The following is a 56917-nucleotide window of genomic DNA, read 5'->3' on the forward strand; positions in this document are numbered from 1 at the left end:
AAGAACGGTCGTAGCTAAAAGCCCCCCACCCGGTTCCCACGCCATGACCACGCCCACCGACGGCAAGACCCCCAATCTCTCGAGCGACGAACAACACGAAGTCGAGAAAAACCAGCCGCCCCGCGCGGCGGTTCTGCATGAAATCATCCGCACCCAAGGCGATCAGGAGCTGGAGCGCAGCATCGCCGCACTGTGGTGGTCGGCGCTCGCCGCCGGGCTGACCATGGGCCTGTCACTGATGGGCATGGGCCTGCTTAATTCACGCCTGCCCGAGGGCGATGAATTCAAGGTCATCGCCAGTTTCGGCTACTGCGCCGGGTTCCTCGCGGTGATTCTCGCCCGCCAGCAACTGTTCACCGAAAACACCCTGACCGCCGTTCTGCCGGTGATGACCAAGCCGACCCTGGCCAATTTCGGCCGGTTGATCCGCTTGTGGGGCGTGGTCCTGTTCGGCAATTTGTGCGGCACGATTCTGGTGGCGTACGTGATGCTCGAGCTGCCGATCTTCGACACCAAGACTGATCACGCCTTCCTTGAAATCGGCCGCAAGGTCATGGAGAACCACGCCAGCCAGATGTTCGCCAAAGGCATCGTTTCCGGCTGGATGATCGCCACCATGGTCTGGATGATCCCGTCCATGGAGAGCGCGAAGATGTGGATCATCATCCTCATCACCTACCTGATGGCGCTCGGCGATTTCACCCACATCGTGGTCGGTTCGGCGGAAGTGTCGTATCTGGTGTTTGCCGGCGAGCTGCCGTGGAGTGATTTCTGGATGGTGTTTGCCGGGCCCACGCTGGCGGGGAACATCATCGGCGGCAGTTTCATCTTCGCCCTGATCAGCCACGCGCAGATCCGCAGCGAGAGCGGCGCGCCGAAAGAAAAAGGCATAGGGAAACACTCTGCGGATCAGGCCGAAAAGCCCGATCCGCAGCAGATCAAGAAATGATCAGTGTTGCGCAGACTCGGCCGCTGGGGCCGGCTCGTCACGGGTGGCGTGCTTGACCAGTTTGCCGATGGTCAAGCCCTGCAACAGGATCGACGACAGCACCACGATGTAGGTGATGCTCAGCAGCAGATCGCGCTCCGGGCCCAATGGCAAGGCCAGCGCCAGCGCCACCGAGACACCGCCGCGCAAACCGCCCCAGGTCAGGATGCGAATGGTGCCACGCGGCACCGTGCGCCAACGCCGCAGCAGAACGATCGCCGGGGCCACGGTGAGCAGGCGCGACAGCACAATCGCCAACGCCAGCAAACTGGCCGCCGCCACGTGCGCCCAGTTGAACGGCAGCAGCAACAGCTCCATGCCGATCAGCGCGAACAGCAGGGCGTTGAGCATGTCATCGAGCAGCTCCCAGAAGCCGTCGAGGTACTTGCGGGTCATGTCGTTCATCGCCAGGTTGCGCCCCAGGTTGCCGATGATCAGACCCGCCACCACCATCGCAATCGGCGCCGAGACGTGCAGCTCGGTGGCCATCGCCGAACCGCCGATCACCAGCGCCAGGGTCAGCATCACGGTGATCTGATGCTGCTGGACGCTTTTGATCATCCGGTACACCCCATAACCGATCAGCCCGCCGAACAGCACCCCGCCAATGGCTTCGTGAACGAACAGCATGGCCGTGGCGCCGATGGTCGGCGTTTCACCCAGTTGAGCGATGCCCAGCAACACGGTGAACACCACCACCGCAGTGCCGTCGTTGAACAGCGACTCGCCGACGATGGTGGTTTTCAGTGGCTTCGAGGCATTGGCCGTACGCAGTACGCCGAGCACCGCAATCGGGTCGGTCGGCGAAATCAGCGCGCCGAACAGCAGGCAGTAGAGGAAGCTCACGTGCCAGCCGAACAGGGCAAAAATGTAGTAGGCGAGGCTGCCGATCACGGCGGTGGCAATCAGCACACCGAAGGTCGCCAGCAGGCCGATGGGCCAGCGGTAGCTGCGCAGGTCGTTCAGGTTGACGTGCAGGGCGCCGGCGAACAGCAGGAACGACAGCATCCAGTTCATCAGCAGATCGCCGAAATCGATCTGGCCGATCAGTTGCTGCACGCGTTCTTCGAGGCCGGGATAACCGAGCACGCTCAGGCCTTGCAGCAACAGGGAGAACATCAGCGCGGTGACCATCACGCCGATGGTCGGCGGCAGGCCGATGAAGCGGTAATTGACGAAGGTGAGAAGGGTGGTGAGGCAGATAAAAGCGGCGACAAGTTCTAGCATCCGGGCTCCATTGGATGGGGGGTGGAAAGACAGCGCCCCGATTCTTCGGCGCAAAGGTTGGATGGGCTGATCCGGGGTTGGGACACAATCGAGTCCCCTCGGTTGGTCAGCTGCACACATTGGTGTAGGGTCATCAACAAAAATTCAAGGAGTGGGACGTGGCGGCGACAGTTCTGGTGTTGATGGCGGCGCTGTTGCATGCGACGTGGAATACCCTGATCAAGTTCAGTGCCGAACGGTTGCTGGTGGTGGCGTGCATGGACACGGTGGCGCTCTTGTTCGTGGCGCTGGCATTTCCATTCATCAGTCTGCCGCCGCTGGAGATCTGGCCGTGGATTCTGGCGTCGGCAGCATTCGAGCTGCTGTATCGCTATTTACTGATACAGGCCTATCGGGTCGGCGACCTCGGGTTGGTTTATCCGTTGATGCGCGGCTTGTCGCCGCTGGTGGTGCTGGCGCTGACCTTGATCTTTGCCGGCGAAGTGCTCACCGCGCAGCAGATCTTCGGGATCATGCTGATTCCCTTGGGCATGGCATGTCTGCTCTGGCAGGGCGGTGGCGGCAAGCATCTGCCGTGGTCGATGCTGCCGGTGGTGGCGCTGATCGGGCTGTGTATCGGCTGCTACACCTACATTGACGGTCAGGCCTTGCGGCGCTGGTCGCATCCACTGGATTACCTGGTCTGGGTCACGCTGCTCAGTGCCTGGCCGTTTCCGTTGCTGGCGTGGGTCGCCAAACGCCCGGCGTTCCTGGTGTTCTGGCGCGAGCAGTGGAAGCTGGGCCTGGCGGTCGGGTTCTGTGTGTTGTTCAGCTACGCTCTGGTGCTGTGGGCGATGCAGTTGGGCTCGATTGCCGAAGCGGCAGCGCTGCGTGAAATCAGCGTGATTCTGGTGGTGCTGTTCGGCATGCGATACCTCAAAGAACCTTTCGGCAGACCGCGGCTCTTAGCCTGTGGGCTGGTGCTGATCGGCATGCTGGTGATGAAGTTCTGACTGCCCGCCATTTCTATCACTTGAAGAAGGACGGCTCTATGACGGTAGCTCTGTGGTGCGTGTTGATCGCGATTTTCCTGCCCTATATCTGCACGGGCGTGGCCAAGGCAGTGGGCGGCTACCGACTGAGCGACAACCATGATCCCCGGGACTTTCTGGAAAGTCTCAACGGCGTGGCCCGGCGTGCGCATGCGGCCCAGCTGAACAGCTTCGAAGTGACCCCGGCGTTTGCCGCGGCGGTGATCGTTGCGCATCTGGTGGGCACGGCGCAGCTGGTGACAGTGAATGTGCTGGCGGTGATGTTTATCACCAGTCGCCTGCTGTACATCATCTGCTACCTGGCGGACTGGGCGATTCTGCGGTCGCTGGTGTGGTTTGTGGGGATGGGGTTGATTGCTGCTTTCTTCTTTGTGTCGGTATAGATAAAGCAGGATCAAAAGATCGCAGCCTGCGGCAGCTCCTACAGGGAATATGTATCAACCCTGTAGGAGCTGCCGAAGGCTGCGATCTTTTGCTTTTCAGGGTTTGTCAGCCACCTGTGGCACTTGCGGCAATGCCGCGCCTTTGGGCCAGAGCATCCAGATCTGCCCCTGCTGTTTCATGTCGCCGGCCAGTTGCCCGGCCGCATCACCGGTGCCCCAGAACAGGTCCGCACGCACCTCGCCGGCAATCGCGCCGCCGGTGTCCTGCGCCGCGACCGGGCGAACCAGAGCAGTGCCGTCCGGGCGGGTGGTCGACAGCCACAGCAGACTGCCCAACGGAATCACCTTGCGATCCACCGCCGCGCTATAGCCGGCCGTCAGCGGTACGTTCAACGAGCCGCGCGGGCCTTCGTTGCTGTCAGGGTTGCGGGTGAAGAACACATAGCTCGGGTTGCTGCCCAGCAGTTCCGGAATACGCGACGGGTTGGCCTTGGCCCAGTTGCTGATCGCGCCCATGGTCACGTCTTCTTTCTTCAGCTCGCCTTGCTCGACCAGCCAACGGCCGATCGGTCGATACGGGTGGCCGTTCTGGTCGGCGTAGGCGATGCGCAGTTGTTTGCCGTCCGGTGTCTGGATCCGCCCGGAACCCTGGATCTGCAAAAACTGCAGGTTCATCGGATCGGTCAGGTACGCCACCACCGGGGCTTTCACGCCTTTGGATTCAATGGTTGCCGCGTCGTCGTACGGTTTGAGCACCCGACCTTCGAGGCGACCGCGCAGGCGCTTGCCCTTGAGCTCCGGGTAAATGCTGTCGAGCGAGACGATGATCATGTCTTCAGGCACGCCATACACCGGCACGTTGGCCACGTCCGTGGGGGTGATGCTGCCGGGGTAGACCGGTTCGTAGTAGCCGGTGATCAGGCCGTTGGGGTTGTCATGCTCGGCGCGCAGGCCATACACCTCCAGGTTCTGCTTGAGGAAGGCGCGGATTTCGCTGGCGCTTTGCGGCACATTGGCGGCTGCGGCGCAGGTGCCGCCCCAGATCGGGTCGGCCTTGAGCCGGGTGCAGGCGCTGCGCCATGAACCGAAACCGGCGACCAGATCGCTGTCGGACACGGCCGGCAAGGCTTCCCAGGTAGCGCTGGAGTAAGTGGCCAAGGCGTGGGTTTTCGGTTTGTCTGTGTCACTGCCGGTGCAACCGGCAAGGATTGCCAGCAGCGGCAGGGTTGCGATCAGCGGGTGACGCCAGGCCTTGAAACGGCTGTTCATGGAGTGATTCCTGTGCCGGTTGCCCAAGTGCTCCATGCGCTCGGGCAACCCGTATTTTTAATAGGGCTATTGGTGTTTGTCCGCGACGCGAGGATACTGGCCGCCGAATTCCGTGACCTGAAGCCACCATGACTCTTAAAAGCATTTCTGTTGTATTGCTGGCCTGTCTGACGCTGTCCGCCTGTGGCGGTGTCGATCCGAATTCCCCGCTGGGGCAACGCAAGGCAATCTTCAAGCAGATGCTCAAGACCGGCGAAGACCTGGGTGGCATGTTGCGCGGACGCATTCCGTTCGACGGGCCGAAATTCGCCGAAGGCGCGGTGAAGCTCGATGCGTTGTCCCATGAGCCGTGGAAGCATTTCCCGCAGGTGCGTGAAGAAGATCACACCAGTGCCAAGGACGATGTCTGGCTGCGTCAGGCACGTTTTCAGGAATTGGCCCGCAACCTTGAGGCGGCCACCAGTGAACTGGTGATTGCCAGCAAGGTTCAGCCGTACAAGGCCAGCAACCTGGGACCTGCGGTGCAGAAGGTTGAAGATGCCTGCAGCGCTTGCCATAAAGAGTTTCGCGATCATTGACTTCTGTTGTTTGAGCTGACGCCTTCGCGAGCAAGCCCGCTCCCACACTGGATCTGTGTCGTTCACAAATCAAATGTGGGAGCGGGCTTGCTCGCGAAGAGGGCATCAAATTCCCCGCATTACCGGTTACTTGTCGATCTGGTCCAGCGCGTCCTGCAGTTCCTTGCGCGACTCGGCGAGCTTGTTCTTGCGCTTGTCGATCTTCTCCGGATCGCCCTTCTTCATCGCCTTGTCCAGATCAGCCTGGCGCTTGCTGACTTCGTGCTTGGCTTCCAGCACCTTGTTTTCGCGCTCTTTCTTCAGGCCGGCATCGGTGCAGTTCTTCGTCACTTCATCCAGAGCGGTTTGCAGGCCGGCCTGTTGATCGGTATTGCCACGGGATTTGGCTTGTTCGAGCTGATTGATGATGCCCTGCTTCTTCGCGGCGCAACCGGTCAGGCCTGGCGCATCTTCGTCAGCCATCACAGGCGCGGTCAGAACGCCACAGAGGGTCAGCAAGGCAAGCGGTGCAAGAAATTTCATAAAAGCTCCATGTGCAAAGGCAATCGGGTCGGGGGCACTGCGCAGTTTGAGCGTCTGGTGGCCCTTCGGTTCCCGGCAGCCGGGGATTGCGTGTTCAGAAACCGTCGATTCCGGCGGCGCGTAAGGTGTCACTCAGGGCCAGCACCTGCGGATCGCGAAAGAAAGCGCTCAATTGCGCCGCGCGGCCCGGGCCGATTCCGGCTTCCGTCTGCCATTGTTCGGTGTCGCGTTGTGCCAGTGCCTGCCACGAGTCGGCCAGTTGCGCCTGGCCGGTCGGCGGTAGACCCATTGCTTTCAGCCACTGCGTGAAAGGCCTTTGTCGGGCACTGTGAAAACTGTGCATCAGGCGTGCACTGCTGCGCTCGCCGAAGCCGGCAATGTTAGCAAGCTCTGGCTCGTCGAGGGTCAACCAATCCAGCAGGTTGTTCAGGCGGCCTGTTTCCAGAAGTTTCTCCCAGGTACCACGACCGACATTCTGCATCGCCAGACCTTGCTTGCCACTGAGCCACGTCAGGCGCGCGAGAAACTGGCTTTCGCAACCGGGTGTCGGCTGCCAGCAACTCAAGGCGTGGAAGTCGCGCGTGTCGGGAATGTCGAGGGCGGCTCGTTCAGTGGTGCGCAACACCACGCTGTCGAGACGCGGAATCGTCAGCCCGGCCAGGCTGATTGCCACCTGATCACCGGGCCGGATGTCCAGGGCCTGCCAACGCTTGAGTGAGCCGGCGCTGACCCGTTTGATCTCGCGGTCATCGAGCCTCACGGGCATCAGCTCCAGCACTGGCGTAATGCGCCCGGTGCGCCCGACCTTGAAATTCACCTTGCGCACTTCGGCCAGTGCCCGGGCGAACGGGTATTTCCAGGCGACGGCCCAATAGGGTGAATTCGCCTGCCAGCGCTCGGCGGGTGGGCGCTGGCTCTGGCGCAGAACAATGCCGTCGCTGGCAAATGGCAGGGGGGATCGATACCAGTGGTCCCGCCATTGTTGCGCGTCGGCAAGGTCGCTGATGGCATGACTGAACGGGGCTGTCGGAGTGAAGCCCAAGGTCGCCAGCGTCGAAATCCGTTCAGGCAGACTTGCGGGGCCTTGCGGCCAGTCCCAGACGAACAGGCCGATCCCCGCTGCTTGTTCCTTGCTCAGGTTTTTACGATTCATCAGCCCGGCAACAGTGGCCCGGGCGTTGACGCTGCCGGCGCTGGCCTGCACATGCTGGTTCAGGCGCCAGTAGAGTTCGCCCTGCACCAGCAGATCGATGGGCTGGGTCAGTTGTTGGGGAATGGTCGGGATCTCTCGTGCCGCCGCTGTCCAGTCCTGGCCGCTGATACCGTCACCACGACTGATCGCCTGCTGCAGCGATCCTCGGCGATAAACCAGCGTGACCGCTACGCCATCGACCTTGGGTTGTACCCAGACGTCCTGACGATCCTTTAACCATGCTTGAACGGCGGCCGCTTCGTGAAGCTTGTCCAGGCCGGTGTGGGCGACTGGATGCGCGATTGAGCCAGACGCTGTGCGCAAAGGTTCGGGCGCCGGGGGCTGCTGGAAGCATTGGCGCCATTGGTTGAGGCGCAGGCGTGATTGGTCATAGAGGTCGTCGGCAATGAGGGAGCGGCCTTCACGGTGGTAGGCGTCGTCCCATTGGTCGATCTGTTTTTGCAGGGCGGAGATTTCCATGTTTGCCCTGCTGGCAGACCAGTCGGGGCAGGCTGAGTAAGCGATCAGAGGGGCGAAGCTCAGCAGAACAACGGAAAACAGGCGCAGCGTGGCAAGCATTTTGAGCGTCCTTGCTCAGGGGGAATGCTTGAAGGCTAGGCGAGGATTGCGGGTCGGGTAGCCTGAGTGTTTTGCGGGGTGTTGCGCAGCGTTAAAGTCAAAAGATCGCAGCCTTCGGCAGCTCCTACAGGGGGATGCGTTGTGTAGGAGCTGCCGAAGGCTGCGATCTTTTGCTCTTGGAAAACATGAAAAAGCCCCGCACGGCGCGAACCGTGCGGGGCTTTTTTGCAGCCGGGGAATTACAGGCCAGCGGCAGAACGCAGAGCGTCGGCGCGGTCGGTTTTTTCCCAGGTGAAGGTGGTGAAGGTGTCTTCGCCAACAGTCTTGGTCTGCGGAGCACGACCGAAGTGGCCGTAGGCTGCAGTTTCCTGGTACATCGGGTGCAGCAGATCGAGCATGGTGGTGATCGCGTATGGACGCAGGTCGAACACTTCACGCACCAGTTTGATGATCTTGTCATCGCTGATCTTGCCGGTGCCGAAGGTGTTCAGCGAGATCGAGGTAGGCTGGGCCACACCGATGGCGTAGGACACCTGAATCTCGCAACGCTCGGCCAGGCCGGCCGCCACGATGTTCTTGGCAACATAACGGCCAGCGTAGGCAGCCGAACGGTCAACCTTCGATGGATCTTTACCGGAGAACGCGCCACCGCCGTGACGAGCCATGCCGCCGTAGCTGTCGACGATGATCTTGCGACCGGTCAGACCGCAGTCACCTACCGGGCCGCCAATGATGAACTGGCCGGTCGGGTTGATGTGGAACTGGGTGTCTTTGCTCAGCAGTTCGGCAGGCAGCACGTGCTTGACGATCAGCTCCATCACGCCTTCGCGCAGGTCTTTGTACGACACTTCAGGGTTGTGCTGGGTCGACAGTACAACGGCATCGATACCGACCACCTTGCCGCCTTCGTAACGGCAAGTCACTTGCGACTTGGCGTCCGGACGCAGCCAAGGCAGCAGACCCGATTTACGGGCTTCGGCCTGACGCTGCACCAACTGGTGCGAGAAGGTGATCGGTGCTGGCATCAGCACGTCGGTTTCGTTGCTGGCGTAGCCGAACATCAGGCCCTGGTCGCCGGCGCCCTGATCTTCAGGCTTGGCACGGTCAACACCCTGGTTGATGTCAGGGGACTGCTTGCCGATGATGTTCATCACGCCGCAGGTCGCGCCGTCGAAGCCGACTTCGGAACTGGTGTAGCCGATGTCGCAGATCACGTCACGAACGATCTGCTCCAGGTCAACCCAGGCGCTGGTGGTCACTTCACCGGCAACGATGGCCACACCGGTCTTGACCAGGGTTTCCACGGCAACGCGTGCGTGTTTGTCCTGGGCAATAATGGCGTCCAGCACCGCATCGGAAATCTGGTCGGCGATTTTGTCCGGATGTCCTTCAGACACGGACTCGGAGGTGAAGAGGGAGTATTCGCTCATCTCGATGTTTTCCTGAATTTACCGATGGTGAGTGTCGCCAGCCGGTCGCTGAAAGTGGCGAACCTGGATCTGGAAACCATTACGTAAGCCTACATAGAGGCTTTCCCCGGGAACGAGTCCCGCAGCGGTGGCCCAACGGGCCAAATCGTCCTGTTCAAACCCCAACCACAGATCACCGCAGGCCTCCCTGGCCCAACTCTGGTTGTGGCTACATAACTCTGTCACGAGCAGGCTACCGCCCGGTTGCAGCAGGCCGGCCATGTGCTTGAGCGCTTCGGCCGGCGCGGCGAAATGGTGCAACACCATGTTCAGTACCACGCAATCGGCCGTCAGGCTTGTGCCATTCAATGCATCGGCCAATTGCAGGCTGACGTTAGCCAGCCGTTCACGTTCACATACCTGACGCGCCAGTTCGAGCATCGCCGGGCTGTTGTCCAGCGCGGTTACGGTGCCGAAGCGGCGGGCCAGTTCCGGCAGAAAAGCACCATCGCCGGGGCCGACCTCAATGGCCGTGGCAGCACCATTGAAGTTCAGTTTGTCGAGCAGGGCCAGCACGCTGTCGCGGTACTGCGGCAGGCCTGCGATCAAGTCTTGCTGGGCGCGGAATTTTTCCGCGACCCGAGTGAAAAAATCCTGGCTGGCGGCTTCACGTTGGCCGTGGACCTGAGCGATGCGCGTCTGCACGTCGTCCGGCAGCGCCAGATTGTCGACTTCTTCTAACAACGCGGCGTGCAACTTGCCGCCCAGCAATTCGGTGTGGGGCAGGGCGCGGCGATAGAAAATCGCGTTGCCTTCGCGGCGTGTTGCTACCAGATCCGCCTGGGCCAGCACCTTGAGGTGGTGGCTCATGCCCGACTGACCGATACCGAAAATCTGCGCCAGCTCCAGTACGCCGAACGAATCGTTGGCCAGCGCGCGCAATACATTCAGGCGCAGCGGATCGCCACCGGCCTTGCACAGGGCCGCCAGCTCGTCGCAGTCGTCATGGCGAATGGAAGGCACGCGTAAGTTCATGGGGCAGCAGTCTAGTGACGGTGGGAAATCGCCGCAAGGGCAATATCAAAAAGTTTTGATATTGCTCGATAGATGGCACTTCTCACTGGCTGGTTAACTCTACAAACGAACAGCGGAAAGGTTTCACCAGACGAAACCGCCGCCCAGCACGGGAAAAACGCCTCTGGATGACTATCTGTCATTGCCCCGAAGCGCTCCGGTGAGGGAAAATGCCCTCCTTTTTTCCGTTTCAATCTATTCACACCCAGGAGATCAGCGATGCCTAGCCGTCGTGAGCGTGCCAACGCCATTCGTGCCCTCAGCATGGATGCCGTGCAAAAAGCCAACAGCGGCCATCCCGGTGCCCCCATGGGTATGGCAGATATCGCCGAAGTGCTTTGGCGCGACTACCTCAAGCACAACCCGAGCAATCCATCGTTCGCCGACCGTGACCGCTTCGTGCTGTCCAACGGCCACGGTTCGATGTTGATCTACTCGCTGCTGCACCTGACCGGTTACGACCTGTCGATCGACGACCTCAAGCAGTTCCGTCAACTGCACAGCCGCACCCCGGGCCACCCGGAATTCGGCTACACCCCGGGCGTCGAGACCACCACCGGCCCGTTGGGTCAGGGCCTGGCCAACGCCGTCGGCTTCGCGCTGGCAGAAAAGGTTCTGGGCGCGCAGTTCAACCGTCCTGGCCACAACATCGTTGACCACCACACCTACGTGTTCCTCGGTGATGGCTGCATGATGGAAGGCATTTCCCACGAAGTCGCTTCCCTGGCCGGTACGCTGGGCCTGGGCAAGCTGATCGCCTTCTACGATGACAACGGCATCTCCATCGACGGCGAAGTCGAAGGCTGGTTCACCGATGACACCCCGAAGCGTTTCGAATCCTACAACTGGCAGGTGATCCGCAACGTCGACGGGCACGATCCGGAAGAGATCAAGACCGCCATCGAGACCGCACGCAAGAGCCCGCTGCCGACCCTGATCTGCTGCAAGACCACCATCGGTTTCGGTTCGCCGAACAAGCAGGGCAAGGAAGATTGCCACGGCGCCCCACTGGGTGACGCGGAAATCGCCCTGACCCGTCAGGCGCTGAACTGGAACTACGGCCCGTTCGAAATCCCGGCCGACATCTATGCCGAGTGGGATGCCAAGGAAAAAGGTCGCGCTGCCGAAGCCGAGTGGGATCAGCGTTTCGCTGCCTACTCCGCCGCGTTCCCGACCGAAGCCAACGAGCTGATCCGTCGTCTGAGCGGCGAACTGCCGGCTGACTTCGCCGAAAAAGCCTCGGCCTACATCGCTGAAGTGGCGGCCAAGGGCGAAACCATCGCCAGCCGTAAAGCCAGCCAGAACACCCTGAACGCGTTCGGCCCGCTGCTGCCGGAACTGCTCGGCGGTTCGGCTGACCTGGCCGGTTCCAACCTGACCCTGTGGAAAGGTTGCAAGGGCGTCAATGCTGAAGACGCCAGCGGCAACTACATGTACTACGGTGTGCGCGAATTCGGCATGACCGCGATCATGAACGGCGTATCCCTGCACGGCGGCCTGGTGCCTTACGGCGCGACCTTCCTGATGTTCATGGAATATGCGCGCAACGCCGTGCGCATGTCGGCGCTGATGAAGAAGCGTGTGATCCACGTCTACACCCACGACTCCATCGGTCTGGGCGAAGACGGCCCGACGCACCAGCCGATCGAACAACTGACCAGCCTGCGCACCACGCCGAACCTCGACACCTGGCGTCCAGCCGATGCCGTTGAATCGGCAGTGGCCTGGAAAAACGCGCTGGAGCGTAAGGACGGCCCATCGGCACTGATCTTCTCGCGTCAGAACCTGCAGCACCAGGAACGCGATGCCGGCCAGATCGCCGACATCAGCCGTGGTGGCTACGTGTTGAAGGATTGCGCAGGCGAGCCTGAGCTGATCCTGATCGCCACCGGTTCGGAAGTCGGTCTGGCCGTTCAGGCCTACGACAAGCTGACCGAACAAGGCCGCAAGGTGCGCGTGGTTTCCATGCCTTGCACCAGCGTGTTCGACGCTCAGGACGCCGGCTACAAGCAATCGGTGCTGCCGTTGCAGGTCAGCGCCCGTATCGCGATCGAAGCGGCTCACGCCGACTTCTGGTTCAAGTACGTGGGCCTGGAAGGCCGCGTGATCGGCATGACCACCTACGGTGAGTCGGCTCCGGCTTCGGCACTGTTCGAAGAGTTCGGCTTCACCCTGGACAACATCCTGGGTCAGGCTGAAGAGCTGCTGGAAGACTAAGCAGTACGAATGCGGTAGCCCCGGCTGCCGCGTTCCCCTGTAGGAGCTGCCGGAGGCTGCGATCTTTTGATCTTGATCTAAAAACAGGATCAAAAGATCGCAGCCTTCGGCAGCTCCTACATGGGGTTGTGTTGTTAGCGAATACTATCGAGAACCCCATGCCTCAACCGCGTCCCTACAAAGTTGCACTCAACGGCTACGGCCGGATTGGTCGTTGCGTCTTGCGTGCGTTGTTCGAGCGAGGCTCGACGGCAGGGTTTGAAATTGTCGCGATCAACGATCTGGCCGACATGGCCAGCATCGAATACCTGACACGCTTCGACTCCACCCACGGCCGCTTTCCCGGCGAAGTGCGAGTAGACGGCGATTGTCTGCATATTAATGGCGACTGCGTGAAGGTCCTGCGCAGTGCCACCCCCGAAGGCATCGACTGGGCGGCGCTAGGCGTCGACCTGGTGCTCGAATGCTCCGGCGCTTACCACACTCGCGAAGACGGCCAGCGGTTCCTCGACGCCGGCGCGCCACGGGTGCTGTTCTCGCAGCCGATGGCCAGCGAGGCGGATGTCGACGCCACCATCGTCTACGGCGTCAATCAGGATTGCCTGACCGGCGCCGAACTGCTGGTATCCAACGCCTCCTGCACCACCAATTGCGGTGTGCCGCTGTTGCGTCTGCTGGACAAGGCGATCGGCCTGGATTACGTGTCGATCACCACGATTCACTCGGCAATGAACGATCAGCCGGTGATCGACGCCTATCACCACGAAGACCTGCGCCGCACCCGTTCGGCGTTCCAGTCGGTGATCCCGGTGTCCACTGGTCTGGCGCGTGGTATCGAGCGCCTGCTGCCGGAACTTGCCGGGCGAATTCAGGCCAAAGCCGTACGCGTGCCGACGGTCAACGTGTCCTGCCTCGACATCACGATGCAGACCGCCACCGCGACCGATGCCAACGAGGTCAACCGGATCCTGCGCGAGGCCGCCACCAGCGGCCCGCTCAAGGGCCTGCTGGCCTACACCGAGTTGCCGCACGCCAGCTGTGATTTCAACCATGACCCACATTCGGCCATCGTCGATGCCAGTCAGACCCGTGTTTCCGGCCCCAAACTGGTGAACATCCTGGCCTGGTTCGACAACGAATGGGGTTTTGCCAACCGAATGCTGGACGTTGCAGAACACTATCTGCAAACAGCGATTTCAAAAAAACCTGCTCTCTAAGAACAGTTACTCAGGAAGTGCGACCCATGACCGTGTTGAAGATGTCCGACCTCGATCTGCAAGGTAAGCGCGTATTGATCCGCGAAGACCTCAACGTCCCAGTCAAGGACGGTGTTGTCACCAGCGATGCGCGTATCCTGGCTTCGCTGCCGACCATCAAGCTGGCCCTGGAAAAAGGCGCGGCGGTGATGGTGTGTTCGCACCTGGGCCGTCCGACCGAAGGCGAGTTCTCCGCCGAGAACAGCCTCAAGCCAGTCGCCGACTACCTGAGCAAGGCCCTGGGCCGCGACGTGCCGCTGGTGGCCGATTACCTGGGCGGTGTTGACGTCAAGGCCGGCGACATCGTGCTGTTCGAAAACGTGCGCTTCAACAAGGGCGAGAAAAAGAACGCCGATGACCTGGCTCAGCAATACGCCGCCCTGTGCGACGTGTTCGTGATGGACGCTTTCGGCACCGCACACCGCGCTGAAGGTTCGACGCATGGTGTGGCCAAGTTCGCCAAAGTCGCCGCTGCTGGCCCGCTGCTGGCGGCTGAGCTGGAGGCACTGGGCAAGGCGCTGGGCGCACCGGCCAAGCCGATGGCGGCCATCGTTGCCGGCTCCAAGGTCTCGACCAAACTCGACGTGCTCAACAGCCTGAGCCAGATCTGCGATCAACTGATCGTCGGCGGCGGCATCGCCAACACCTTCCTGGCGGCTGCTGGTCACCCGGTCGGCAAGTCGCTGTACGAGCCGGACCTGCTCGACACCGCGCGCGCCATCGCTGCCAAGGTCAGCGTGCCGCTGCCGGTGGACGTGGTCGTTGCCAAGGAATTCGCCGAAAGCGCCGAAGCCACCGTCAAGCTGATCGCTGACGTTGCCGCTGACGACATGATCCTGGATATCGGCCCGCAAACCGCAGCCAACTTCGCCGAACTGCTGAAATCGTCGAAAACCATTCTGTGGAACGGCCCGGTCGGCGTGTTCGAATTCGACCAGTTCGGCAACGGCACCAAAGTGCTGGCCCAGGCCATCGCAGACAGCGCCGCATTCTCCATTGCCGGCGGTGGCGACACCCTGGCGGCCATCGATAAATATGGCGTGGCCGAGCAAATCTCCTACATTTCCACCGGTGGCGGCGCGTTCCTCGAATTCGTCGAAGGCAAGGTGCTGCCAGCCGTTGAAGTCCTGGAAAGCCGGGCCAAGGCCTGAGGCCGCCCGTTTGGCCAGGCAAAGGAGTGTTCACATGGTCAAGTCGTTAGCGCTGTTGTTGCTGACCGGTACGCTGGCGGCCTGCGGGAGTAACCCGAAGGCCGAGGCCACGCCTGCGCCGGATGCGGCACAGAAAGGCTGCTATCAGGCCGACTGGCAGGCCGAAACCAACCCGGTGCTGAACAAGCGCTCGGGGCCGGACGGCCTGGACAAATACGAGACGCAAACCCCGGCCAAGGAACATGGTTGTCCTTGACCGGTCTGACTCTTTAACGCAGGGCTGGCGGCGTTGGCTGTCAGTCGAGGAACACGGATGAAAGGCTTGATCGCCATTGCGGCGTTGGCATTGTTGGGCGGTTGCGCGCAGATGAACCTGTTTCAGTCGTCCGCGCCTGCGGACAACTGGACCACCTGGACCTGCGACAGCCAGGCCAAAGTGCTGTGGCGCTACGCCGATGCCGGCCAGAAGGAAGTCGATGTACGGCTGGGCGGCGGTGATCAGGTCTATCGCCTGAAAGAAGAGCCGGGCGCCTCGGGCGTGCTGTACAGCGACGGCATGCTGGCGTTTCACGTCAAGGGTGACGAAGGCCTGGTGTACTGGGTCGCCACCAATGACCTGATTGGCCGCGGCTGCAAGGCCGAGTAATTGCAACACCGCAGGCCCATTGTAGGAGTGAGCCTGCTCGCGATAGCGGTATGACAGTCGCTGCAATATTGATTGCAAGATGGCTATCGCGAGCAGGCTCACTCCTACAAGGGTTCTGCGTAGTTCTTGAGAATTTGCTTTATCGAATCACCAGACCGGGCCTCAACCCCCGATCTGCAATCACTTGAATAGCCGCCGCCGCTCCGGCAGGCTGGCACGATTAACGACCCTCAACCGGGAGAGACACACACAATGGCACTTATCAGCATGCGCCAGATGCTGGACCACGCAGCCGAGTTCGGCTACGGCGTTCCAGCCTTCAACGTCAACAACCTTGAGCAGATGCGCGCCATCATGGAAGCCGCTGACAAGACTGACTCCCCGGTGATCGTCCAGGCTTCGGCCGGCGCCCGTAAATACGCCGGCGCGCCGTTCCTGCGTCACCTGATCCTGGCCGCGATCGAAGAATTCCCGCACATCCCGGTGTGCATGCACCAGGATCACGGCACCAGCCCTGACGTCTGCCAGCGCTCCATCCAGCTGGGCTTCAGCTCGGTCATGATGGACGGCTCCCTGGGCGAAGACGGCAAGACCCCGACCGACTACGAATACAACGTGCGCGTTACCCAACAAACCGTCGCCATGGCTCACGCCTGCGGTGTTTCGGTTGAAGGCGAGCTGGGTTGCCTGGGTTCGCTGGAAACCGGCATGGCCGGTGAAGAAGACGGCATCGGCGCCGAAGGCGTTCTGGATCACAGCCAGATGCTGACCGACCCGGAAGAAGCCGCTGATTTCGTCAAAAAGACCCAGGTCGATGCCCTGGCCATCGCCATCGGCACCAGCCACGGCGCCTACAAGTTCACCAAGCCACCGACCGGCGACGTGCTGGCGATCGACCGCATCAAGGAAATCCACAAGCGCATCCCGAATACCCACCTGGTGATGCACGGCTCCTCCTCCGTGCCACAAGAGTGGCTGGCGATCATCAACCAGTACGGCGGCGACATCAAAGAAACCTACGGCGTACCGGTTGAGGAAATCGTCGAAGGCATCAAGTACGGCGTACGCAAGGTCAACATCGACACCGACCTGCGCCTGGCATCCACCGGCGCCATGCGTCGCCTGATGGCCACCAACCCGAGCGAATTCGACCCACGTAAATTCTTCGGCGCCACCGTGACGGCGATGCGTGATGTGTGCATCGCCCGTTATGAAGCGTTCGGCACTGCCGGTAACGCTTCGAAGATCAAGCCGATCTCGCTGGAAGCGATGTTCCAGCGGTATTTGAAGGGTGAGTTGAACGCTAAGGTTAACTAAGCCTTGGCTTTGAACCGCTGATACAAGAAACCCGCCGAGAGGCGGGTTTTTTGTGGGCTGCAATATCTGCGTGCAGTTGTAACTATCCAAAAGTCAGAGCAAATGGCGCTGCTGATTGCTTGATGGCAGTGAACACGTGAGGCGCCTGTTCCCGATACTGAGAATGGCGCTTGAGCACCTTCTCAACAGAGATGAGCAACTTCTGAATGCGCTCTCTGGGCTTCTCGATTTCACAGGTATGAGCAAACTCCAGCAATCCTTGTCGTGAAGCGAACATTGACTTGTTACCCGCCAGATCCAGCGCCAAAACATCTTCCGGGATATAGGCCGTGGTATTGACGATGTCATAAGCCGGAGCCAAGCGTGCATCCCGTTGCGTCGGTTCGGAATAGAGCAAGCCGAAATTCTTCAAATGAGCGTCGCCATTGCCGACGATGCAACTCAGGGCAACGCTATCGAAGAGTTGATCGAGGGACGTGCGCAAGTGTATCGCCGGGCAAAATACTCGAACTGCCTTCGCGATGGCTGCATAACTTTTGCTGTACTTCTGAGTGGCCGACAGCCCCATCAACACGGCCATGTCTTCAAAACCGATCGGGTTGAGCTGATCGTCGCGATCAAAGCGGCGCATGACAAATAGCTTGGCGTTGTCGGAAAGGTAAAACGGCGGAACGGGAATGCCCGCGTCTTTTGCCATGGACATACACAGGAATTCGTTGATCGCCAGGCCCGGGAATTCGTCTCTGCCACTTTTGATGATCAGGTCCGAGGTTTTGGATGTCACTCGTGGCAACTCTACCTCTTGTCGTTCTGGCACCAGCAATTTGGGTTGAACACCTGAAATGCCTGCCCGCAGGATGTAGCGATCAAGCATGTCGGCGAAGATATCTTCCGTGCCGTCCCACGTGAGAATCTCTTCGAGTTTCTCTCCCGGAAATTCTTGCTCCTGCAACAAGGCATCCACGGTTTCAGAGCGTACGTGAACCCTGCCAATGGGCGATGTGCTGCCGGAGAGCGCCAGTAGCAACATTGGGTCGACGTTGACTGTCTTGGCCAAGCGATTGCGTAACTGCTCCAGCACATAGCCTTCTGGTAGGTTCATTTGAAAAACAGGATGCATTTCGCGCCGACGAAATTCGTCATGCCGTACAGGCATCGAGAGGCTGATGGCCATTTTTGGCGATGCATCTTCGCGATAACGAAAAGTGAAATCCTCGGCGTTGCTGAAAAGTCTGCCGCTGTTACCTTGTGGGGTGCTGACTTGAAGAGAGGCCATTTTCATTCGAATAAATCCCCAAGCTCTTCAAGGGTTGGCATCGTTGCTGGAACCACCGAGAGTTCGCAGTCCAGAGCAGCCAAAACGCGCGCATAAGCGATCATGCCGACAGAAAGGGTACCTTTCTCCACCGCGATGACTTTGTATCTTGTCAGTCCCGCCAGATCGGCAAGCTGCGCCTGCGTCAGGCCACGATTTATACGTTTCTCTCGTAATTGAATGCCGAGACGGCCGATCAATAGAGTGTGATCCATGTTGTGCTACCGTAACAATTTGAAGTCAATGTAGCGTATGCGCAACATTTAATCCATTTGGCTCAAGGAACCCGCCGTAAGGCGGGTTTTTTGTGGGCGGCTACTTTTTCAACTCCACATGATCCAGCGCCTGATTCACCGCCAGTTCACCGAGCATGACGATTTGCGCGATGCCCAGTGCGGTCTTGCGGTGGGATGAGTCGAGGATGGCGGCGAAGTTGTTGAGCATGTCGGTTGCCGAGCCCAGAGTTTCGCTGGCGTTGGCGAGCAGCGATTCGGTGTCGTACTTCGGGTTGGCGAGGTACATGGGCTCGGGTTTGTTGGTGCTCGCCATGATGAGGGCGGCGGGATTGAGGTAGTGGTCGAGGGCGCGTTCGGCGGCGTCGTGGAGTTTTTTGGAGTTGAGGGATTCGTAGGGGGAAGCTGGGTCTGTGTCTGGCGGGTGTGGTGTTGATTTGGTCATTTGCTCGAAACCTGATTGGAGTGCCCCCTCTCTGGCTACTAATCAAAGTGGAGGCAACTGTACGCAGGTTAGTAGACCGGGGTTTCGAGCAAGCCGGCGCACCCGAAGGTGCCCTGCGCACAGTTACCATCAAGCGCAGGTTGCGAAATACCTGACTGACAGATGCTTGTGCACAAAGCTTGAAACCACAGGCTACTAAACCCGATCACTGGATATCAGTGACGCGAATCAAGTTACCGATGGCCCTCCAGGCGCACAAGCCGGCGGATTCTGGCGTAGCCGTAGGTATCCGCGCAAGTTGTTGTAGGCATCGGGAAGTAACCAGGACTCAGCTTAAACACGCACGTTTAATGTAGGAGCTGCCGAAGGCTGCGATCTTTTGATTTTGTCTTTTTAGAATCAAAAACAAGATCAAAAGATCGCAGCCTTCGGCAGCTCCTACAGTGGGGGTGGTTATTTGTCGTGGTCGATGTCGAGTTTGCTGAAGGTGACCTGGCCGCCTTCGCTGGTGTAGCCGGTGTTGTCCTGCACATACACCCCGGCCTTGAAGTACAGCGGTTTGTCGCGCCAGGTGGCGCTGATCTGTGAATCCCACTGGTAACCTGCCGCGCTCACACCCAGCGCCCCGCCGGGGCTCAAGTGGATGAGGTAGTTGAATTCGTTGTCCAGTTTGATGCCGGTGGCGAGGGTGATGACGCGGCTTTCCTTGTCGTCGGGGTGCATGCGGACCTTGATCACCAGATTGCCGTTCTGGGTCTTTTCCTTGTACTGGTATTCAAGCTTGACCATCGGGCGCTGGCTTTCATAGGCGTGGATCTGGCCGATGACGATCTTGCCGGAGCTGGGCACCTTGTTCACCGCGAGGGTCGCGCGCAGGGTGTTGTCGGCATCGGGGTAGTACCAGTTGCGCAAGGTGCCGTTGCTGAAGGTTTCGCGCAGTTCGGTGCGCGGGTAGATGGCGTTTTCGGTTTTCGAGCCGGTCACCGGTGACCAGAAAAACAGCGTGCCGGTGTCGGAATGGAAGTATTGGTCCTTGAAGCCATTCACCAGTTTGGAGGTTTCGACGGTGTACGGCGGACTGCCGACGGGAACGCTGAGGTTCCAGGTTGCGAGATCGATCATGTCGGTTCTTCCACTCAATTCATCCTGAACGCGAGTGCCAGAAGCTCTAGCCCGCGCCTTTTCGGGCGGCATTTATAAGCGTAGAGGAGTTTTTTGTTAACGCCCGTTTGGCAGATGATTGGCGTCAACATCCTGTCGAAATGCCATCTGTGCCGGTTTCAGGGGGCTGCAGGGGTGACCGTTAGTCGGTAAATCGCAGCTTTGGCTAAATGATGGCAGCGTGGCAGCTTCTGCTTTCCCGGATCCGGGACTAGAGTGAACGCTCAGTCACCGTGCGGTTTTCCCAAAAAACCGGCCGATATACCGATAAAGAGATGTCCCGACAAGAGAAGCAGCATGGAATGCGCGCAACCCCAGCCAGGTGAAGGCAGCTCTGTCCTTTTGATCGTTGATGATTACCCCGAAAACCTGATCAGCATGCGCGCATTGCTGCAGCGTCAGGATTGGCACGTGATGACCGCCGCCTCCGGTTTCGAGGCGCTCAACCTTCTACTCGAACATGACGTCGATCTGGTGCTGCTGGATGTGCAGATGCCGGGCATGGACGGCTTTGAAGTCGCACGCCTGATGCGCGGCAGCCAGCGTACGCGGCTTACGCCGATCATTTTCCTCACCGCTAACGAGCAGTCCCAGGACGCCGTGATCAAGGGTTACGCCAGTGGTGCGGTGGATTATCTGTTCAAGCCGTTCGACCCGCAGATCCTCAAGCCCAAAGTCCAGGCGTTGCTCGAACACCAGCGCAACCGCCGCGCCTTGCAGCGCCTGAGTCATGATCTGGAGGTCGCGCGGGCCTTCAATGCCTCGGTGCTGGATAATGCGGCGGAAGGGATTCTGGTACTCGGCGAGGACGGTTTGATCCGCTTTGCCAACCCGGCGATTTCGCGATTGCTCAACGCACCGGTGAAGGAGCTTGAGGGCAAGGAGTTTCTCGATTACCTGCAGAAACCGCACATTCCGCTGTGGGCCGATTCCGAGTTGCTGGCCGGCTACAAACGTGGCGAGACGTTGCGTCTGCACGACGCGCTGTTGCGCACTGCGCCGGGGCAGCAGGTGCCGGTGGCGTTGTCCTGTGCGCCGCTGCCGTCCGAGCAGCACGCGATGGTGGTGACGGTGCTGGACATGTCGGTGGTGCGCCATCTGCACCAGCAACTGGAATTTCAAGCGGTCACCGACCCGTTGACCGGTCTGCTCAATCGGCGGGGCTTTTATCAGACGGTGGAAAATCTGCTGCTGCGCGGTGAACGCAGCGACAGCAGTTGGGTGCTGCTGTACCTCGACCTCGATGGCTTCAAACGGGTCAACGATTCCCTCGGCCACGATGCCGGCGACCGGGTGCTGCGCTGGGTGTCCGAGCAGTTGAAGGCGTGTCTGCGGCCGTTCGACATTCTGGCGCGCATGGGTGGCGATGAGTTCACGGCGCTGCTGGATCTGGAGTTTCCCGAGCAGGCGGCGAAGATTGCCGAGAAGCTCATCGAACGGGTGTCGATCTGTCAGCAGATCGAGGGGCTGGACATCGCGCTCGGCGCGAGTATCGGCATCGCCACTTACCCGGACTGCGGCTCGAACCTGGACGGTTTGCTGCGCGCCTCGGACATTGCCATGTACGAAGCCAAACGTGCCGGGCGTCAGCAATATCGCTTTTATGATCACGAAATGAACGGTCGCGCCCGTTCGCGGCTGATGCTCGAAGAGAGCGTGCGCAATGCCATCGAGAACCGGGATTTCAATCTGGTGTATCAGCCGCAGGTGGCGATCGACAGTGGGCAGATTCGCGGTTTCGAAGCGCTGCTGCGCTGGCAGCACCCGAGCGTCGGCGATGTGCCGCCGGGGTTGTTTCTGCCATTGCTGGAGGAGGCGCGGCTGATCAGCCGGCTCGGTAGCTGGATCTATCATCGCGGCGCCGGTCAGCGCAAAGCCTGGGAAACCCTGTTCGCCGAAGATCTGGTGCTGGGTGTGAGTTTGAGCAACACCCAGTTCGGCCTGCCCAATCTGGTTACCGAGTTGCGCCAGGTGCTGGAGCGGCACGCATTGCAGCCCCGGCAGCTGGAGGTGGAAATCACCGAAGACGCGCTGATGCACAACCCCGAGGAAACCCGCAAACAGCTGCGCTTGCTGCGCAATCTGGGGGTGCGGGTGGCGCTGGATGACTTTGGCTCGGGGCCGTGTTCGCTGGCGCATCTGCGTGATCTGGAACTGGACACGCTCAAGCTGGATCGCCACCTGATTGCGCGATTGCCGGATTCCACTCGCGATGCGGCGCTGGTCAGCAATGTGATCGGTCTGTGCAAACAGTACGGCTTGCTGGTGATCGCCGAAGGTGTGGAAACCATCGAGCAATACCAATGGCTGCAGGCGCATGGTTGTGAATATGTGCAGGGCTTCCTGGTGGCGCGTCCGCTGATGGCCGACGATGCCGCCAGCTTCGCCGCACCCTTCGACTGGAGCGCGCTGCCCGGTTGAATTCGCTACACTGGCGCTCTTTTCGAACCATGCTGCCGTGCCCCATGACTGCGTTGAAATACCTCCAGGCCTATCCCGCGCAACTGCAGGATCAGGTGCGCCAACTGATTGCCGAACAGCGTCTGGGTGATTACCTGAGCCAGCGCTACCCGGGGCGCCACGATGTGCAGAGCGACAAGGCGCTGTACAGCTACGCGCTGGACCTGAAGCAGGAATACCTGCGCAACGCGCCGGCCATCGACAAGGTGCTGTTCGACAACCGCCTCGACCTGACCCACCGCGCGCTGGGCCTGCACACCACGGTCTCGCGGGTGCAGGGCGGCAAGCTCAAGGCCAAGAAAGAGATTCGCATCGCTTCGTTGTTCAAGGAGGCTGCGCCCGAGTTCCTGAAGATGATCGTTGTGCATGAACTGGCGCACTTCAAGGAATCGGACCACAACAAGGCTTTCTACAAATTGTGCGAACACATGTTGCCGGGGTATCACCAGGTCGAGTTTGATCTGCGGGTTTACCTGACGTGGCGGGATTTGCAATGAAGATCAAAAGATCGCAGCCTGCGGCAGCTCCTACACAAGATCGCATTCCAACTGTAGGAGCTGCCGAAGGCTGCGATCTTTTGATCTTTTAATTAACGGAGCCCATGCATGGACGTCAGCAAGACCAAAAGCAGCTTTTACCGGCGCCTGTACGTGGCCTATCTGATCGACAGCGGCCTGGCCCCAAGTGTGCCGGCGCTGACCGAAGTGACCGGCATGCCCCGGCGCACGGCGCAGGACACCATCGCGGCGTTGGCCGATCTGGATATCGTCTGCGAATTCGAACAGGAAGAGGGCGCGCGCAACCATGCCGGGCGCTATCGGATTCGTGAGTGGGGGGCGATTGATCGCGGGTGGATCGAGCGCAATCTGCGGCAGATCAAGGCTGTGCTGGAATATCCCTGAGTTTTGCAGTGCCTGAGCTGACACAATCGCTGGCAAGCCAGCTCCCACAAGGATCTCCAGCGAATACAGTTATTGTGAACAACCGCTGAACCTGTGGGAGCTGGCTTGCCAGCGATGAGGGCCTCAAGGACGACGCATGCCTATGTGCGGAATGTCATCCTCCAGGTATTCCTCACCCACCGCCTTAAACCCGTACCTGCCGTAATACCCCTGCAAATGCGCCTGCGCCGACAGGTAGATCGGCACCTGCGGCCAATGCTTCTCGGCCTGTTTCAGTGCGTGTTCCATCATCACATGCCCCAGCCCTTGACCCCGGCCCTGCGGTGCAATGATCACGCGGCCGATCACCACGTCACCGCCCTGGGACTCGGGGTCGAGCAGGCGCAGATAGGCCATCAACTGGTCGTCCTCCCAGCCCATGAGGTGATGGGTATCGCCGTCCAGATCCTGACCGTCGAGGTCCGGGTAGGCGCATTTCTGTTCGACCACGAATACGTCCGAGCGCAGCTTCAACAGTGCGTACAACTGCTCTTTGTTCAGATCGCTGTGATGTTTGCAGATCCACTCGATTGTCATCTTCCGGCTCCTTGAACGCTGTCGCCCGATACTAAGCGCACAGGCGCCGGATGTCTGTATGGCGGATGAGTCTGTGACAAAGGTCAAAATGCCATCATTCCTTTCTCGCGGCGGCGTGCGCTTTGTGTAATCTGCTGGAAAGCGCTGTGCACTGGCTTCAATGAGCTAATGTTAGGACCTGGGTTTCGCCGGTAAGGGGCCTTGGGGTTTTGACTGAAAACACGCCGGGCAGCCCGCCCGCTAAGGATTTTCAAGCATGCCGCGACTGCATCGAGCCTTTGCTTTGATCGGATTGCTCTTGCTGGCCCAGCCCGCCGCAGCGGAAAAGTTGCGACTGGTATTTGATATCTGGCCACCCTTTACCGACGACACGCTGGTCAACGGCGGTCTGGCCACCGACATCGTCAGCACCGCGCTGGCGCGGGCCGGCTATGCCAGCGATTACGAGCAGGTGCCGTGGGCGCGGGCGCTGCTGGGTGTCGGTGAAGGACGTTACGACGTGCTGGTCAACGCCTGGTACAACGACGAGCGCACCAGGCTCGGCCAGTTTTCCGGTGAATACCTGCTCAACCGCATTCGTTTTCTCAAGCGCAAAGACACACCGCTCGAATACAACAGCCTGGAACAACTGCACACGTATCCGATCGCGGTGGTGCGCGGTTATGCCTATTCGCAACCGTTCGACGCCGACACCGCGTTGCAGAAAGTCCCGGTGCACAACTTTGCGATGGCGGTGCGCATGCTGGCGGCGGACCGGGTCAAGCTGGCCCTGGAAGATGAGTATGTCGCGCGTTATTACCTGTCGCGCGAATCACCCAAAGTACGCAACGCCGTGGAATTTCTGCCCAAGCCGTTGAGCGAGAACAGCCTGCATATTCTGGTGAGCCTGAAGAACCCCGAGCATGAGCAGATTGTGGCGGGGTTCGACAAGGCGATTGCGGCGATGAAGGCGGATGGGAGTTATGACAGGTTGCTGCGCCAGCATGGGATGTGAGCATCTGATCCCGGAGTTGTGTTGTTGCTGATGCCCTCATCGCTGGCAAGCCAGCTCCCACAGGTATTGCGGTGTACACAAATAATGTGGGAGCTGGCTTGCCAGCGATAGGGCCAGTCCGGTCACCTTAAACTTCGCTGGTGTCCTTGATCAGATGCGCCGCCAGCGTGCGCAACGGCCCCAGTTGCCGGCAGATCAACGCCAGTTGCGTCTGCACCAACCGCTGCCCTTCATCGATCTCGTCCGGCATCTGCTCCAGCTCGTTGGCCAGCGCTTCCTCTTCGTCACTCTGAATCGCCACCGGTTGCTTGTTCGCCAGGCCTTGGGCGATGTCGTCGATGCTGGCGGCCAGTTTCACCCCGGCGCCGTCGATCAGGTGCTCGCGCACATCCGCCGGTAGCTGCGTCTCGCGGTGCGCACCCAGCCCGGACAGGTAACTGAGCAGGGTGTGCGACAGCACCAGAAAGCGGAAACCGACATCCGCTTCCTTACGGAAATGCCCCGGCTCCATCAGCATGTTCGCCAAGGTGGTCGACAGCGCCGCGTCGGCGTTGTGCGCATTGCGCCGGGCCAGGCGATAGGCGAGGTCGTCGCTTTTGCCGGCGGCGTATTGCTGCATGATCTGGCGCAGGTAAATGCTGTTGCAGGTCAGGGTGTTGGCCAGCACCTTGTTCAGGCGTCGGCCCTGCCAGTCCGGGAGGAACAGGAACACCGTCAGGCCGGCGATCAGGCTGCCAAGCAGGGTATCGAACAGGCGTGGCAGGAATAGCCCGTAGCCATCGCCGATCTGGTTGAAGCAGAACAGCACCATGATGGTGATCGCCGCCGTCGCCACGGTGTAGCGCGTGGTGCGGTTGGTAAAGAACACCACCCCGGCGGCGATGGCGAAGCACGATTGCACCAGCGGGTTGGGGAACAGATCGAACAGCGCCCACGCCACGGTCAGACCGATGGCGGTGCCAAGAATCCGCTGCCCGAGTTTGCGCCGCGTTGCGCCGTAGTTCGGCTGACAGACGAACAGCGTGGTAAGGATGATCCAGTAGCCCTGCGACGGGTGAATCAGGTGCACCATGCCGTAGCCGATACTCAGCGCCAGCGGCAGGCGCAGGGCGTGGCGGAACAGCAATGAGGTCGGTGTCAGCTGCGTGCGCAAGCGAATCCACACGTCCTTGAGGTTGCGCGGCGAGCGGTCGAGCAGGCTGCTGTCGGTGGCGTCGGCCAAAGCATCCGGGTTGCTTGCATCGCTGAGCAGACGGTCGAGGGTGCCGAGGTTGGCGGCCAGTGCACGCAGCGAACGCAGGAGGCCGCGCCACGCCGGGTTGCTCTGGATGCGCAGGTGTTCAAGGGAAGCGTCGAGGTCCGTCAGCGCTTCGGCAAAACTGGCGTCGTAGACGAACGGTTGGCGCATCTGGATCGATTCGGCCAGCGCGCGGCAGGCCTTGCCCTGCTGGCGCAGCAACCGCTGGCAGCGGAACAGCACGTCGCTGTGGAAGAACGCATCGGCCAGCGCGTTGTACGGATAGTGCGAGGAGCTGGCGCGTTCGTGGATGTCCTGAGCGAGGAAATACAGCTTCAGATAACGGCTGACTTTCGAACCCGGACGGCCGTTGCCGACCCGGTGCAGGATGATTTCCTTGGCGCTGTTCAGCGCCGCCACCACACGACCGTTTTGCTGCGCCAGTTCCAGCCGTCGTCCTTCGACATCCAGTTGGCGGATCGGCTCGAACAGCGAGGCTTTGAGCTTCAGGTAGAAACCCAGTTCACGGAACAACCGCGCCAGGCTCTGCTGCACCGGCTGGTTGGAAAACAGCGCCTGCCACAACACCGAGAGCAAGCCGTACCACGCCGCGCCGGCCACCAGCAGCATCGGTTCGTGCCAGAAATCGGTGACCGCGCCGCCGCGCTGATCCACGCCGATCATGGTGTACACCGACAGAATCAACGTCGCCGAAGCAATCGCGCCATAACGCTCGCCGAGCGCCCCGAGCATGGTCAGGCCGAAGCTGGCCAGTGCCAGGGCGATCGCGAATACAACGGGGTAGGGGAAGAGCAGTTCCACCGACAGCGCGGCGATACTGAAACACACCAAGGTGACCGCCAGCGCGTTGAGGCGGCCCTGCCAGCTGTCGTCGGTCTCGGCCAGGGCGCTGGCGATGATCCCCAGGAACAAGGGGATCAGCAGGCCCATTTCATCCTGATACCAGCACAGCGCCATGCTGCCGGTCAGGGCGATGAACACCCGCACGCTGTAGCTGAATTTATCCAGCGCCCACAGGCGCCGCAAAGACTGACGAAACGAGGTCGAGGACATGAAGTGCGAAGGCCTTCCGAGGCGATGCCGCTAAATTGAGCCAGTAATGACGCCGACGCAATGGCGCCGATCACATCTGACAGCAAAAAGTGTTCCTTGATCGCCCGCTGCCCCTGTAGGAGCTGCCGCAGGCTGCGATCTTTTGATCTGCTTTTCAAGATCAAGATCAAAAGATCGCAGCCTGCGGCAGCTCCTGCAGGGGAGGCGTGTTGTATCAGACGTACTGCGCGGCGGCGTAGCCGGAAGCCCAGGCCCACTGGAAGTTGAAGCCGCCCAGATGCCCGGTGACGTCGAGCACTTCGCCGACAAAATACAGCCCCGGGCTTTTCAGCGACTCCATGGTCTTGGACGACACTTCGCGGGTGTCGACGCCACCCAGCGTGACCTCGGCGGTGCGGTAGCCTTCGGTGCCGGCCGGGACGACTTTCCAGCTGCCGAGTTTGTCGGCGATCTGCGCCAGTTCGGCGTGGGTGTACTGCTTCATCGGTTTGGAGACGAACCAGTTGTCCGCCAGCAGGTTGGCCATCTTCTTGGTGAAGATTTCGCCGAGCAGGGTTTTCAGTTCGCTGTTCGGGCGTTCGACCACTTGCTGTTGCAGCCAGGCGGCGGTGTCGTGATCCGGCAGCAGGTTGATCTCCACGGTGTCGCCCGGCTCCCAGAACGACGAGATCTGCAGAATCGCCGGGCCGCTGAGGCCACGGTGGGTGAACAGAATGTTTTCGCGAAAGCTCTGGTCGTTGCAGCTGACCAGACAATCCACCGACGTACCGGACAGCTCGGTGCAGAGTTCCTTGAGCTGGTCGGTGATGGTGAACGGCACCAGCCCGGCGCGGGTCGGCAGCAGTTCATGGCCGAATTGCTTGGCCACCTGATAACCGAAACCGGTGGCGCCCAGCGTCGGGATCGACAGCCCGCCAGTGGCGATCACCAGCGATTGGCACTGCAACTGGCCGAGGGTGGTGTCGAGCAGGTAGCCGCTTTCGATCTTTTCGATGGTCTGGATCGAGGTGTCCAGGTGCAGCTCGACGCCGACTTGATCGCACTCGTCGAGCAGCATGCCGAGGATGTCGCTGGATTTGTTATCGCAGAACAGCTGGCCGAGTTTCTTCTCGTGATACGGCACGCCGTGCTTGGCGACCATGCCGATGAAATCCCACTGGGTGTAGCGCGCCAGAGCCGATTTGCAGAAATGCGGGTTACCCGAGAGGAAATTGGCGGGTTCGGTGTACATGTTGGTGAAATTGCAGCGGCCACCGCCGGACATCAGGATTTTCTTGCCGGCCTTGTTCGCATGATCAAGCAGTAACACCTGACGCCCACGCCCGGCGGCGGTCAGTGCACACATCAACCCTGCGGCGCCAGCGCCAATGATCACGACTTCGGTAGAGCGCAAAACGGTGTCCTCTGAAATATCACCACAAAACGAGCTGTTGTAGGAGCTGTCGAGTGGAACGAGGCTGCGATCTTTTGATCTTGCTCTTTAAAAACAAAGTCAAAAGATCGCAGCCTGCGGCAGCTCCTACAGGGTTGTTCTTACAAAACGCGAACGCGCAGCGAACGGCCCTTGATCTTGCCGTTGTTCAGGCGCTGTAGCGCCTGCATGACCACGGTGCGCTCAACTGCCACATACGACTGGAAATCGAAGATCGCGATCTTGCCGACCTGCGCGCCCGGGATGCCGGCGTCGCCAGTCAGTGCGCCGAGAATGTCGCCCGGGCGGACCTTGTCCTTGCGCCCGCCGGCGATGCACAGGGTGCTCATCGGTGGCTGCAGCGGGGCGCCGCCCTGGGACTTGAGGTTGTCGACCTGATCCCAGTTCAGCGGAGCTTTCTGCAGTTGTTCGATGGCTTGCGCGCGATGCGCTTCGGACGGTGCGACGAGGCTGACCGCAATGCCTTTCTCGCCGGCACGACCGGTACGGCCAACGCGGTGAATGTGGATTTCCGAATCGCGGGCCAGTTCGACGTTGATCACCATGTCCAGCGCATCGATGTCCAGGCCACGGGCGGCCACGTCGGTGGCGACCAGTACCGACGTACTGCGGTTGGCGAACATCGCCAGCACCTGATCGCGGTCACGCTGTTCCAGATCGCCGTGCAGGCCGACGGCGGAAATGCCTTTGGAGGTCAGGTGATCGACGGTTTCCTGCACTTGCTGCTTGGTGAAGCAGAACGCCACGCAGGAAGCAGGGCGGAAGTGGTGCAGGACCTTGGTCACTGCGCTCATGCGCTCTTCCGGGGAAATCTCGTAGAAGCGCTGCTCGATCTGGGTGTCGTCGTGGAACGCTTCGGCTTTCACCGTTTGCGGGTCGCGCATGAATTTCGACGCCAGTTGCTTGATGCCCACCGGGTACGTGGCGGAGAACAGCAGGGTCTGTCGGCGCGCCGGGGTTTTTTCGATGATGTCTTCGATGGCGTCGTAGAAGCCCATGTCGAGCATGCGGTCGGCTTCGTCGAGGATCAGCGTGTTCAGGCCGTCGAGCACCAGCGAACCCTTGCGCAGGTGTTGCTGGATACGCCCCGGGGTGCCGACGATGATGTGCGCGCCGTGCTCCAGCGAAGCGATCTGCGGACCGAACGACACGCCGCCGCACAGGGTCAGGACTTTGATGTTGTCTTCGGCACGGGCCAGACGACGGACTTCCTTGGCGACCTGGTCGGCCAGCTCACGGGTCGGGCAGATCACCAGCGCCTGGCAACCAAAGTAGCGCGGGTTGATCGGGTTCAGCAGGCCGATGCCGAACGCGGCGGTCTTGCCGCTGCCGGTCTTGGCCTGGGCGATCAGGTCCATCCCCTTGAGGATCACCGGCAAGCTCTGCGCCTGGATCGGCGTCATCTGGGCATAACCGAGGGATTCGAGGTTAGCCAGCATGGCGGCGGACAGCGGCAGAGTATTAAAAGCGGTGGCGATGGTGGTCACGGGACTGGCCTGCAAAACAAAATGTCGCGCAGTGTAGCAGCCCCGTGTCACTTTCCTCGAAAGTTCTGGACGAACAGTGCCTGAACCCGAGGCGAGAGGGTTCAACTGTGGTGAGTGGATTCATCTGTGGTGAGGGGATTTATCTGTGGTGAGGGGATTTATCCCCGATGGGCTGCGAAGCAGCCCCAAAAGAGGCTGATGCAGTAGTAAGGCAGATATAGGGGGCGCTGCGCACCCCATCGGGGATAAATCCCCTCACCACAAAAGCATTCACAAAACATGACACTGTCTAGTGTTCGATGTGTTCGTCGGGATGTTCATCCGGGCGTTTGGCCCGGCGACCGTCCTCTTTCGACAGTTGCGAGAAAATCGTCGCCGCCAGCATCGCCATCACCCCGACGGTAACAAACGTCAGCTGGAAGGCCCCCAGCACGGTTTCCACGCCGTCGTTGCCGATCTCCGCCGTAAACCCGCCGAGCAACGCACCGGCACAGGCCACGCCCAGACTCAGCGACAACTGCGCCACCACCGACAGCAAGCTGTTGCCGCTACTGGCACTGGCATCGTCGAGGTCGATCAGCGTTACGGTGTTCATCGCGGTGAATTGCAGCGAGTTGATCGCCCCGAGAACCGCCAGCAGGCACAGCAGCAGCCAATAAGGCGTCTGCTCGCTGACCAGGCCCATGCTCGCCAGCATGATCCCCAGCGCCAGGGTGTTGCCGGTGAGCACGATGCGATAGCCAAGGCGTTCGATCAGCGGGCGCGCCATCCACTTGGCGAACATCGCCGCAGCGGCCAGCGGCAGCATGCTCATCCCCGCCTGCGACGGCGAATAGCCCAGCGCCACTTGCAGCAGCAACGGCACGAGGAACGGCAGGGCGCCGCTGCCGAGACGGGCAAACAGGTTGCCGATGATCCCCACCGCAAAGGTGCGCGTCTTGAACAGCGATGGAGAAAACAGTGGATTGTCGACACGCCCGGCGCGCAACCAGTACGCCGCCAGACAGGCCAGACCGCCGAACAGCAGCAACATAACCCGCAGGTGCGGCAAGTGCAGTTCGCCCAGACCTTCCATGGCGATGGTGATCAGGATCATCGCCGCGCCAAACAGCAGGAAACCGAGGCTATCGAAGCGCGTGCGCTCGCTGCCGCGCAGGTCGGGAATGAATTTCCACACCGCGTAGCAGCCGATGGCGCCCACCGGCAGGTTGATCAGGAAGATCCAGTGCCACGTCAGGTATTGCACCATCCAGCCGCCCATGGTCGGGCCGATCAGCGGGCCGAGCAGGCCGGGAATGGTGATGAAGCCCATGATCCGCACCAGTTCCGAACGCGGGTAGGCGCGCAGCACCACCAAGCGTCCGACCGGCAACATCAGCGCGCCGCCCAGACCCTGAATCACCCGCGCGCCGACCAGCATGGTCAGGGTGCTGGACAAGGCGCAGAGCAGCGAGCCGACACTGAACAGCAGGATCGCGCCGAAGAAGATCTTCTTGGTGCCGAACCGGTCGGCGATCCAGCCCGAGGCCGGAATCAGCAGGGCGACCGTGAGCATGTAGGCGATGACCACGCCTTGCATGCGTAACGGGTCTTCGGCCAGATCCCGGGCCATGGCCGGCAGGGCGGTGTTGAGGATGGTTCCGTCGAGGGACTGCATGAAGAAAGCGATAGCGACGACCCACGGCAACCAGCGGGCGGTGATGGCGTCGAGAGGCGGGCGTGTGGGCATGGAACCTCTGAGAGTGTGGGTCAGGCGGAACACTACCCTGTGGGAGCTGGCTTGCCAGCGATGGCGGACTTTCAGACAAAGTATGTTGAATCTGATGTCCTCATCGCTGGCAAGCCAGCTCCCACAGGTTTTTGCGGTGTTACAGGGTCAAGGTCAGTCGGCTCACCAGCGCCCCCGGCAGCAACGCCGACGACGTATTGCGCTGGCTATACGTGCTCGCCGACAGCAGCAACTCGCGCTCGGCGGTCAATGCTTCCAGTTGCGAACCCAGCAGGCTGTAGGCGCTGTCGTCGAAACGCATGGTGCTGACCGGCGCCTGAATCTCGCCGTTCTCGACCCAGAAAGTTGCGAAGCGAGTCATGCCGGTCAGGCGCGCTGCCGGTTGATCCGAGTAGTTCAGATACCACAGGTTGCTGATGTACAGGCCGGTGCCCAGCTGTTTGAGAATCTCTGCCTGTGACAGATTACCCGCCGCCATGTTCAGCGCACTCGGTGATTCACCGCCGCTGGCACCGTTGGCGGTCAGGCCGTATTCCGCCGCACTGCGCGAACCCACCAGTTGATCGCCGGCCTTGCCTTCGATGACCAGCCGCAGATCGCTGCGCGGGTAGCCTTCGCCAGAAAACGCCGGGCTCAACGAGCCGCTGACTTTTTCATCCAGTGACACCAGCGGGCTGAACGTCTGATCACCGACATACAACTTCTGCAGCGGGCTGCTCTTGCTGGCGATCGACTGCGCGGAAAATCCGCCCCAGCTGAGCATGCCCATGATTTCTTCCAGCGCCGCCGGCGCCAGGTACGCGCGGTATTGCCCCGGTGCCAGGGTGCGCAACGGTCGACCGAGAAACGCCAGTTGCTCGCGTGCCTGCTGGAAGCGGCGGGCGAAGCCTTCACTGCTCCATTCGTGCCCGGCGTAGCTGGCCTTTACCGCTTCGCCGTTTTCGTGGAACAGGCTGAAATCGAAGTTGAAGCTGTTGGCCTGATGCCAGCCAAACGCCCCCGAGGAGCTGGCAAAACCACGGCTGATCGGGCCGGCGGCATAGAAACCGACCAGATCCAGCCCTTCAGCGGCGGCGCAGATTTCTTCCACCACCTGCTCGGTGTCCGGCAGCGGATGTTCCTGCACGTTGTTGCTCTGCCAGCCGTTGTGGTTGAGCAGCAGGTACGGATCCTGTGGCAGCAGCGGCAGGGTTTCGCGCAGTTGTTGCAAGCCTTCGGCGAGGCGTTGCAGGTCGGCTTCCTGGTCACCGGACAGGGTGATGTGCAGGTCGGCGTGGCGGCCGTCGTTGATCAGCTTCAGCCCGACATCGGCTTGCTGCACCTGACCGGCCTGACGCACCTTGGCGTGGTTGAAACGCACGAACGCCGAGGATTCGGCGGCATAGCTGAGGGTGAATTGTTCCGGCTCGCGGACGCTGTCGCGCAGCCAATTGACCATGACCTTGAAGGCGTCGGACTGACTCTTCGAAATGCTCATCAGGCGTCTCCCCCAAACACATCAACGTTGCTGAATACGCAGGCCGGCGAAGCGTGGCCGACGCGGATCACCTGGTTCGGCTCGCCCTTGCCGCAGTTTGGCGTGCCCAGCACCATCCGGGTGCCGGCATCGCCGACCGCGCGCAGACTCTTCCAGAAGTGCGCGGAAATGCCTCGGTAATTCGGATTTTTCACCACACCCTTGAGTTCACCGTTTTCGATCAACTGACCCCACTCGCAACCGAACTGGAATTTGTTGCGTGCATCGTCAATCGACCATGAACGGTTGGTGCTCATCAGAATGCCATGCTCGATGCCGCTGATCAGTTGCGCCAGCGACTGATCGCCCGGCTCGATGTTGAGGTTGGCCATGCGGTCGATCGGCGGCCGGTTCCAGCCGCAGGCGCGACTGTTGGCAACCCCGTCGAGACCGGCGCGGAACTGCGAGAGCGCGCCGCCCAGTGGCCGCAACAGCAAGCCTTCGCGAATCAGGAATTGCTTGCTGGCTTGTGTGCCGTCGTCATCGTGGCCGTAGCTGGCCAGCTCTTCGGGAATGTCCGGATCGAAGGTCACGTTGAGCAGCTTCGAGCCGTATTGCAGGCTGCCGAAGTCGCTGGTTTTGACGAAACTGGTGCCGGCGTAATTGCGTTCGTCACCGAGGATGCGATCCAGCTCCAGCGGGTGGCCGATGGACTCGTGGATCTGCAGCATCATCTGGTCCGGCATCAGCAACAGGTCGCGCGGGCCTTGCGGGGTGTTCGGCGCGAGCAGCAGTTGCAGGGCCTGATCGGCCACTTTCGGGCCGGCGCCGACCAGGCCGCAACGGCTGATGACGTCGGCGCCACCCTGCTGGCCGAAGTTCTCGCGACCGAGGGAGCGGGTCTGGCTGTCGTTGCCGTCGTAGGCCGTGACATCGAGGCCCGGATAGACGAAGCGCTGGGCCTGGCGCAATTCGGCGCCGGCGCTGCTCAGGTAGATCTGTTCGACGTGGGTGATGCCGATGCTCGCTTCCCAGTTCACCAGGCGCTCATCCTTTGGCACCGAGGCGGATTCCGCGCCGAGCAGCTCGAAGCATTCGCTCAGGGACGGGAAGGGTTGTTCGAGGTTGGGCGAAAAGTAGTCAGCGCGATCGCTCGACACCGGCTGGTCGCGCAGGTCGAGCAAGGCGTGGGGCTTGAGGCGCCGGGCGTGTTGTTCAGCGCGATCAAGGGCGGCTTGCAGGCCTTGCTGCGACAGGTCGTTGGTGGCGGCGTAAGCCTCGACGCCGTTGACCCGCACAGTGAGCATCGCGCCTTCGTCACGGCTCAGGCTGGGTGGCTCGGCGACGTTCTTGCGCACCGACAGGTACTGGCCGGACTCGCGTACATACCGCAGGGAAAAAAACTCGGCGCCCGTGCGCAAGGCAGCGAAGCGCTGCTTGAGCTGGGGGTGGAAATCGAACATTCGGGAACCTCCTTGTTATGGAGTTGCGGGTGACGCGATTCGGCGGGGAGGGGTGAAACGGTTGCGCGAGGTCTAGAGTAGGCCTGCGTGGGGGTAGGATCAAGTGAAGAGGGGGTGTAGGAGGATTTACTGTGCAGCAGGGAGATGGATGCTGATTTGCAGGGCCTCATCGCTGGCAAGCCAGACTCCCACAGGTTTCTCGGTGACCACAATATCTGTGAGCGACGCAAAACCCTGTGGGAGCTGGCTTGCCAGCGATTAGCCGTGACGCGGTATCAAGTCTTACTGAGCCGCCGGGGTGATATCACGCATCGGCTTGCCCTTCACCGGCGCACCGCCAGCAACGTAGTAGGCAGCATTGCTGCGCGGCAGTGGCTTGCGGCCACGGATCTTGTCGGCGATTTTCTCGGCCATCATGATCGTCGGCGCGTTGAGGTTACCGGTGGTGATGATCGGCATGATCGAGGCGTCGACCACACGCAGGCTCTGCATGCCGTGCACGCGACCTTCGCCATCCACTACGGCCATGTCGTCGGTGCCCATCTTGCACGAGCAGGACGGGTGGAACGCGGTTTCGGCGTGCTCGCGGATGAACTTGTCCAGCTGCTCATCGGTTTGCACCTCGATGCCCGGGCTGATTTCGCGGCCACGGAAGGCGTCCAGCGCAGGTTGTTGCATGATTTCGCGGGTCAGGCGGATGCCGTCACGGAATTCCTGCCAGTCCTGCTCGGTGGCCATGTAGTTGAACAGGATGCTCGGGTGCTGACGCGGATCCTTGGACTTCAACTGAATGCGACCACGGCTCGGCGAACGCATGGACCCCATGTGCGCCTGGAAGCCGTGCTCTTTCACACCGTTGCTGCCGTTGTAGTTAATCGCCACCGGCAGGAAGTGGTACTGGATGTTCGGCCACTCGAATTCCGGACGCGAACGAATGAAACCGCCGGCTTCGAACTGGTTGCTGGCGCCGATGCCGGTGCCGTTGAACAGCCACTCGGCACCGATGGCTGGCTGGTTGTACCAGAGCAGCGACGGGTACAGGGAAACCGGTTGGGTGCAGGCGTATTGCAGGTACAGCTCAAGGTGGTCCTGCAGGTTTTCACCGACGCCCGGCAGGTCGTGGACCACCGGGATGTCGAGGCTTTCCAGCAGTTTTGCCGGGCCGACACCGGAGCGCTGCAGAATCTGCGGCGAAGCGATGGCGCCGGAGCACAGCAGGACTTCTTTGCGCGCTTTGGCTTCAACGCGCTCTTCCGCCGAACCGACCAGGTAACGCACGCCGACCGCACGCTTGCCTTCGAACAGAATCTTGTCGGTCAGGGCGTGGGTGACGATGGTCAGGGTCGAGCGCTTTTTGGCAACGTCGAGGTAGCCACGGGCGGTGGAAGCACGACGGCCGTTCGGCGTCACGGTGCGGTCCATCGGGCCGAAGCCTTCCTGCTGGTAGCCGTTCAAGTCTTCGGTGCGCGGGTAACCGGCCTGCACGCCGGCTTCAACCATGGCGTGGAACAGCGGGTTGTTGCCCGCCTTCGGCGTGGTCACGCTGACCGGGCCGTCGCCACCGTGGTAGTCGTTCGGGCCGATGTCGCGGGTTTCCGCTTTGCGGAAGTACGGCAGGCAATCGAGGTAGGTCCAGTCTTCCAGGCCTGGCAGTTTCGCCCAGCCGTCGTAGTCCATCGCGTTGCCACGGATGTAGCACATGCCGTTGATCAGGGAGGAACCGCCGAGGCCCTTGCCGCGACCGCATTCCATCCGGCGACCGTCCATGTGCGGCTCCGGATCGGTTTCGTACGCCCAGTTGTAGCGACGGCCCTGCAGCGGGAACGCCAGCGCGGCCGGCATTTGCGTGCGGAAGTCGAAACGATAGTCCGGGCCGCCGGCTTCGAGCAGCAGAACAGTGACGCCTTCGTCTTCAGTCAGACGGGTCGCCAGGGTGTTACCGGCCGAGCCGGCACCGATGATGATGTAATCGAATTCTTGGGACATTGAATGCACCCTCTTTAGATGTGGTCAGGCAGGACCTCAGCGAGTGCTGCGCACTCGAATCGCTGGCAAGCCAGCTCCCACAAGGATTGGGAGTAGCCACAGACTTGAGGGACGACTCCAAACCTGTGGGAGCGGGCTTGCCCGCGAAGAGGCCCTCGCAGGCAATACAAGACTCGGGTCTTAGAACACCGAGACGTAATCGCCCAGCTCGACCTGTACCGATTTGATGCGTGTGTAGTTGGTCAGCGAGCTGATGCCGTTTTCACGACCCACGCCCGACTGCTTGTAACCGCCCACCGGCATTTTTGCGTCGGACTCGCCCCAGGCGTTGATCCAGCAGATACCGGCTTCCAGTTGATGAATCACGCGGTGCGCGCGGTTCAGGTCTTTGGTGACGATACCGGCGGCCAGGCCGAAGTCGGTGTCGTTGGCGCGGCGGATCACTTCTTCTTCGGTCTCGTAGGAGAGGATCGCCATCACCGGGCCAAAGATTTCTTCACGGACGATGGTCATGTCGTCGGTGCAGTCGGTGAACACGGTCGGCGCGACGAAGGCGCCTTTGGCGAATTCGCCGTCGGTCAGACGCTCGCCGCCGCACAGGACGCGGGCACCTTCTTCTTTACCCTTGGCGATGTAACCCAGCACGCTTTCCATATGGGCGAAGCTGACCAGCGGGCCGAAGTTGGTGTTTTCGTCTTCCGGGTTGCCGATGCGGATGCGCGCGACGCGCTCGACGATCTTGGCTTCGAAAGCAGCTTTCAGGTGGCTCGGTACGAACACGCGAGTACCGTTGGTGCAAACCTGACCGGAGCTGTAGAAGTTGGCCATCATCGCGGTGTCGGCGGCGCGATCCAGGTCGGCGTCGTCGCAGATGATCAGTGGCGACTTGCCGCCCAGTTCCATGGTCACGTCTTTCAGCGACGAAGCCGAAGCGCTGGCCATGACTTTCTTGCCGGTGTCGGTGCCGCCGGTGAAGGAGACTTTCTCGATGCGCGGGTGTTCGGTCAGCCAGGTGCCGACTTCACGGCCGCTGCCGGTCAGGACGTTGAACACGCCGTTTGGCAGGCCGGCTTCGGTGTAGATCTCCGCCAGTTTCAGAGTGGTCAGCGAGGTGACTTCGCTTGGCTTGAAGATCATCGCGTTACCAGCGGCCAGGGCCGGTGCGGATTTCCACAGCGCGATTTGGATCGGGTAGTTCCACGCGCCAATACCGGCAACCACGCCCAGCGGCTCGCGACGGGTGTAGACAAAGGACGTGTCGCGCAGCGGAATCTGCTCGCCTTCGATCGCCGGCACCAGGCCTGCGTAGTATTCCAGCACGTCGGCGCCGGTGACGATGTCGACGTATTTGGTTTCGGAGAAGGCTTTACCGGTGTCCAGAGTTTCCAGAGCGGCCAGCTCATCGTTGCGCTCGCGCAGAATGTCGACGGCGCGACGCAGAATGCGCGAACGCTCCATGGCGGTCATCGCGGCCCAGATTTTCTGGCCCTTTTCAGCGCTGACCACGGCGCGCTCGACGTCTTCCTTGGTCGCACGTTGCACTTGGGCGAGGACTTCACCGTTCGCCGGGTTGATGGCTTCGAAGGTGGCATCGCTGCCAGCGTCGGAGTACGCGCCATCGATGTAGAGTTTTTGCAGTTCGAAACGGGCCATAGTGTCCTCGCAAGTGCATTGGTGGTTGGCGTTTTCCACCGCGATCAGGCTGCGGTGGCGTTCAGGGGCCGAGCGTTTTCTGTGTGCTCTAGCTCACCTTCTTGGCCAATTGGAAATCCATGTATTCGTAAGCGATCTGTTGCGCCTGCGCCGTGTCGAAAGCGTCTCCCGACAGCGCGCCGCGCAACCACAAGCCGTCGATCAACGCTGCCAGTCCACGCGCGGCGCTGCGCGCATCTTCGAGCGGCAACACACGGCGGAACTCGCAGCACAGGTTGGAATACAGACGGTGATCGTTGATCCGCTGCAACCTGTGCAAAGACGGCTGGTGCATGCTGGTGGCCCAGAAGGCCAGCCAGGTTTTCATTGCCGGGCCATTGACCTGGCTGGCGTCGAAGTTGCCTTCGATGATCACCTGCAGATGCGCCCGTGGGCTGCTGTCTGCCAGCGCCTGACGGCGCGCGGTGACGCTCTCGCTGAGGGCGGTCATCAGGTACCGCATCGTGGCGGCGATCAGGCCATTCTTGTCCTGAAAATAGTGACTGATGATGCCATTCGAGACACCGGCCAAACGGGCGATCAGCGCAATGCTGGCGTCCCCCATTCCGACCTGATCGACGGCCTGCAAAGTGGCTTCGATCAGTTGTTGGCGGCGGATGGGTTGCATACCGACCTTGGGCATCTTGCACATCTCCTTAGGCCTTCCGACGGGCGATGAACGCCGATCGGATTGAGGGCCAGTCTATTTTGTTTTGATTGAACGTTCAATCAACAAAGAATAAGATCTGCGACAAATCGTCGCTGCCTACAGATTTTTCCTACGTGTAAGTGGCGATAAAACCGACATCCGAAATGCTCGAAACCTGCGTGGGGCATGGCGCGGTTCGCGATTCGATGGACGTGTTGAATGGGCAAGACGCTCAGGGCCAGGTTTCGGATGAACGTCCGGACCTCGGCCACGAAAGCGATTCGCAGCGCCATTTCGGCAGGTTCGGGCTTTTTTCGGGGTGTCTTTATATCACCCGCCGGTCGGCTGCCAACTAACCGATTGGTCGGGTTCCGTGTTGCCTTGTGTTCTTCTCTCGCACTGCCTGGAGCATTTGTGCCATGAGTTCTGCCTCGCTTATAAAGACCCCGCCCGAGAAGGTGACGGTCAACGGTTGGGTGTTCTACACCTCTACCGCGCTGATTCTGTTGTTGACCGCCATTCTGATTATCGCCCCGCAAGAGGCCGGCAGAATGTTGGGTATGGCTCAGGCCTGGTTGTCGCGCAGCTTCGGCTGGTACTACATGGTGGTAATCGCCGCTTACCTGGTGTTTGTGGTGGGCCTGGCGTTTTCCTCCTACGGCAAACTCAAACTGGGCAGCAAGGACGACACCCCGGATTTCAGCTACGGCGCCTGGGCGGGGATGCTGTTCTCGTCGGGTATCGGTATTTCGCTGCTGTACTTCGGCGCCTCCGAGCCGCTGGACCACTACTTCAATCCGCCGGAAGGCGCATCGGCTACCAACATGGCCGCGCGTCAGGCGGTGCAACTGACTTTCCTGCACTGGGGCCTGCACGGCTGGGCGATCTACGCACTGGTCGGTCTGGCCGTGGCGTACTTTGCCTACCGTCATAACCAGCCATTGGCACTGCGTTCGGCGCTGTACCCACTGGTCGGCGAGCGTTGGGTCAAAGGCGCGGCCGGTCACGCGGTGGACGGCTTCGGCATGTTCGTGACCCTGCTGGGTCTGGTGACCAACCTGGGGATCGGCTCGCTGCAAGTGTCCTCGGGCCTGGAAAACCTGTTCGGCATGGAACACAGCAACACCAATCTGCTGATCGTGATCATCGTGATGAGCACCGTGGCGACCATCGCTGCCGTGTCCGGTGTGGAAAACGGCATTCGTCGTCTGTCCAACCTGAACATCGTGCTGTTCAGCGGCCTGCTGATTTTCGTTCTGCTGTTCGGCCCGACCCTGCACCTGCTCAACGGCTTCGTGCAGAACATCGGCGACTACCTCAATGGCGTGGTGCTGAAGACCTTCGACCTGTACGTCTATGAAGGCGACAGCGCCAAGTCCGACCGCTGGCTGGGCCTGTGGACCCTGTTCTACTGGGCGTGGTGGATTTCCTGGGCACCATTCGTCGGCATGTTCATCGCGCGTATTTCCCGTGGCCGTACCGTGCGTGAACTGGTCGCTGGCGTGCTGCTGATCCCGCTGGGTTTCACCCTGGCGTGGCTGTCGATCTTCGGTAACTCGGCACTGGACCTGGTGATGAATCAGGGCGCGGTCGAACTCGGCAAGACGGCGCTGGAACAGCCGTCGATGGCGATCTACCAGTTGCTTGAGCACTACCCGGCGTCGAAAGTCGTTATCGGTGTGTCGATCTTCGTCGGTTTCGTGCTGTTCCTGACCCCTGCCGACTCCGGCGCGGTGATGATGGCGAATCTGTCCTGCAAGGGCGGTAACGTGGATGAGGATGCGCCGCACTGGCTGCGGATCTTCTGGTCGGTGGTGATCACGCTGGTGACCATCGGTCTGCTGTTCGCTGGTAACTTCGAAGCCATGCAAACCATGGTGGTGCTGGCCGGTCTGCCGTTCTCGGTGGTGCTGGTGTTCTTCATGTTCGGCCTGCACAAGGCCATGCGCCAGGACGTGCAGATCGAACAGGAGCAGGCGCAACTGGCTGAGCGCGGTCGTCGTGGTTTCAGCGAGCGTCTGACGCAACTGGATCTGCAACCGAGCCAATCGGTGGTGCAGCGCTTCATGGACAAACACGTGACCCCGGCACTGGACGACGCTGCTGCACAACTGCGTGCACAGGGTCTGGAAGTGCAGACGCTGCTGGGCAAATCCAAGCGCTGCATGGGCGTGCGCGTCGAGATGGAAGAAGGCAACCCTTTCGTCTATGAAGTGAGCCTGGACGGCTACCTGGCGACCCCGACCGAATCGGCCCAGTCCGATGAAGCGCGCCCGCGTTACTACCGCGCCGAGGTGTATCTGCACAACGGCAGCCAGGACTATGACCTGATGGGCTTCACGCAGGATCAGATCACACGCGATGTGCTCGATCAGTTTGAAAGCCATCGGCAGCTCCTTGGCCGGGTGTATAGCTAAACAGCAAGTGCGCGGTGTTTCAGTCTGAAGCACCGCGTTGTTCCTTTAAAAGATCGCAGCCTTCGGCAGCTCCTACATGGATCGCATTCCCCCTGTAGGAGCTGCCGAAGGCTGCGATCTTTTGCTCTTCAAACAAAAACGCCGCGATCCTCTCGCGGCGTTTTCGTGTCCGGGGTGTTTACCCCAGGTTCTTGCCCAGCAAGGCGTGATACAGCTCGCTGTCGCCCAGAATCCCCACCACATGGTTGTTGTCGTGCAGCACCAGTTTGTTGCCGGTCTGGTAGCGGATTTGCAGCGCGTCACGCATGCCGATGTTCGAGTCCACCAGTGTTGGCTTGCGCTCCAGGCCTTCCACCGCTTGCCCCGGTGCCCAGTTCTGCAGGTTCAGCACCGAACCGTTCTGCCGCGCGCCCTTGATGGTGTTGCCTTCGGCCAGGTCCAGCCACGAATCGCCACCCGGGTCGAGACACACCGAACCGTTGATGCGTTTGCAGTTGTCCAGCGTGCGCATCAGGCTGCGGCCACACAGGACGTTGAGCGGGTTGGTGTGGGCCACGAAAGTGCGCACATAGTCGTCCGCGGGGTTCAGCACGATCTCTTCCGGCACGCTGTACTGGATGATCCGGCCGTCCTTCATGATCGCGATGCGGCTGCCCAGTTTGAGCGCCTCGTCGAGGTCGTGACTCACAAACACGATGGTCTTGCTCAGCTTGCGTTGCAGTTCCAGCAGTTCGTCCTGCAGGCCTTGGCGGATCAGCGGGTCGAGTGCCGAGAACGGTTCGTCCATCAGCAGAATGTCGGCGTCCATCGCCAGCGCCCGCGCCAGGCCCACACGCTGCTGCATGCCGCCGGAGAGTTCATCGGGTTTCTTGTTGCGCCACTGGGTCAGGCCCACCAGTTCAAGCTTGTCGTCCACCAGTTTGCGCCGTTCCTTCTCCGGGCGACCCTGCATCTCCAGACCGAAACTGATGTTCTCGCGCACCGTCAGCCACGGCATCAGGGCGAACTTCTGGAACACCATGGCGATGCGTTTGGTGCGCATCATCTTCAGCTCGGCCGGGGTGCACGAGGCGATGTCGATCTGCTTGCCTTCGTGCTCGACGAACAGCTTGCCGCGACTCACGGTGTTGAGGCCGTTGATGCAGCGCAGCAGGCTCGACTTGCCAGAGCCAGAGAGGCCCATCAGTACGCAGATCTCGCCCTTGTTGATGTCCAGGCTGGCCTTTTCCACGCCGACGATCTGCCCGGTCTTTTTCAGGATCTCGTTGCGCGTCATGCCCTGATCCAGCAGCTTGAGTGCCTCGCGTGGATCCTTGGAGAAGATTACGTCGACGTCTTCGAAGCGAATTATGCTCATGCGTCACCCCCTACTTTGGCGTCGGGTTGTTTGCAGATACGGTCGAGCATGATCGCCAGCAGTACGATCGCCAGGCCCGCTTCGAAGCCAAGGGCGATATCAGCAGTGTTCAGTGCGTTGACCACCGGTTTGCCGAGTCCGTCGGCGCCCACCAGTGCCGCGATCACCACCATCGACAGCGACAGCATGATGCACTGGGTGATGCCGGCAGCGATGCTCGGCATGGCGTGAGGCAGTTCGATCCGTGAGAGCAATTGGCGACGCGAGCAGCCGAAGGCCTTGCCGGCGTCCATCAGTTCTTGCGGGACATCGCGGATGCCCAGGTAGGTCAGGCGGATCGGCGCAGCGATGGCGAATACCACCGTGGAGATCAGGCCCGGCACCACGCCCAGCCCGAAGAGGGTCAGGGTCGGAATGAGGTAAACGAAGGTCGGTACGGTCTGCATCAGATCGAGTACCGGCCTCATCAAAGTGTAGAACATCGGCTTGTGCGCGGCGACGATGCCCAACGGCACGCCGATGACCACGCAGACCAGGGTCGCGAACATGACCTGGGCGAGGGTTTCCATGGTTTCCTGCCAGTACCCCAGATTGAGGATCAACAGGAACGAGGCAATCACAAAAACAGTCAGCCCCCATTTGCGCTGGATGAAATGCGCGAGCAGGGCGATGAGGCCGATCAAGACAAAAGGATTGAACCAGGTAAGCGCAAACGTCACGCCGTGGATCATCGTTTCCAGGGTCACGGCGATTGCATCGAAAGTGCTGGCGCCGTGTTGCGTCAACCATTCGACGAAGCCCGCGATGTACTGGCCTAAAGGGATTTTCTGATCAATCAGCATGGTAGTGAACGTCCGCATGCAAGGAATAAACAGCCCGGGCGAGCGAACTCGCCCGGCGTAAGGCAATTACTGTGCGAGCTTGGCTTTCACGGCTTCCAGGCCAGGTTTACCGTCAATGGTGGTCACGCCAGCGAGCCAGGTATCGAGCACCTGTGGATTCTTTTTCAGCCAGGCCTTGGCGGCCGCTTCAGGCTTCATCTTGTCGTCGAGGATGTTGCCCATCAGCTCGCTTTCCATGTCGACATTGAACTCCAGGTTTTTCAGCAACTGACCGACGTTGCTGCATTCGGTGGAGTAGCCCTTGCGGGTGTTGGTCGCCACGGTGGCGGCACCGAAATCAGGGCCGAAGAAGTCATCGCCGCCGGTCAGGTATTGAATCTTGAAGCGCTTGTTCATCGGGTGCGGCGCCCAGCCGAGGAAGACCACGGCGGTGTCGCGTTTCTGCGCGCGATCAACCTGCGAGAGCATGCCCGCCTCGGACGATTCGACGACTTTGAAACCGGCGTCCTTCAGACCGAAGGCGTTCTTGTCGATCATGCTCTGGATCAGGCGGTTGCCGTCGTTGCCAGGCTCGATGCCGTAGATCTTGCCATCGAGCTCTTTCTTGAATTTGGCGATGTCGGCGAAGTCATGCAGGCCCTTGTCATACAAGGCTTGCGGCACGGCGAGGGTGTACTTGGCGCCCTTGAGGTTGGTACGCACGGTTTCCACGGTGCCGGCATCGCGGTAGGCCTTGATGTCGTTTTCCATGGTCGGCATCCAGTTACCGAGAAACACGTCCATGTTCTTGCCGTCGGCCAGCGACTTGTAGGTCACGGGCACGGAAATCATGGTGGTCTTGGTCTTGTAGCCGAGGGCGTCGAGCACCACCGACGTGGTGGCGGTGGTGGCGGTGATGTCGGTCCAGCCGACATCGGAGAAATTCACGGTACTGCACTGCGCCGGTTCTGCGGCTTGAGCCAGTAACGGCAGACTCAGCATGGCGGCCAACAACAACGACGGGGAACCTTTCATGGATGGACTCCTTGGTGTTTTTTTTGGCAGTGTTCCGACTGTGGACCACCGCACTTATAGGTTGCGGTTGGATGGCGTTCTGGAGACAGCTCTACCACGGCGCCTTGCAATCGAGTCATAACGATCATGTACCAGTGAAAATCTGACGCCTACAGGGTGGGTCGTATCCAGTACAGGGATGGTCGCATCCAGTGTCAGTGACGTCGTTTACAGCTTTTTTCTGCCCCGTTTGGCCATCTGAACCGCATAAAAACGGCGAAAACAGGGGAGGAAACCGGCACGGCGTTGGTGGGCATGAGTGCGTCGGTGTCAGACGCCGGGCGACCTGACAAAAGCCTGATGATGCGGGCATTCCGGCGGATCGCAGCTTGAGCGTAGCAGCTCCGCCAGCGGGCGCCTGACGCCCGGGAACGGCATCCTCAGGAGCTTCGCAGCAATGGCTATCAGCGTTTTCGACCTGTTCAAGATCGGCATTGGCCCGTCCAGTTCCCACACCGTCGGCCCGATGCGCGCCGCCGCCCTGTTCGTGCAATCGCTGCGCGACCGGCACCTGCTCGAACAGGTGCGGCGTATAGAAGTGCAACTGTTCGGCTCGCTGTCGGCCACCGGCATCGGACACGGCAGCGACAACGCGGTGATCATGGGCCTGATGGGCGAGTGGCCGGACGCAATCGACCCGTCGCAGATCGGCCCGCGCATTCAGGCGCTGCGTGAAACCCACACCCTTCTATTGGACGGCCGCTTGTCGGTGCCGTTTGTCTGGGCTCGCGACATGCGCCTGATCGACGAGAACCTGCCGTTCCATCCCAACGCCATGACCCTGATTGCCGAAGGCGATCACGGCGAGATTCATCGCGACACCTACTATTCGGTCGGTGGCGGTTTTGTGGTGGATCAGGTGCAGGCATCCAGCGGCGTGGTCGATCTGGATCGCACCGAATTGCCTTATGACTTTTCCAGCGCGGTGGAGCTGCTGCAGCTGTGCAAACAGAACAACCTGCGTGTCGCCGAATTGATGATGGCCAACGAAAAGGTCTGGCGCAGCGAAGAGGAAATCCGCGCCGGGCTGATGAAGCTGTGGCGGGCAATGCAGGATTGCGTCGAGCAGGGCCTCAAGCACGAAGGCATCCTCCCCGGCGGCCTCAACGTGCGACGGCGTGCGGCGAAATTGCATCGCAGCCTGCAGGAGTTGAACAAGCCCAACGTGATCGGCTCGACCCTCAGTGCCATGGAGTGGGTCAACCTGTTCGCCCTCGCGGTCAATGAAGAAAACGCGGCGGGCGGGCGCATGGTTACCGCACCGACCAATGGCGCGGCGGGGATCATCCCGGCGGTGTTGCACTACTTCATGAAGTTCAGCGAAGCGGTCACTGACGCCAACGTGGTCGACTACTTTCTGGGGGCGGCGGCGGTGGGCATTCTATGCAAGAAGAACGCCTCGATTTCCGGTGCCGAAGTCGGCTGCCAAGGCGAGGTCGGATCGGCCTGCGCGATGGCGGCAGCGGGGCTGGCGGAGATCCTCGGCGCGACGCCTGAGCAATTGTGCAACGCGGCGGAAATCGGCCTGGAACATAACCTTGGCCTGACCTGCGACCCGGTCGGCGGCCTCGTCCAAGTACCGTGTATCGAGCGCAATGCGATTGCCGCGGTGAAGGCGATCAACGCGGCGCAGATGGCCTTGCGTGGCGATGGTCAGCACTTCATCTCGCTGGACCGGGTGATCCGCACCATGCGCGATACCGGTGCCGACATGCATGACAAATATAAAGAGACCTCGCGGGGTGGGTTGGCGGTCAGCGCCGTAGAGTGCTGACACCGGGATGTCCTGTGGCGAGGGGATTTATCCCCGATGGGCTGCGAAGCGGCCCCAAATCCTGCAATCGAGTGTTGCCTGACACACTGCGGTGAATGGTTTACGGCTGCTGCGCAGCCGATCGGGGATAAATCCCCTCGCCACAGGATTTATGTTTGGATTGGAAATCTGGAGCGCCAGACCAGTCAAAACTGCTCACCAAGTGAACACGCCAAACAAATCACGCCACCTTTTAGCGCGTCGCAATCAGATAAGAGTCTTTCACACCCACAGCGCACCCTTCGCGCCGCCTACCGTCCGTCACCCGTGCCTGCGGTGACACTCTGAAACACCCCCGCGCAAGCCTGTTCCCACAAGTGCTACCGATCTGCTCACAGGCAACGGGGCAGGGCTTTCACCGCCGCTGATGGCACTTCGAAATACCTTTCGTCGGACGGCTCGTATAGACACGTCGCGACGTCGTTTTCAGGAGTTATTGAACAGCCATTCAATTTTAGGCATGGCAATTGCTCTGTCATAACAAAGCCCGTCTCCCACGCGAGAACGCGGCAATAACAAGAGCCTCCGCCTGAGGCCATCACCCGCTTTGTGTGAGGAGATACCGCGATGACGTCGTTCAACTCCGGGGCCCAACCCCAGAACCGTGCGCCTCAATCCATCGGCTTTCTGCTGCTGGACAATTTCACGCTGATTTCCCTGGCCTCCGCCGTAGAACCACTGCGCATGGCCAACCAATTGTCCGGTCGCGAGTTGTATCGCTGGAGCACCCTCACCGTCGATGGCGGCCAGGTATGGGCCAGTGACGGTCTGCAAATCACCCCTGACGCCTCCATGCACAAAGCCCCGCCCCTGGACACCGTGATTGTCTGCGGCGGCATTGGTATTCAACGCACCGTGACCCGTGAACACGTGTCATGGCTGCAGAGCCAGGCGCGTCAGTCCAAGCGTCTCGGCGCCGTGTGCACCGGCAGCTGGGCTTTGGCTTGCGCCGGGCTGCTCGACGGTTTCGATTGCAGCGTGCACTGGGAATGTCTGGCGGCGATGCAGGAAGCTTTCCCGCGCGTGGCCATGAGCACGCGCCTGTTCACTCTCGACCGTAACCGTTTCACCAGCTCCGGCGGCACCGCGCCACTGGACATGATGCTGCACCTGATCAGCCGCGATCACGGTCGTGAACTGTCCGCCGCAATCTCGGAGATGTTCGTCTACGAGCGCATCCGCAACGAGCAGGATCACCAGCGCGTGCCGCTCAAGCACATGCTCGGCACCAACCAGCCGAAGCTGCAGGAAATCGTTGCGCTGATGGAGGCCAACCTCGAAGAGCCGATCGACCTCGACGAGCTGGCGGTGTATGTCGCCGTGTCGCGTCGACAGCTGGAGCGGCTGTTCCAGAAATACCTGCACTGCTCGCCGTCGCGCTACTACCTCAAGCTGCGCCTGATCCGCGCGCGGCAGTTGCTCAAGCAAACGCCGATGTCGATCATCGAAGTCGCGTCGGTCTGTGGATTCGTGTCGACGCCGCACTTCTCCAAGTGCTACCGCGAATACTTCGGCATTCCGCCGCGTGACGAACGCGTAGGCTCCAACACCACCCAGCAAGTGGCGATGCTGCCGCTGCCGCAGGCGATCGTGATGTCGCCGCTGTCGGGGCCGATGTCGGCGTTGAGTCAGGCGCGTAATGAGTCGACGTTTGCCAGCGTAAGGCTGTAAAGCAAAGATCGCAGCCTGCGGCAGCTCCTACAGGGAATTGCATTTTCAACTGTAGGAGCTGCCGCAGGCTGCGATCTTTTGATCTTCTGTCAGGCGCTATGGCTTTGCTGGTAATCCGCCAGTGCCGGCAACAATTGCCTGTCGATCGCCTGGCGCACCGCAGGCTGGATACTGGCGCCGCTGGTGTACATGTCCTTGACCATCTTGCGCAGTTCAAACGCACGAACATTGTCCAGACCGCGCACCGCGCACTCGCAGGCCTGCTCCGCTGTGGAGCCGCTCGGCACCTGAAACCCCAATGCCTTGAGCTGGCCCAACAGGTCTTCCTGATCGATCAAATCGGCGTACATCATGGCGCGCTTCCTTCTTCGGTAACGGAGGTCGTGGCTCGATTCTGGTAGGCATGCGGAGGGACGGCAAGGGCGATTTGTCACAGTGGCCGCGACGGCTATGAACAGGTCGTTTTCGGCTAACTCAGTGCCAAGGGGAGTGGGCACACTGGACTCAGCTTGCTACACGACGGTTTGGTCACCCTCGACTGGCAGCTCCTCAACAGTACCCTCTGCCCCGATCCTGTCACGGCTTGTATCGGGGCTTTTTTTAGTTTCATGAAAGTCAAAAGATCGCAGCCTGCGGCAGCTCCTACAGTTGAAATGCGATCCCCTGTAGGAGCTGCCGAAGGCTGCGATCTTTTGCTTTTAGCGGTTAGCGTTGCAACACCAGAATCCGCGACAACAACTCATCCCGGTCGATGTAGCAACCCTGAAAATGCCGCGCCCCGGTGGCCGGGTCGAACGCATTGCGCGCATGCAGCGTGCGGCGGTTATCGAAACACCACAGCTCGCCCGGATTGAGTCGCTGCATGAGCCGAAACCGTGGCTCGCGGGTCATCGCAATCAAGCGTCGATAGGCGCGATACAGCAGCGGCATCTGCTCCACCGACGTATCGAATGCGCCGCGCAGAAAGTTCGCCATGCGAATCTCCGCAACCCGGCCCAATGCATCCAGCGCAATGATCGGCGCCAGGCAGCGATAGTCGCTGTGGCGGTCCTTGTTGCGAAACTCCACGGGGATTTCACACAGCGCCTGAAACAACTCCGGCGCCTCCTGACGCAATGCATCGGCAATCGCAAAACCGTCGACAAAAATGCTCTCGCCACCCTCGGCGTCATTCACCAGGCAATGCAGAAACTGCAGCCCAGGTTGCAACTCGCGGGTCGGCAAATCGGTGTGCAACGGCAGGTTGAAAGCGGTGTAGGCGTTGCTGTCGGCATCGGCCTTGGACTGCACGTTGAACAGCACGCCGAAGTTGCTCTCGCGGATGAACGAAATGCGCTGGGCGATCAGCTTCAACGAACCCGGTTCGGTGGGCACGCCGCGCACTTGGGTGAGGCCGATGTCGCGTACCGCGAGCAGCCAATGCAGCAGGGCGCCGCTGTCATTCATCAGTGCGGCGTAGTCGAACACCGGCAACTGCAGATCGCTGCGCCACAGGTAAGCTTTGGGTTTGGCCGCCAGACGTTCGGCGCGCGATTGCTCGTCATAGGCGTGCGCGCGCAGCCAGCCGGGGTCGAAGCGGCTCTGATGGCCGTCCTGCCAATCGATGCGCAGGCAGCCGTCGCTGTCGATATGGGCGGCGGCAGGTTTGAGGTCGGCCGCGGCATCGACAATCTCGAACACCTGCTCGCGAGTGACGCTGTAGACGCACTGCTCGCACGGACAGTTGTCCCGCAACCAGACATGATGAAACGGGCTGATGCGGCCATCGGCCCAGGCAATCGATACGCGATCCGTCAGGTTCTGCACGCCGCTCAGCGCGCTGATCAACGGATAAGTACGGAAATCGGCAACAGCGGCAGCGGTGTTCATGGTGGCTCCTTGCGTGGGCGGATTACCGGGCGGGTGGCAGGGCGATGACGCGGCCGATATAAGCCGGGGCGGGCAGATCGACTTGCTCGGCGACGATGGCTTGCAGGCGGCTCAGGGTATCGGCGGTGAACGGTGCCGAGCGCGGGCCGGCGAGATCGACGTGCAGCAGCATCTGTTCGTTGCCGGCCAGTTCCTGGTCGTCGCCGGCCAGATGCAGGCTGTGATAGAGGTGCAGGCGTTTGCTGTCATGGCCGATGATCTGCGTACGCACCTCGACGGCGGCGTCGAGCTTCACTTCGTGCAGATAATTCAGGTGCAGTTCCAAGGTGAACAGTGAGTGACCGCTGGCTTCGCGATTGTTGCTGTCCATGCCGAGACGGTCCATCAGGGCGTCGGTGGCATAGCTGAAGATCAGCAGGTAGAAGGCGTCGCGCAGGTGGCCGTTGTAGTCGACCCAGTCGGGGATGATGCGGGTTTGGTAGGTGGTGAGGCTGGGCATGGTGTCAGATCCAACATTGATGGTGGCTGGGCTGCCGTCTTCGCGAGCAAGCCCGCTCCCACATTGGAATGCGCTCACCTGTGGGAGCGGGCTTGCTCGCGAAGGGGCCGGAACTGCTGAGCAAGGATTACTCGCTGAAACTCATTCCATGCTTTTCCTTGGTGGTTTTCACCGCCTCAAGCACCGCCAGCAGGCAGTCATCACGATAGCGCTCCAGCGCCGAAATGCTGTGGCGACCGAGTTGATCGCTGGTGCCATCGACCACATCGTCGATCAGCTTGTCGGTCAGTTCCGGTGCCGGCAGATAGGTCCACGGCAACTGCAGCGCCGGGCCGAATTGCGACATGAAGTGACGCATCCCGGCATCGCCACCGGCGAGGGTGTACGTCAGGAAGGTGCCCATGAACGACCAGCGCAAACCAGCGCCAAAACGGATCGCGTCGTCGATCTCGCCCGTGGTCGCCACGCCGTCGTTGACCAGATGCAACGCCTCACGCCACAGCGCTTCGAGCAAGCGGTCAGCGATGAAGCCCGGCACTTCCTTGCGCACATGCAGCGGGCGCATGCCCAGGGATTCGTAGACTTTCATCGCCGCTTGCACCGCTTCCGGCGCGGTATTCTTGCCGCCGACCACTTCCACCAGCGGCAGCAGGTAAACCGGGTTGAACGGGTGACCGACCACGCAGCGCTCAGGGAGGGTCGAACTCTCGTAGAACTCGCTCGGCAGCAGGCCCGAGGTGCTGGAGCCGATCAGCGCATCGGGTTTGGCCGCTGCGCTGATTTTGCTGTGCAGTTCGAGTTTCAGCTCGAGGCGTTCCGGGGCGCTTTCCTGGATGAAGTCGGCGTCGCGCACGCACTCCTCAATGGTCGCGACAAAGCGCAAACGATCCTGCGAAGCACCGGGCGCCAGACCGTTTTTTTCCAACGCGCCCCAGGCATTCGCCACGCGTTTGCGCAGCGCGGCCTCAGCGCCGGGCGCCGGGTCCCAGGCCACCACGTCGAGGCCATGGGCGAGGGCACGCGCGACCCAGCCGCTGCCGATGACACCGCTGCCGAGGGCGGCGAAGGTTTTGATGTCGGTGATAAAGCTCATGGGAACTCCCTGAAAAAGTGTTTCCTGTAGGAGCTGCCGCAGGCTGCGATCTTTTGATTTTGATTGTTTGAAGCAAGATCAAAAGATCGCAGCCTGCGGCAGCTCCTACAGGTGAAATTTGGGGGGGCAGTCGGGGCCCCATTTTTTTTGCTGAGGGTCAGCCGCGCTGGGTCAGGCCCATCTTCTTGCGGCCTTCAGCCGGGGTCAGCACCCGGGCGCCGAGGCGGCTGAGGATCTCGGTGGCGCGTTCGACCAGTTGGCCGTTGGTGGCCAGCACACCCTTGTCCAGCCACAGGTTGTCTTCCAGGCCGACCCGCACGTTGCCGCCGAGCAGCACCGCTTGCGCGGCCATCGGCATCTGCATGCGGCCGATGCCGAACCCGGCCCACACTGCGTCGGCGGGCAGGTTGTCGACCATGGCTTTCATGGTGGTGGTGTCGGCCGGGGCGCCCCACGGGATGCCCAGGCATAGCTGGAACAGCGGGTTGTCGAGCAGGCCTTCCTTGATCATCTGCTTGGCGAACCACAGGTGGCCGGTGTCGAAAATTTCCAGTTCGGCCTTCACCCCCAGCTCGGTGATGCGCTTGGCGCCCGCGCGCAATTGCGCCGGGGTCGAGACGTAAATGGTGTCGCCATCGCCAAAGTTCAGGGTGCCGCAATCGAGGGTGCAGATTTCCGGCAGCAGCTCTTCGACGTGAGCCAGACGGGTCAGCGGGCCGACCAGATCGGTGTTCGGGCCGAACTCCATCGGCCGTTCGCCCGGGCCGATTTCCAGGTCGCCGCCCATCCCGGCGGTGAGGTTGACGATGATGTCGACATCGGCCTCGCGGATGCGCTCCATCACTTCGCGGTACAGCGCCACGTCACGGCTGAACTTGCCGGTCTGCGGGTCGCGCACGTGGCAGTGGACGACGGTGGCGCCGGCCTTGGCCGCTTCCACCGCAGCAGCAGCAATCTGTTTCGGGGTGACCGGCACGTGAGGGCTTTTGGCGGTCGTGTCGCCAGCACCGGTAAGTGCGCAGGTGATGATGACGTCGTGGTTCATGGTGCGGTTTCCTTCAGGCGTGATGGGTCTGTTCGCAGCCCTTTCTCGGGCTGCGAAGCGTGTGTTCGGACTTGGGTTATTTGCTGGTCAGTTGCAGGTTTTCAGCGGCCGGTTTGCCGTCAAAGGTGGTCACACCGTCAAGCCAGCGCTGCTTGTCTTCGGGGTGATCCTTGAGCCACTGTTTGGCTGACTCGAAGGCATCCTTGTGATCGAGCAACGGTTGCATCATCCGGCTCTCGTCTTCGGCGGTGAAGGTCAGGTTGCTCAGCAGGCGGCCGATGTTCGGGCATTGTTCGGCGTACTTCGGCGCGGTGACGGTCCACACCGTGGCCATGCCTTCGTTCGGGCCGAGGGCGTCGTCGCTGCCGGTGAGATAAGTCATCTGCACATTGACGTTCATCGGGTGCGGCGCCCAACCGAAGAACACCACGGCCTCTTTGCGGCGTACGGCGCGGTCGACGGCGGCGAGCATTCCGGCTTCGCTGGATTCCACGAGCTGGAATTTGCCGAGGCCGAACTGGTTCTTGGCGATCATCGCCTTGATCTGCGTGTTGGCGCCAGAACCCGGTTCGATGCCGTAGATCTTGCCGCCCAGTTCCTTCTCGAATTTGGCGATGTCGGCGAAGGTCTTCAGGCCCTTGTCCGCCAGATAGGTCGGCACGGCGAGGGTGGCGCGGGCGTCCTTCAGGCTCGGCGCCGGCAGGACCTTGACCTGATTGGCGTCGACGAACGGGGTGATGGTCTGGGTCATCAGCGGGTTCCAGTAACCGAGGAACAGATCCAGCCGCTGATCGCGGATCCCGGCGAAGATGATCTGCTGGGAGGCGCTGGTTTGTTTGGTGCTGTAGCCGAGGCCGTCGAGCAGGACCTGGGTCATGGCACTGGTGGCGATCACGTCAGTCCAGTTGACCACGCCCATGCGCACGTTCTGGCATGACGCGGGTTCGGCTGCCATGACGCTGGCGCTCAAGAAAGCGGTACCGCTGAGTGCAAGAACACAGCTGCTGATCAGTCGTTTCATGTCGGGTTCCTCGGCAGGTCGTTATTGTGAGTTCCGGCATCTGGCGTGCCGGTGATGCAAAGTTACGCAGCAACGGCCCCGTGAAAGCGCACTGCGGCGACTGGCATTTGCACTGTAGCGACCTGCGCGCTTGAACGCCGCCGCCAAACGGCGTATCAACGATCCACGCTACCCGCTAACCGAGTGCGCACATGTCCCAGGATTTCTACTTTCTGCTGATGCCGGGGTTTTCCGCCATCGGTTTTATCTCCGCAATCGAACCGCTGCGGGTCGCCAACCGCTTTCGCGGCGAGCTGTACCGCTGGCATGTGCTCAGCGCCGATGGCGGGGCGGTGCTGGCGAGCAATGGCATGTCGGTCAACGCCGACGCGGCGCTGGAGCCGTTGAAGAAGGGGGCGACGCTGTTGGTGGTGGCCGGGTTCGAACCGCTGAAGTTCGCCACGCCAATCCTTGAGCACTGGCTGCGACGGCTGGATAACGAAGGCGTGACTCTCGGCGCCATCGACACCGGCAGTTTCGTCCTCGCCGAAGCCGGCCTGCTCGACGGCCATCGCCTGACCCTGCACTGGGAGGCCATCGATGCGTTCAAGGAATCTTATCCACAGCTCAGCGTGACTCAGGAGCTGTTCGAGATCGACCGGCGGCGCATCACCTCGGCGGGCGGCACGGCGTCCATTGATCTGATGCTCGACCTGATCGCCCAGGCCCATGGCCCGCAACTGGCGATTCAGGTCAGCGAGCAGTTTGTGCTGGGGCGGATTCGTCCGCGCAAGGACCACCAGCGCATGGAAGTCGCCACGCGCTACGGCATCAGCAACAAGAAACTGGTGCAAGTGATTGGCGAGATGGAACAACACAGCGAGCCGCCGCTGACCACGCTGCAACTGGCGGAGTCGATCAAGGTGACGCGCCGTCAACTGGAACGCTTGTTTCGGCTGCACCTGAACGACACGCCGAGCAATTTCTATCTGCGCCTGCGCCTGGAAAAGGCCCGGCAGCTGTTGCGCCAGACCGACATGAGCGTGCTCGAAGTGAGCATCGCCTGCGGCTTTGAATCACCGTCGTATTTCACCCGCAGCTATCGGGCGAAATTTGCCCGGTGTCCACGGGAAGACCGGCGTACTGCCCAGGCCTGAAATCAAAAGATCGCAGCCTTCGGCAGCTCCTACATTGGAATGCATTTCCCTGTAGGAGCTGCCGAAGGCTGCGATCCTTTGATCTTACTTCTTCACCAACGCCGAACACGCCGCTTTATAAGCCTCATGCTGATACTTGTTCAGCGTCCCCGGCAGCTCGAAATTGTGCTTCTTGGCCTGCGCATTGATCGTCTGCGGCGACAGCAGCGTCACCTCACACCCCTCCAGCAACTGAAACACGCCCTCGATCTTGAACGTCGTCGGCCCACCGGCAAACTCACCCTTCTTGCTGCGCTTCTTGATCGCAATCCGGTCAATCGAGTGCTCGCGCACAAACGAAGCGACCTGCGCCGCGAAGCGTTTGACGTTGGCCGCCTCGTCGTCATCGTCCAAGGCGATTTTCTTGGTGTTGAGCGCCACATGGCTCAGCGTTGCCCCGTCAAGGGAGGCCACGGCGATGATCGCTTCGCTGCCTTTGATTTCGATGCCGCAGATGTTCATGGGAATTCCTTTGAGTGAAGAGGGCAGCCTATAGGTCTGGTCGGTTTTTTTGCAATCTGCCGGTGCAGCAAGAGTCGGCTTTTACTGTTTTGACAGGATCGGCCGTTTGTCGGAAACATCGACCTACCTGACAGTTCTGACAGTAGACCTTGCCGCGAAACATCTCCTAGATAAGGGGGGGGAAATAATCCCCTGATCATGGCTGCGGTACCCGCATCCACCAGACAAGGAGTGAATGATGAACATCAGGAAAAACGTTCGTGCGTTAACCACCACCGAGCGCGACAACTTCATCAACTGTCTGCTAGAGCTCAAGCGCAAGGGGCATTACGACAAGTACGTTCACTGGCACCATGGTGTGATGATTCCAACGGTTCACCCAGACGAACCGCATGATCCGGAATACCGTAACGGGGCACACTTGGGGCCGGCATTTCTGCCGTGGCACCGGGAAATGCTGATGCAACTGGAGGCTGATCTGCAATCGGTGGACAAAAGCGTGACCCTGCCGTATTGGGATTGGACCGAGGATGCGGCCGACCCGCTGAATTCGCCGATCTGGTCGAGTGAGTGGATGGGCGGCGATGGCGACAAGAATGATCACGACCGGGTAAAAACCGGCCCATTTGCCTATCAGAAAGGCGATTGGCCTGTACCAGCCTACCCGGAAAACGGTGAGACGGAGCCAGGTCTCAAGCGTCAGTTCGGACAACTGGTGACTTCACTGCCAACCCCGGCTGACCTGGCGATGGCCATGCGCGAGTGGTTATACGACACGCCACCCTATGATTCCGGGCCCTACACCCGGGGCTTTCGTAATCGACTGGAGGGCTGGGTCACCCAGAGAGGCGATCCGCAGGTCACCACTCCGGGGTCGCAATTGCATAACCGGGTGCATTTGTGGATTGGCGGAAACATGCTTGCGATGACGTCTCCGGAGGATCCGGTGTTTTTTCTGCACCACTGTTTTATCGACAAGGTCTGGGCGGATTGGCAGGCACAGATGCAAGTCGACAATCCTGACTGGGTTCCACATTACACACCGCTGTCCGGCGGGCCGTCGGGTCACAACTATGACGATACGCTCAAGCCCTGGACGCGGCGGGTGAGGGACGTCATGAGTATTGCCGAGCTCGGCTATGAATATGCGCCGAGCAAGCCGCTGGAAAAAAGTCCGTTCAGATCACCGTTCATGGCGCACTGACTTTGCTGAACGAGCGCTCCAGCCTGACGAGGCGGGAGCGTTCCTTCATTCCTGCCCAATCGACTCCAAAAACTCCGACCGTTCGTCACTCATCCGCGCCACACAGTCATTCTGCGCAATCTTGAACGTCTTGCTGCCTTCGGTGGCGGGGAATGCTTCCACAGCGCAATCGGCGTCGCGGGTTTTCAGCCATTGTTGCTGGGCGGTTTTGAGTTTGGCGGTGATGTCGGCCAGTTGCGCGGCGTTTTTGCCGTAGGTGGCCTGCA

50 protein-coding genes (1 of these 50 cut by a window edge) are annotated in these 56917 nt (G+C 60.8%); 19 read left to right on the top strand and 31 right to left on the bottom strand.

What is annotated here, in order from left to right:
* Positions 1-43: 43 nt before the first annotated feature.
* Positions 44-949, top strand: a complete 906-nt coding sequence (locus DBR18_RS01350) for a formate/nitrite transporter family protein (RefSeq protein WP_108588978.1) — start codon at positions 44-46, stop codon at positions 947-949.
* Here DBR18_RS01350 and DBR18_RS01355 read toward each other — a convergent pair whose 3' ends face one another.
* Positions 950-2215 carry a sodium:proton antiporter gene (locus DBR18_RS01355; RefSeq protein WP_108588979.1) on the bottom strand — a complete coding sequence of 422 codons (1266 nt, stop codon included), beginning with the start codon at positions 2213-2215 and terminating at the stop codon, positions 950-952.
* Positions 2216-2373: 158 nt separating this feature from the next.
* Between DBR18_RS01355 and DBR18_RS01360 the strand changes: the two genes are divergently transcribed.
* Together DBR18_RS01360 and DBR18_RS01365 are read left to right on the top strand one after the other, a co-directional pair.
* Complete coding sequence (locus DBR18_RS01360) at positions 2374-3207, top strand: EamA family transporter (protein ID WP_108588980.1); 834 nt, start codon at positions 2374-2376, stop codon at positions 3205-3207.
* Positions 3208-3245: 38 nt separating this feature from the next.
* Positions 3246-3629 carry an MAPEG family protein gene (locus DBR18_RS01365; RefSeq protein ID WP_007961888.1) on the top strand — a complete coding sequence of 128 codons (384 nt, stop codon included), beginning with the start codon at positions 3246-3248 and terminating at the stop codon, positions 3627-3629.
* Between the two features lie 96 nt (positions 3630-3725).
* Here the strand turns inward: DBR18_RS01365 and DBR18_RS01370 are convergent, their stop codons facing one another.
* The gene (locus DBR18_RS01370) at positions 3726-4898 is read right to left on the bottom strand and encodes a murein transglycosylase A (protein WP_108588981.1); all 1173 of its coding nucleotides are present in this window, start codon (positions 4896-4898) and stop codon (positions 3726-3728) included.
* 128 nt (positions 4899-5026) lie between these two features.
* Here DBR18_RS01370 and DBR18_RS01375 point away from each other — a divergent pair, with 128 nt between their 5' ends.
* Positions 5027-5476 carry a cytochrome c gene (locus DBR18_RS01375; RefSeq protein WP_108588982.1) on the top strand — a complete coding sequence of 150 codons (450 nt, stop codon included), beginning with the start codon at positions 5027-5029 and terminating at the stop codon, positions 5474-5476.
* A gap of 126 nt (positions 5477-5602) precedes the next feature.
* Here the strand turns inward: DBR18_RS01375 and DBR18_RS01380 are convergent, their stop codons facing one another.
* The 4 genes from DBR18_RS01380 to DBR18_RS01395 form a co-directional block, all read right to left on the bottom strand.
* Positions 5603-5998, bottom strand: coding sequence for a DUF1090 domain-containing protein (locus DBR18_RS01380; RefSeq protein WP_108588983.1), 396 nt, complete (start codon positions 5996-5998; stop codon positions 5603-5605).
* A gap of 94 nt (positions 5999-6092) precedes the next feature.
* Positions 6093-7769, bottom strand: a complete 1677-nt coding sequence (ligB, locus tag DBR18_RS01385) for an NAD-dependent DNA ligase LigB (protein WP_108588984.1) — start codon at positions 7767-7769, stop codon at positions 6093-6095.
* A gap of 239 nt (positions 7770-8008) precedes the next feature.
* Positions 8009-9199, bottom strand: coding sequence for a methionine adenosyltransferase (gene metK / locus DBR18_RS01390; RefSeq protein WP_003229025.1), 1191 nt, complete (start codon positions 9197-9199; stop codon positions 8009-8011).
* Between the two features lie 18 nt (positions 9200-9217).
* Positions 9218-10213 carry a metalloregulator ArsR/SmtB family transcription factor gene (locus tag DBR18_RS01395; RefSeq protein WP_108588985.1) on the bottom strand — a complete coding sequence of 332 codons (996 nt, stop codon included), beginning with the start codon at positions 10211-10213 and terminating at the stop codon, positions 9218-9220.
* A 258-nt stretch (positions 10214-10471) separates the two neighbouring features.
* Between DBR18_RS01395 and tkt the strand changes: the two genes are divergently transcribed.
* The 6 genes from tkt (at position 10472) to fba (ending at position 16839) form a co-directional block, all read left to right on the top strand.
* Positions 10472-12469, top strand: a complete 1998-nt coding sequence (gene tkt, locus DBR18_RS01400; RefSeq protein ID WP_108588986.1) for a transketolase — start codon at positions 10472-10474, stop codon at positions 12467-12469.
* 158 nt (positions 12470-12627) lie between these two features.
* Entirely contained in the window at positions 12628-13686 is a 1059-nt protein-coding gene (gene epd / locus DBR18_RS01405) for an erythrose-4-phosphate dehydrogenase (RefSeq protein WP_108588987.1), read from the top strand.
* 26 nt (positions 13687-13712) lie between these two features.
* Entirely contained in the window at positions 13713-14876 is a 1164-nt protein-coding gene (locus DBR18_RS01410) for a phosphoglycerate kinase (RefSeq protein ID WP_108588988.1), read from the top strand.
* A gap of 34 nt (positions 14877-14910) precedes the next feature.
* Positions 14911-15132: a hypothetical protein gene (locus tag DBR18_RS01415; RefSeq protein WP_007961876.1), complete on the top strand. Its 222-nt coding sequence runs from the start codon at positions 14911-14913 to the stop codon at positions 15130-15132.
* A 57-nt stretch (positions 15133-15189) separates the two neighbouring features.
* Positions 15190-15522, top strand: a complete 333-nt coding sequence (locus DBR18_RS01420) for an MliC family protein (protein ID WP_108588989.1) — start codon at positions 15190-15192, stop codon at positions 15520-15522.
* Between the two features lie 252 nt (positions 15523-15774).
* Complete coding sequence (fba, locus tag DBR18_RS01430) at positions 15775-16839, top strand: class II fructose-bisphosphate aldolase (protein WP_003229012.1); 1065 nt, start codon at positions 15775-15777, stop codon at positions 16837-16839.
* Between the two features lie 82 nt (positions 16840-16921).
* Here the strand turns inward: fba and DBR18_RS01435 are convergent, their stop codons facing one another.
* From DBR18_RS01435 to DBR18_RS01450, 4 genes are all read right to left on the bottom strand, one after another.
* Positions 16922-18121 carry a type II toxin-antitoxin system HipA family toxin gene (locus tag DBR18_RS01435; protein ID WP_108588990.1) on the bottom strand — a complete coding sequence of 400 codons (1200 nt, stop codon included), beginning with the start codon at positions 18119-18121 and terminating at the stop codon, positions 16922-16924.
* A complete protein-coding gene (locus DBR18_RS01440) occupies positions 18118-18369 on the bottom strand; it encodes a helix-turn-helix domain-containing protein (protein ID WP_108588991.1) in 252 nt (83 codons plus the stop codon). The genes DBR18_RS01435 and DBR18_RS01440 overlap by 4 nt, the downstream gene beginning before the upstream one ends.
* A gap of 100 nt (positions 18370-18469) precedes the next feature.
* Positions 18470-18832 (bottom strand): DUF6124 family protein, encoded by a 363-nt coding sequence (locus tag DBR18_RS01445; protein ID WP_108588992.1) that lies wholly within the window; start codon positions 18830-18832, stop codon positions 18470-18472.
* Between the two features lie 453 nt (positions 18833-19285).
* A complete protein-coding gene (locus DBR18_RS01450; protein WP_108588993.1) occupies positions 19286-19954 on the bottom strand; it encodes a polysaccharide lyase family 7 protein in 669 nt (222 codons plus the stop codon).
* A gap of 336 nt (positions 19955-20290) precedes the next feature.
* Between DBR18_RS01450 and DBR18_RS01455 the strand changes: the two genes are divergently transcribed.
* The 3 genes from DBR18_RS01455 (at position 20291) to DBR18_RS01465 (ending at position 23355) form a co-directional block, all read left to right on the top strand.
* Positions 20291-22414 carry a bifunctional diguanylate cyclase/phosphodiesterase gene (locus DBR18_RS01455; RefSeq protein ID WP_108588994.1) on the top strand — a complete coding sequence of 708 codons (2124 nt, stop codon included), beginning with the start codon at positions 20291-20293 and terminating at the stop codon, positions 22412-22414.
* Positions 22415-22458: 44 nt separating this feature from the next.
* A complete protein-coding gene (locus DBR18_RS01460) occupies positions 22459-22950 on the top strand; it encodes a M48 family metallopeptidase (protein WP_003229006.1) in 492 nt (163 codons plus the stop codon).
* 108 nt (positions 22951-23058) lie between these two features.
* Positions 23059-23355, top strand: coding sequence for a helix-turn-helix domain-containing protein (locus tag DBR18_RS01465; RefSeq protein ID WP_003229005.1), 297 nt, complete (start codon positions 23059-23061; stop codon positions 23353-23355).
* Positions 23356-23478: 123 nt separating this feature from the next.
* Here DBR18_RS01465 and DBR18_RS01470 read toward each other — a convergent pair whose 3' ends face one another.
* Positions 23479-23931 carry a GNAT family N-acetyltransferase gene (locus tag DBR18_RS01470; RefSeq protein WP_108588995.1) on the bottom strand — a complete coding sequence of 151 codons (453 nt, stop codon included), beginning with the start codon at positions 23929-23931 and terminating at the stop codon, positions 23479-23481.
* Between the two features lie 256 nt (positions 23932-24187).
* Between DBR18_RS01470 and DBR18_RS01475 the strand changes: the two genes are divergently transcribed.
* Complete coding sequence (locus DBR18_RS01475; RefSeq protein WP_108588996.1) at positions 24188-24925, top strand: ABC transporter substrate-binding protein; 738 nt, start codon at positions 24188-24190, stop codon at positions 24923-24925.
* 127 nt (positions 24926-25052) lie between these two features.
* Here DBR18_RS01475 and yccS read toward each other — a convergent pair whose 3' ends face one another.
* From yccS to betI, 9 genes are all read right to left on the bottom strand, one after another.
* On the bottom strand, positions 25053-27236 hold the full coding sequence (yccS, locus tag DBR18_RS01480) for a YccS family putative transporter (protein WP_108588997.1): 2184 nt from the start codon (positions 27234-27236) through the stop codon (positions 25053-25055).
* A gap of 214 nt (positions 27237-27450) precedes the next feature.
* Positions 27451-28629, bottom strand: a complete 1179-nt coding sequence (locus tag DBR18_RS01485) for an NAD(P)/FAD-dependent oxidoreductase (protein WP_108588998.1) — start codon at positions 28627-28629, stop codon at positions 27451-27453.
* Between the two features lie 140 nt (positions 28630-28769).
* Positions 28770-30155, bottom strand: coding sequence for an ATP-dependent RNA helicase DbpA (dbpA, locus tag DBR18_RS01490; protein ID WP_007962660.1), 1386 nt, complete (start codon positions 30153-30155; stop codon positions 28770-28772).
* Between the two features lie 289 nt (positions 30156-30444).
* Positions 30445-31884 (bottom strand): multidrug transporter subunit MdtD, encoded by a 1440-nt coding sequence (gene mdtD, locus DBR18_RS01495; protein ID WP_108588999.1) that lies wholly within the window; start codon positions 31882-31884, stop codon positions 30445-30447.
* 139 nt (positions 31885-32023) lie between these two features.
* Positions 32024-33361: a TldD/PmbA family protein gene (locus DBR18_RS01500; protein ID WP_108589000.1), complete on the bottom strand. Its 1338-nt coding sequence runs from the start codon at positions 33359-33361 to the stop codon at positions 32024-32026.
* On the bottom strand, positions 33361-34803 hold the full coding sequence (locus tag DBR18_RS01505; protein WP_108589001.1) for a TldD/PmbA family protein: 1443 nt from the start codon (positions 34801-34803) through the stop codon (positions 33361-33363). Before DBR18_RS01505 ends, DBR18_RS01500 begins: the two co-directional genes overlap by 1 nt.
* 282 nt (positions 34804-35085) lie before the next feature.
* Positions 35086-36789: a choline dehydrogenase gene (gene betA / locus DBR18_RS01510; protein ID WP_108589002.1), complete on the bottom strand. Its 1704-nt coding sequence runs from the start codon at positions 36787-36789 to the stop codon at positions 35086-35088.
* A gap of 180 nt (positions 36790-36969) precedes the next feature.
* A complete protein-coding gene (gene betB, locus DBR18_RS01515) occupies positions 36970-38442 on the bottom strand; it encodes a betaine-aldehyde dehydrogenase (RefSeq protein ID WP_007962649.1) in 1473 nt (490 codons plus the stop codon).
* 88 nt (positions 38443-38530) lie between these two features.
* Positions 38531-39124 carry a transcriptional regulator BetI gene (gene betI, locus DBR18_RS01520; RefSeq protein ID WP_108589003.1) on the bottom strand — a complete coding sequence of 198 codons (594 nt, stop codon included), beginning with the start codon at positions 39122-39124 and terminating at the stop codon, positions 38531-38533.
* Between the two features lie 425 nt (positions 39125-39549).
* On the opposite strand from betI, the gene betT reads away from it, so the two are divergent.
* Positions 39550-41547: a choline BCCT transporter BetT gene (gene betT, locus DBR18_RS01530; protein WP_108589005.1), complete on the top strand. Its 1998-nt coding sequence runs from the start codon at positions 39550-39552 to the stop codon at positions 41545-41547.
* A gap of 178 nt (positions 41548-41725) precedes the next feature.
* Here the strand turns inward: betT and choV are convergent, their stop codons facing one another.
* From choV to DBR18_RS01545, 3 genes are all read right to left on the bottom strand, one after another.
* Complete coding sequence (gene choV, locus DBR18_RS01535; protein WP_025108532.1) at positions 41726-42904, bottom strand: choline ABC transporter ATP-binding protein; 1179 nt, start codon at positions 42902-42904, stop codon at positions 41726-41728.
* Positions 42901-43746 (bottom strand): choline ABC transporter permease subunit, encoded by an 846-nt coding sequence (gene choW, locus DBR18_RS01540; RefSeq protein WP_007962645.1) that lies wholly within the window; start codon positions 43744-43746, stop codon positions 42901-42903. The genes choV and choW overlap by 4 nt, the downstream gene beginning before the upstream one ends.
* A 66-nt stretch (positions 43747-43812) precedes the next feature.
* Positions 43813-44760, bottom strand: coding sequence for a choline ABC transporter substrate-binding protein (locus DBR18_RS01545; protein ID WP_007962644.1), 948 nt, complete (start codon positions 44758-44760; stop codon positions 43813-43815).
* A 436-nt stretch (positions 44761-45196) separates the two neighbouring features.
* Between DBR18_RS01545 and DBR18_RS01550 the strand changes: the two genes are divergently transcribed.
* Both DBR18_RS01550 and DBR18_RS01555 read left to right on the top strand, forming a co-directional pair.
* Entirely contained in the window at positions 45197-46573 is a 1377-nt protein-coding gene (locus DBR18_RS01550) for an L-serine ammonia-lyase (RefSeq protein ID WP_108589006.1), read from the top strand.
* A 606-nt stretch (positions 46574-47179) separates the two neighbouring features.
* Complete coding sequence (locus tag DBR18_RS01555; protein WP_007949927.1) at positions 47180-48283, top strand: GlxA family transcriptional regulator; 1104 nt, start codon at positions 47180-47182, stop codon at positions 48281-48283.
* A gap of 89 nt (positions 48284-48372) precedes the next feature.
* Here DBR18_RS01555 and DBR18_RS01560 read toward each other — a convergent pair whose 3' ends face one another.
* The 6 genes from DBR18_RS01560 to DBR18_RS01595 all read right to left on the bottom strand — a co-directional run bounded on the left by DBR18_RS01560 (position 48373) and on the right by DBR18_RS01595 (position 53810).
* Positions 48373-48636, bottom strand: a complete 264-nt coding sequence (locus DBR18_RS01560) for a hypothetical protein (protein WP_108589018.1) — start codon at positions 48634-48636, stop codon at positions 48373-48375.
* Between the two features lie 352 nt (positions 48637-48988).
* Positions 48989-50152, bottom strand: a complete 1164-nt coding sequence (locus DBR18_RS01570) for a gamma-butyrobetaine dioxygenase (protein WP_108589007.1) — start codon at positions 50150-50152, stop codon at positions 48989-48991.
* Positions 50153-50174: 22 nt separating this feature from the next.
* A complete protein-coding gene (locus DBR18_RS01575) occupies positions 50175-50651 on the bottom strand; it encodes a thioesterase family protein (protein ID WP_108589008.1) in 477 nt (158 codons plus the stop codon).
* Between the two features lie 127 nt (positions 50652-50778).
* Positions 50779-51744: an L-carnitine dehydrogenase gene (locus DBR18_RS01580; RefSeq protein ID WP_108589009.1), complete on the bottom strand. Its 966-nt coding sequence runs from the start codon at positions 51742-51744 to the stop codon at positions 50779-50781.
* Between the two features lie 157 nt (positions 51745-51901).
* Positions 51902-52789, bottom strand: coding sequence for a 3-keto-5-aminohexanoate cleavage protein (locus DBR18_RS01590; RefSeq protein WP_085697783.1), 888 nt, complete (start codon positions 52787-52789; stop codon positions 51902-51904).
* 76 nt (positions 52790-52865) lie between these two features.
* A complete protein-coding gene (locus DBR18_RS01595) occupies positions 52866-53810 on the bottom strand; it encodes a choline ABC transporter substrate-binding protein (protein WP_108589010.1) in 945 nt (314 codons plus the stop codon).
* 191 nt (positions 53811-54001) lie between these two features.
* On the opposite strand from DBR18_RS01595, the gene DBR18_RS01600 reads away from it, so the two are divergent.
* Entirely contained in the window at positions 54002-54946 is a 945-nt protein-coding gene (locus DBR18_RS01600; protein WP_108589011.1) for a GlxA family transcriptional regulator, read from the top strand.
* Between the two features lie 84 nt (positions 54947-55030).
* Here DBR18_RS01600 and DBR18_RS01605 read toward each other — a convergent pair whose 3' ends face one another.
* Positions 55031-55447: a DUF3010 family protein gene (locus tag DBR18_RS01605; protein ID WP_027610648.1), complete on the bottom strand. Its 417-nt coding sequence runs from the start codon at positions 55445-55447 to the stop codon at positions 55031-55033.
* Positions 55448-55685: 238 nt separating this feature from the next.
* On the opposite strand from DBR18_RS01605, the gene DBR18_RS01610 reads away from it, so the two are divergent.
* Positions 55686-56651, top strand: a complete 966-nt coding sequence (locus DBR18_RS01610; RefSeq protein WP_108589012.1) for a tyrosinase family protein — start codon at positions 55686-55688, stop codon at positions 56649-56651.
* A gap of 45 nt (positions 56652-56696) precedes the next feature.
* On the opposite strand, the gene DBR18_RS01615 is transcribed toward DBR18_RS01610, so the two are convergent.
* Positions 56697-56917, bottom strand: the 3' portion of a protein-coding gene (locus DBR18_RS01615) for a lysozyme inhibitor LprI family protein (protein ID WP_108589019.1). It continues 181 nt past the right edge of the window; 221 of the gene's 402 nt are visible here — the last part of the coding sequence; the start codon falls outside the window, past its right edge; its stop codon occupies positions 56697-56699.

It is taken from the genome of Pseudomonas sp. HMWF021 (assembly GCF_003061005.1).
Lineage (GTDB): Bacteria > Pseudomonadota > Gammaproteobacteria > Pseudomonadales > Pseudomonadaceae > Aquipseudomonas.

Bases quoted from the DNA above. Each gene is read 5' to 3' on its own strand.
- DBR18_RS01380 (WP_108588983.1), bottom strand. From the start codon at position 5,998: ATGAAATTTCTTGCACCGCTTGCCTTGCTGACCCTCTGTGGCGTTCTG.
- DBR18_RS01545 (WP_007962644.1), bottom strand. From the start codon at position 44,760: ATGAAAGGTTCCCCGTCGTTGTTGTTGGCCGCCATGCTGAGTCTGCCG.
- DBR18_RS01570 (WP_108589007.1), bottom strand. From the start codon at position 50,152: ATGAACACCGCTGCCGCTGTTGCCGATTTCCGTACTTATCCGTTGATC.
- choV (WP_025108532.1), bottom strand. From the start codon at position 42,904: ATGAGCATAATTCGCTTCGAAGACGTCGACGTAATCTTCTCCAAGGAT.
- epd (WP_108588987.1), top strand. From the start codon at position 12,628: ATGCCTCAACCGCGTCCCTACAAAGTTGCACTCAACGGCTACGGCCGG.
- DBR18_RS01420 (WP_108588989.1), top strand. From the start codon at position 15,190: ATGAAAGGCTTGATCGCCATTGCGGCGTTGGCATTGTTGGGCGGTTGC.
- DBR18_RS01415 (WP_007961876.1), top strand. From the start codon at position 14,911: ATGGTCAAGTCGTTAGCGCTGTTGTTGCTGACCGGTACGCTGGCGGCC.
- betT (WP_108589005.1), top strand. From the start codon at position 39,550: ATGAGTTCTGCCTCGCTTATAAAGACCCCGCCCGAGAAGGTGACGGTC.
- DBR18_RS01590 (WP_085697783.1), bottom strand. From the start codon at position 52,789: ATGAACCACGACGTCATCATCACCTGCGCACTTACCGGTGCTGGCGAC.
- DBR18_RS01375 (WP_108588982.1), top strand. From the start codon at position 5,027: ATGACTCTTAAAAGCATTTCTGTTGTATTGCTGGCCTGTCTGACGCTG.
- DBR18_RS01410 (WP_108588988.1), top strand. From the start codon at position 13,713: ATGACCGTGTTGAAGATGTCCGACCTCGATCTGCAAGGTAAGCGCGTA.
- DBR18_RS01350 (WP_108588978.1), top strand. From the start codon at position 44: ATGACCACGCCCACCGACGGCAAGACCCCCAATCTCTCGAGCGACGAA.
- DBR18_RS01555 (WP_007949927.1), top strand. From the start codon at position 47,180: ATGACGTCGTTCAACTCCGGGGCCCAACCCCAGAACCGTGCGCCTCAA.
- betA (WP_108589002.1), bottom strand. From the start codon at position 36,789: ATGTCCCAAGAATTCGATTACATCATCATCGGTGCCGGCTCGGCCGGT.
- DBR18_RS01440 (WP_108588991.1), bottom strand. From the start codon at position 18,369: ATGGATCACACTCTATTGATCGGCCGTCTCGGCATTCAATTACGAGAG.
- DBR18_RS01395 (WP_108588985.1), bottom strand. From the start codon at position 10,213: ATGAACTTACGCGTGCCTTCCATTCGCCATGACGACTGCGACGAGCTG.
- DBR18_RS01600 (WP_108589011.1), top strand. From the start codon at position 54,002: ATGTCCCAGGATTTCTACTTTCTGCTGATGCCGGGGTTTTCCGCCATC.
- DBR18_RS01605 (WP_027610648.1), bottom strand. From the start codon at position 55,447: ATGAACATCTGCGGCATCGAAATCAAAGGCAGCGAAGCGATCATCGCC.
- DBR18_RS01470 (WP_108588995.1), bottom strand. From the start codon at position 23,931: ATGACAATCGAGTGGATCTGCAAACATCACAGCGATCTGAACAAAGAG.
- DBR18_RS01580 (WP_108589009.1), bottom strand. From the start codon at position 51,744: ATGAGCTTTATCACCGACATCAAAACCTTCGCCGCCCTCGGCAGCGGT.
- DBR18_RS01500 (WP_108589000.1), bottom strand. From the start codon at position 33,361: ATGAGCATTTCGAAGAGTCAGTCCGACGCCTTCAAGGTCATGGTCAAT.
- fba (WP_003229012.1), top strand. From the start codon at position 15,775: ATGGCACTTATCAGCATGCGCCAGATGCTGGACCACGCAGCCGAGTTC.
- ligB (WP_108588984.1), bottom strand. From the start codon at position 7,769: ATGCTTGCCACGCTGCGCCTGTTTTCCGTTGTTCTGCTGAGCTTCGCC.
- DBR18_RS01550 (WP_108589006.1), top strand. From the start codon at position 45,197: ATGGCTATCAGCGTTTTCGACCTGTTCAAGATCGGCATTGGCCCGTCC.
- DBR18_RS01455 (WP_108588994.1), top strand. From the start codon at position 20,291: ATGGAATGCGCGCAACCCCAGCCAGGTGAAGGCAGCTCTGTCCTTTTG.
- DBR18_RS01365 (WP_007961888.1), top strand. From the start codon at position 3,246: ATGACGGTAGCTCTGTGGTGCGTGTTGATCGCGATTTTCCTGCCCTAT.
- mdtD (WP_108588999.1), bottom strand. From the start codon at position 31,884: ATGCCCACACGCCCGCCTCTCGACGCCATCACCGCCCGCTGGTTGCCG.
- DBR18_RS01505 (WP_108589001.1), bottom strand. From the start codon at position 34,803: ATGTTCGATTTCCACCCCCAGCTCAAGCAGCGCTTCGCTGCCTTGCGC.
- DBR18_RS01370 (WP_108588981.1), bottom strand. From the start codon at position 4,898: ATGAACAGCCGTTTCAAGGCCTGGCGTCACCCGCTGATCGCAACCCTG.
- metK (WP_003229025.1), bottom strand. From the start codon at position 9,199: ATGAGCGAATACTCCCTCTTCACCTCCGAGTCCGTGTCTGAAGGACAT.
- yccS (WP_108588997.1), bottom strand. From the start codon at position 27,236: ATGTCCTCGACCTCGTTTCGTCAGTCTTTGCGGCGCCTGTGGGCGCTG.
- choW (WP_007962645.1), bottom strand. From the start codon at position 43,746: ATGCTGATTGATCAGAAAATCCCTTTAGGCCAGTACATCGCGGGCTTC.
- DBR18_RS01575 (WP_108589008.1), bottom strand. From the start codon at position 50,651: ATGCCCAGCCTCACCACCTACCAAACCCGCATCATCCCCGACTGGGTC.
- DBR18_RS01450 (WP_108588993.1), bottom strand. From the start codon at position 19,954: ATGATCGATCTCGCAACCTGGAACCTCAGCGTTCCCGTCGGCAGTCCG.
- DBR18_RS01460 (WP_003229006.1), top strand. From the start codon at position 22,459: ATGACTGCGTTGAAATACCTCCAGGCCTATCCCGCGCAACTGCAGGAT.
- tkt (WP_108588986.1), top strand. From the start codon at position 10,472: ATGCCTAGCCGTCGTGAGCGTGCCAACGCCATTCGTGCCCTCAGCATG.
- DBR18_RS01610 (WP_108589012.1), top strand. From the start codon at position 55,686: ATGAACATCAGGAAAAACGTTCGTGCGTTAACCACCACCGAGCGCGAC.
- DBR18_RS01475 (WP_108588996.1), top strand. From the start codon at position 24,188: ATGCCGCGACTGCATCGAGCCTTTGCTTTGATCGGATTGCTCTTGCTG.
- DBR18_RS01560 (WP_108589018.1), bottom strand. From the start codon at position 48,636: ATGATGTACGCCGATTTGATCGATCAGGAAGACCTGTTGGGCCAGCTC.
- betI (WP_108589003.1), bottom strand. From the start codon at position 39,124: ATGCCCAAGGTCGGTATGCAACCCATCCGCCGCCAACAACTGATCGAA.
- DBR18_RS01465 (WP_003229005.1), top strand. From the start codon at position 23,059: ATGGACGTCAGCAAGACCAAAAGCAGCTTTTACCGGCGCCTGTACGTG.
- DBR18_RS01445 (WP_108588992.1), bottom strand. From the start codon at position 18,832: ATGACCAAATCAACACCACACCCGCCAGACACAGACCCAGCTTCCCCC.
- DBR18_RS01595 (WP_108589010.1), bottom strand. From the start codon at position 53,810: ATGAAACGACTGATCAGCAGCTGTGTTCTTGCACTCAGCGGTACCGCT.
- DBR18_RS01435 (WP_108588990.1), bottom strand. From the start codon at position 18,121: ATGAAAATGGCCTCTCTTCAAGTCAGCACCCCACAAGGTAACAGCGGC.
- DBR18_RS01355 (WP_108588979.1), bottom strand. From the start codon at position 2,215: ATGCTAGAACTTGTCGCCGCTTTTATCTGCCTCACCACCCTTCTCACC.
- betB (WP_007962649.1), bottom strand. From the start codon at position 38,442: ATGGCCCGTTTCGAACTGCAAAAACTCTACATCGATGGCGCGTACTCC.